This is a genomic window from Microbacterium helvum (assembly GCF_014779795.1).
In the GTDB taxonomy this organism is placed as follows: domain Bacteria; phylum Actinomycetota; class Actinomycetes; order Actinomycetales; family Microbacteriaceae; genus Microbacterium; species Microbacterium helvum.
Genome location: NZ_JACXZS010000005.1, coordinates 170,408 through 224,469 on the forward strand (window position 1 = coordinate 170,408; position 54,062 = coordinate 224,469).

Here is a 54,062-nt window from a genome sequence, read left to right on the forward strand (position 1 = left end):
CGATGACCGGCCGGCCGGCGCGCAGCGCCTCCAGGGCCTCGGGGATGGTGGCAAGGCTCATCGTGAGCCTCCTTCCGTGAAGTTCGCCTCGCGGAGCGCGGGTGCGGCCGGTGCCGCGAAAGAGAGAAGCCGGCGCACGTGGCGCGCGAGGATGTCGGTCTCGAGGTTGACGCGGTCGCCCGCTGCGCGGGCGCCGAGGGTCGTGGCGGCGAGGGTCTCGGGGATGAGCGAGACCTCGAACCATGCGTCGCCGGGGCCCGCGGGGCTGGCGTCGCTGACGGTGAGCGAGACGCCGTCGACGGCGATCGAGCCCTTGTCGACGACGAGTGGTGCGAGCGATGCGGGCAGCGAGATGCGCAGCACCTGCCACTGCGCGCCCGGGCGCACTTCGAGCACCTCGCCGGTGCCGTCGATGTGGCCCTGGACGATGTGTCCGCCCAGGCGACCGTGCGCGGCGGTGGCGCGCTCCAGGTTGACGGCGCGGCCGGGCGAGACGCCGGCGAGCGTCGACATGTCGAGGGTCTGCTTCATGACGTCGGCGGTGAACCAGTCCGGTCCCTGGTCGACGACGGTGAGGCACACGCCGCTGACCGAGATCGAGTCGCCGTGCGCGGCATCCGACACGGCCTTCGGCCCGCGTACGGTCACGCGCACGCCGTCGCCTGACGGCTCGACCGCCGTGACCTCGCCGATCTCTTCGACGATTCCGGTGAACATCAGTCGTCTCCTTCTTGCGGTGCCGGCGCCTCCGCGTCCGGCTCCTGAGCCTGTCGAGGGACGGCGACGTAGAGCACGTCGTCGCCGAGGGGGATCACGGATGCCACGGCCAGCCGTCGCGCCTGCCCGATGGTCGCCACGCCGATGTCGCGCAGCGCCAGGCGATCGCCGCCGAGCAGCACCGGCGCGACGTAGACCAGGACCTCGTCCGCGAGCCCGTCGCGCAGGAACGCGCTGGCGAGGGTGGGGCCGCCCTCGACGAACACGCGCTGCACGCCCTGCCGGCCGAGGTCGCGCAGCAGCCCCGGCAGATCGCGTCCGTCGTCGGTGATGAGGGGGAGTGGATGCCGCAGCACGGCCGCGTCGGCCGGAACCGGCCGTCGGCCGACCACGACCGGCCGCGGCTGGTGGTCGTGGAGCGAGCCGTCCGGGCGACGCGCGGTCAGCGCGGGGTCGTCCGCGAGAAGCGTCCCGGTGCCGACGAGGATCGCGTCGGCCTCCGCGCGACGGCGGTGCACGTCTTCGCGTGCGGCCGGACCGGTGATCCACTGGCTCGTCCCGTCGGCTGCCGCCGCACGACCGTCCAGGCTCTGCGCCCACTTGACGGTCACGTGCGGGCGTCCGAGTCGCTGCACGGTGAGCCAGGAGTCCAGCAGCGCGGTCGCCTCGCCCTGCAGCAGGCCCGCTTCGACGTCGACGCCTGCGGCCCGCAGCCGTGCGGCACCGCCCGAGGAGTGGTCGCCGGGGTCCGACACGGCGTACACGACGCGCGACACGCCGGCGGCGATGAGCGCCTCCGAGCACGGTCCGGTGCGGCCGGTGTGGTTGCAGGGCTCCAGAGTCACCACGGCGGTGGCACCGCGCGCACCGCCGGGCGCGAGCCTGGACAGCGCGTCGACCTCTGCGTGCGGCGTGCCGGCCCCGCGGTGCCAGCCCTCGGCCAGCACCTCGCCCGTCGGCGACAGCAGCACCGCACCGACCTGCGGGTTCACCCCGCGCGGCCCGTTCGCGGCGATCGCCAGCGCCCGACGCATCGCGTCGTGTTCGGCAGTGCTCGCCATCCGGCCCTCGAATCCTTCTCTGGGCTCCGGGGCAGGGGAAGCGTCGGCGCGCGTGACGCCGCTCGTGCTGCCTCCCATCCGGACTAGCGACCGTCCCCCGTTGCAGAGGAACTGTCGCATCACCGTCGGTTCCGGAATTCCACCGGATCGACCTCGGCACCGCTTCGCGAGAAGTGGATGCCGGGGCTCGCGGACTCTCACCGCCGGTTCGGATTCTCACCGACCCCGGAGCACGTTGATGCTCTCGAGTGTAGTCAACGCGGCATCCGGTCATTCATTCCATGTCTTCGCATGAAGCCGCCGGATCGGGGCGAGGCGCGGCCCGATGTCGCCGGGTCGGCATAGCCTGGAGGCGGGGACGGTGAGGCTCTTGACGACGACACGGGGATTCGACGAACTGGCTGTGCGACCGTACGCGGACGTGCTCATCATCGGCGGCGGCATCAACGGGCTGGCCACCTTCCGCGACCTGGCGCTGCAGGGCGTCGACGTCGCGCTGGTCGAGCGCGACGACTTCGTCAGCGGCGCGTCGGCGGCGTCGTCGCACATGATCCACGGCGGCATCCGCTATCTCGAGAACGGCGAGTTCCGCCTCGTGCACGAGGCGGTGACCGAGCGCAACGCGCTGCTGCGCACGGCGCCCCACTATGTGCGGCCGCTGCAGACCACGATCCCGATCTTCTCGACCTTCTCGGGCGTGCTGACCGCGCCGCTGCGATTCCTGCGTCACGGCAAGGGGCGGCCGCGCGAGCGCGGCGCCGCACTCATCAAGATCGGTCTCGTCATCTACGACTCGTTCTCGCGCGGCGGCGGACTGTTCGGCGGGGGCAGCGTTCCCCGGCATACATTCCACGGGCGGCGGCGCTCGCTCGCCCAGCTGCCGGATCTCAACCCCGGCGTGAAGTACACCGCGACGTACTGGGACGCGTCGCTGCACGACCCCGAACGCCTCGCCCTGGACGTGCTGCGCGACGCTCGCGCGGCCGGCGGAGCGGGAGCCTCCGGCCGGGCGCGGGCGGCGAACTACACCGCTGCCGTCGGCGTGCAGGGCGGGCATGTCGTGCTGCGCGACACCGAGACGGGCGCCGAGACGCCGTTCGCGGCATCCGTCGTCCTCAACGTGAGCGGTCCGTGGACCGATCTCACGAACCTCGCGCTCGGCGAACCCACGCGATACATGGGCGGCACCAAGGGGTCGCACATCGTGCTGGACCACCCCGCGCTGCTGTCGGCGACCGGCGGCCGTGAGCTGTTCTTCGAGAACGAGGACGGCCGCATCGTCCTCATCTACCCGCTCAAGGGGCGCGTGCTCGTGGGCACCACCGACCTCGAGCACGACATGCGCGATCCGATCCTGTGCACCGAGGCCGAGGTCGACTACTTCATCGACCTCATCGCGCAGGTGCTCCCCGCCATCGGCGTCGACCGCTCCCAGATCGTGTACCGGTTCGCGGGTGTCAGGCCCCTGCCAGGCCACGGCGATCTCGCACCCGGCTTCGTCTCGCGCGACTACCGCATCGAGTCCGCGCCGCTCGCCGGGGGCGAGACGACGGTGCTGAGCCTCGTGGGCGGCAAGTGGACCACGTTCCGAGCATCGGCCGAGCATCTCGCCGATCGCGCCCTGCAGCGGCTCGCGCAGCCCCGGCGGCGCTCCACCAAGGGCGTGCCGATCGGCGGCGGCCGGGGGTTCCCGACCACCGAGCGCGCTCGGCAGCAATGGATCGCCGCTCACGCCGGCGATCTGCCGGCAGAGCGCGTCGCGACCCTGCTGGACCGCTACGGCACGGTGGCGGCATCCGTCATCTCCGCTCTCACCGCCGACGTCGACGACGCGCCGCTCGAGCACGCCCCCGCCTACACCACGGGCGAGCTGCGCTACCTCGCGACCGCCGAGCAGGTCGTGCACCTCGATGACCTGCTCATGCGGCGCACCTCACTCGCGTTCACCGGCGGTGCGACGCCAGAGGCCGCCGCCGAGATCGCGACGGCCGTCGCCCCGGTGCTCGGATGGGACTCCGCCCGGGCGGCCGCCGAAGTCGAGCGGGGCCTCGCTCGCGTCCACGCGGCCGACCCCGCGTGGACAGGTGCGGCCGCCCGCCAGGCGCGGCGGACGATAATCTGACGGGCACACCAGACCCGGCGCCCGTGACGCCCGGGGGAGAAGGAGACGACGTTGTCCGACCACGTGCTGGCGATCGACCAGGGCACGACCTCGACCCGCGCCATCGTGTTCGACCGGGAGGGCGCGGTCGTCGCCGTGTCGCAGCGCGAGCACGAGCAGATCTTCCCCCGCGCCGGCAGGGTCGAGCACGATCCCGTCGAGATCTGGACGAGCACCGAGTGGGTCATCGCGTCGTGCCTGACGCGAGCACGGATCACGGCGGCCGACGTCGCGGCGATCGGCGTGACGAACCAGCGCGAGACCGCCATCGTGTGGGAGAAGCGCACCGGCCGCCCGGTCCACAACGCCATCGTGTGGCAGGACACGCGCACGCAGCCGCGCATCGACGCGCTGAGCGCCGAGGGCGGCGCCGACCGGTTCGCCGACGTCACGGGGCTGCCTCTCGCGACCTACTTCTCGGCCTCGAAGGTGGCGTGGATCCTCGACAACGTGCCCGGCGCCCGGTCCGCCGCCGAGGCGGGGGAGCTGCTGTTCGGCACCCCCGACACGTGGGTGGTGTGGAACCTCACCGGCGGCGCCCGGGGCGGCATCCACGTCACCGACGTCACCAACGCGTCCCGCACGCTGCTCATGGACCTGCGCACGCTCGACTGGTCCGACGAGCTGCTCGCGGTGTGGGGCATCCCGCGCGCGATGATGCCCGAGATCCGCTCGTCGTCCGAGATCGTCGGCCACTCACAGCTCCCGTCGGTGCTCGACGGCGTGCCGATCGCCGGCATCCTCGGCGATCAGCAGGCGGCGACCTTCGGCCAGGCCGCGTTCGACGTCGGCGAGTCGAAGAACACCTACGGCACGGGCAACTTCCTCCTCGTGAACACCGGGACCGAGATCGTGCGGTCGGGCAGCGGCCTCATCACGACGGTCGGGTACCGCATCGGCGACGAGCCCGCGCACTACGCTCTCGAAGGGTCGATCGCGGTCACCGGGTCGCTCGTGCAGTGGCTGCGTGACAACCTCGGCATCATCCAGCGCTCCGAAGACGTCGAGAGCCTCGCCGCCAGCGTGGACGACAACGGCGGCGCCTACTTCGTCCCGGCGTTCTCCGGCCTGTTCGCACCCTACTGGCGGCCGGACGCACGCGGTGCGCTCGTCGGGCTCACGCGCTACGTCAACAAGGCTCACATCGCCCGCGCCGCGCTGGAGTCGACGGCGTTCCAGACTCGCGACGTGATCGACGCCGTCGTCGCCGACACCGGGCGCACGCTCGCAGAGCTGCGCGTCGACGGCGGCATGACCCGCGATGACCTGCTGATGCAGTTCCAGGCCGACATCCTCGGCATCCCGGTCGTGCGGCCGAAGGTGGTCGAGACGACCGCTCTCGGCGCCGCCTATGCCGCCGGCCTCGCGACCGGTGTCTGGCGCGACCTCGACGAGCTGCGCGCGCACTGGCGCGAGGACGCCCGCTTCGAACCGCGCATGCCGACGGACGAGCGCGAGCGCCGGTACCGGCAGTGGCGAAAGGCCGTGTCGAAGTCGCTCGACTGGGTCGACGAGGACGCCCGCGTGCTCATGCACACCGAGGGCTGAGTCCCGCCTACTTCAACAGGCGCGACAGGCGCCGGTCGGCGAGGATCTTGCCGCCGGTCTGGCACGTCGGGCAGTACTCCAGCGAGTTGTCGGCGAAGAACACGCTGCGCACCTCGTCGCCGCAGACCGGGCAGGCCTCGCCGCGGCGGCCGTGCACCTGCATGCCGCGCCGCTTGGCGTCCTTGAGGTCGGCGGGAGGCTTGCCGGATGCCTCGGCCACCGCATCGCGCAGCGTCGAGGTCATCGCGTCGAACAGGCGGCTCACCTCGTCGTCCCCCAGCGAAGAGGCCAGCGCGTACGGCGACATCTTCGCGGCGTGGAGGATCTCATCGGAGTACGCGTTGCCGACGCCGGCGATGATCGACTGGTCGCGCAGCACACCCTTGATCTGCGTGCGGCGGCCGGCGAGCAGCGCGGCGAAGTCGTCGCGGGTGAATGAGGCGTCGAGCGGGTCGGGGCCGAGTCGCGCGATGCCGGGGACGTCGGCGGGCTCGCGCGCCACGTAGACCGCGAGGGACTTCTTGGTGCCCGCCTCGGTCAGGTCGAACCCGGCGCCGTCGGACAGTCCCACCCGCAGTGCGATCGGCGTCTTTCCCGGGCGGATGATCGTCTTCGGCAGCTCGTCGTACCACCGCAGCCAGCCCGCCTTCGCCAGGTGGAAGACCAGGTGCGGGCCCGTCGTCGAGAGGTCGACGAATTTGCCGTGACGCGCGGCGCCCGTGATCTCCTGCCCGTGGAGCGCGTCGATCGGCGGGTCGTAGGTCTTGAGCGCGGCGATGTTCGCGACGGTGGCGCGCTCGATGTGCACGCCGGCGAGCCGGTCGCCGAGGAAGTCGACGAGTCCCTGCACCTCGGGCATCTCGGGCATGCGCTCATCCTGCCATGCCGCGCCGACACGGTGTCAGCGGAGTCCGCGGGTCACGCCTCCAGCACAGGCCAGGGCTGCGGCGTCCGGTCGTCGGCCACGAGCAGTCCCGCGATCCAGCCGTCGTCGCGGCCGCGCGGCCCGACGAGCGCCTGGCGCAGCAGTCCCTCGTAGCGGAACCCGAGCGCCCGGGCGGCACGGGCCGACGCGATGTTGCCGGCCACGGCACGCCACTCGATCCGCACCAGCCCCAGTCCGTCCGGGGCGAATCCCCAGTCGATGACCGCGCGTGCCGCTTCGCGCAGCTGCCCGCCGCCGCGGGCGTCAGGCGAGATCCAATAGCCGATCTCTCCCGAGCCCTTTCCATCGATGCGGTAGAACCCGATCGTTCCGACCAGCCGCTCGCCCTCGCGGATGACCCAGGTGAGATGGATGCCGCTCTTCCAGTCCTGCGGCACGCGCTCGACGAAGGCCTCGGCATCGCTGCGGCGATACGGCGAGGGCACCGGGGTGAAGCGCTGGATGTCGGCATCCTGACACGCCGCGTACAGGGCGTCGACGTCGCCCGCCTCGGGCAGCGACAGCTCCAGTCGAGCCGTGCGAAGCGTGACCGGTTCCATCTCGGCGGGGCGCGTCAGCGCGCGCGGCGCAGCAGGCCCACCTTGTCGTAGACGTCGGCGAGAGTGCGATCGGCGACCTCTTCGGCCTTGGCGGCGTTCGCGGCCAGCACGCGGTCGAGCTCGGCGGGATCGTCGAGCAGCTCCAGTGCACGCTCGCGCACCGGCCCGAACTCGTTCACGACCACCTCGGCGAGGCCCTTCTTGAAGTCGCCGTACCCGCGGCCCGCGTACTCGTCCTCGATCGCGGGGATCTGACGGCCGGTCAGGGCGGCGTAAATCACGAGCAGGTTCGAGACGCCGGGCTTGTTCTCGCGGTCGTAGCGCACCGAGCCCTCGGAGTCGGTGACGGCCCGCATGACCTTCTTCGCCGACTTCGACGGCTCATCGAGCAGCCACAGCACGCCGGCGTCCGACTCGGCAGACTTCGACATCTTGGCCGTCGGGTTCTGCAGGTCGTAGATGCGCGCGGTGTCCTGCTGGATCACCGGCATCGGAACGCGGAAGGTCTGGCCGAACCGGCCGTTGAAGCGCTCCGCGAGATCACGGGTCAGCTCGACGTGCTGCTTCTGGTCGTCGCCGACCGGCACGATGTCGGTCTGGTACAGCAGGATGTCGGCCGCCATCAGCACGGGGTAGGTGAACAGGCCCACCGACGTCGCATCCGACCCGTAGCGCGAGGACTTGTCTTTGAACTGCGTCATGCGGCCGGCCTCGCCGAAACCGGTGATCGTCGACAGGATCCAGGCCAGTTCGGCGTGCGCCGGCACGTGCGACTGCACGTACAGCGTGGACTTCGACGGCTCGATGCCCGCGGCGATGTACTGCGCCGCGGTGCGCCGGGTCTTCTCGCGCAGGTGCGCGGGGTCCTGGGCGACGGTGATCGCGTGCAGGTCGACCACCGAGAAGAACGCGTCGTATGACGCCTGCAGATCGCGCCACTGCATGAGCGCCCCGATGTAGTTGCCGATCTGCAGGGAATCGGCCGAGGGCTGCATGCCGGAGTACAGGCGCGGTTTGCTCATCGTTCAAGTCTATAAAGCGGATGCCGGCGGCCAGCGCCGGCCCCGGACTCAGCTGCCGATCGTGTAGTCCGCGACGACGGGGGCGTGGTCGCTCCACCGGGTGTCCCACGATGCGGCGCGCGCCACGCGGTAGTCCGTCACCCGTTCGGCGAGCTGCGGAGTCACGAGGTGGTAGTCGATGCGCCAGCCGGTGTCGTTGTCGAACGCCTTGCCGCGACTCGACCACCATGAATAGGGGCCGTCGACCTCGCCGTGGAACCGGCGGCCCACGTCGATCCAGCCGAGCCCTGTGCCCACCGACCCGTCGACACCGGTCACCTGCGTACCCGACTCGCCCAGGATGCGATCGAAGTAGGCGCGTTCCCTGGGCAGGAAGCCGGCCCTCTTGACGTTGCCCTTCCAGTTGCGGATGTCGAGCTCGCGGTGCCCCACGTTGAGGTCGCCCATGACCACGGCGAGCGGCCGCTCGGCAGCGAGCCGCGGCATCCGCTCCTCCATGGCATCGAGGAACGCCCATTTCGCGTCCTGCTTGGGGGTGTCGGCCTCGCCGCTGTGGACATACGCGCTCACGACGGTGAGCAGCTCGCCGTCGATCTCGAAGTCCGTCTCGATCCACCGGCCCGCCCAGTGCGTCCGGTCGACGCCCTCGAGAGCCTCGGGACCGAGCACGGGCCGCACCGCGACCGCCGGCATCCGGCTCACCACGGCGACACCGGCGCGTCCCTTCGCGATGGCTTCGTCGTTGACGATCTGCCAGCCGGGAAGAGCCGCGTGCAGCTGCTCGGCCGTGGCCCGCACCTCTTGCAGCGCCATGATGTCGACATCGGCCCCGTCGAGCCACTCGATCATGCCGTTGCGGACGGCGGCGCGGATTCCATTGACGTTGACAGAGGCGATGCGAACGCGGCGAGACACGCCCGCCAGACTATCCGGCACCGCCGACATTCAGCGGTCGCGCGGCGGCTTGCCGGCGGACGTCGGCGTGGGGGGAGTGGATGCCTCGACCTGCGAGAGCTCCTGCTCGGCGGCCCGCACCGCACGGTCGGCGGCCCACGCCTGGTACCAGTTCGCCGAGTCGCGCGCCTGCTGTGCCGTGCGCAGCCGCACCCGCGCGGCGACGAGGAGCGCCTGGTGCTCGGCCGCGAGGCGCTCGGCCTCGGACTGCGGGATCAAGGGGACGTCGGCATCCTTCGCGGCGACCGCGACCCACGAGGCGGCGACCAGCATGATGATGCCGATGATGCGGAACCACAGCAGCAGCGCGATGAAGATCGCGAACGTGGCCAGCAGGGCGTTGGTCGGCGTGTAGACCAGCAGCCAGCCGGTGAACAGCTGCAGCACGGTGATCGCGCCGCCGCCGAGCAGCGCGCCCGGCCAGATGCGGCGCCACTTGAGCTGCGTGCCGGTGAGGAAGCGGATGAGCGCCGCGAGGGCGCCGCTGAAGATCGCGAACGAGATGATGACCGAGCCGATGCGGGTCGCGAGCCGGTACCAGTCCGACACGTCGCTCCACCCGAGCCAGTCGAACACCAGCCCGAGCGCCCAGGTGCCGAGAGTGGTGGCGGCGAAGCCGAGGAGGAGCGCGACGGCGAACAGGAACGCGCCCAGGAAGTCACGCGCCTTCAGCAGGAAGTAGCTGCGCAGATCAGGCGGCAGACCGAAGATGTCGCGCACCGCGCGGCGGGCGAAGGTGATGAACCCGATGGCGGTCCAGAGCAAGGTGCCGAGGGCGATGACACCGGTGATGCCGAGGGCGGTGGCGCTGCTCGTCGCGACCGCGGCGACCTCCTGCTCGCTGAACACGCCGCTCGGCCCGATCAACCCCGGAATGTAGCTGTTGAGCAGCTGGACGAGCCAGTTGATGGCGCTTTGGCTCGCCCCCAGCCACAGCCCCACGATCGCGAACGCGACGTAGATCCCCGCGAAGGTCGCGAACAGTGCCTGATAGCTCACGCCCGCCGCGAGCAGGAACCCGTTGTGCTGCAGGAAGTGACGCCATACCCGCACGGGGAACCATCCCAGCGTGCGTCTGGTCAGCGCGCTCGCCTTGCTGATCGGCTCGTCGAAGCGTTCACGCAGTCCTTCCTGCGTGGCCTCCCAGCGCGCGCGCAGCGACTCCTCCTCGCGTTCGGCCGCATCCGCCTGTACGCGGTTCTCGCCGTGGCGCTTGTCGGTCACGGAAGCCAGATTATCGATGGATGCCGCATCACGCGGCCGGCGCCGCGCTCGCGCGTGCGGCATCCTTCGCCGAAGCGGACGTGCGGAACCAGCGCAGCACGAACAGCACCGACAGCAGCACCACGGCGGGGATCAGGAATCCGAGGCCGAGCCCTGGGCCGCCCGCGAGCACGCCGACGAGCACTGCGCCGACGATGACGCCCGCGTAGTTGAAGATGTTGACTCGGGCGATGACCTGGTCGCTGTGCGCGGGGTCGAGCTCGCCCGCCGCGCCGAATGTGACCGGCACCACCGCGCCGACCGCGACGCCGGCCAGGGCGAAGCCGGCCACGGCGGCCGCCGCGAAGGGGAGGAGTGCCACCAGCAGGCAGCCGACGATCGAGACGAGGGTCGCGATCAGCACCAGCCGAACGCGGCCGACGATCGGCAGCAGGCGGTCGGTGGCAAGCCGCGTGACGAGGATGCAGGCCTGGTAGACGGCGTAGCCGAGAGGGGCGACCCACGCCAGCGCCTGCAGGTTGTCCTGCAGGTAGACGGTGCTCCACGTGCTGACCGACGAGTCGACGACGAACACGGCCAGGATGACGAGGCCGAAGGCCCAGATGCCGGCGCGGGGGAGCCTCGAGCGCTCGGCGGCGGGCAGCGCCTCGTCCACCGGCACGTCCCGTGCGAACAGCCGGGTGCCCACCAGAGCGATCGCGAGGATCACGAAGGCGGCGACCGTGATCGCGACGCCGGCGCCGACGGCGGATGCCGCCACGCCGGAGACCAGCAGCGCACCGGCGATCGCCGCGGCCGTGTAGCCCGCGAAGAAACCGCCCATGAGCGAGCGTCCGTAGGAGCGCTGCACCAGCACGCCCTGCATCGCCGAGGCGGCGTCGACGCAGCCGAGTCCGACCCCGTAGACGGCGAGGGCGCCGACGAACACCGCGAACGGCGTCTCGAACGCCACCACGGGCAGCAGCGCGGCCTCGATGATGAGGCCCGTCGCGAGCGCCGCACGGCTTCCCCAGCGCACCGCCACGACGTCGGCGAGCACGGATCCGAGCGCTGCGGCGACGCTCACGCCGAGGAGGATCAGCGAGATCGTCATGTCGTCGATCTGCTGACGCGCCTTCAGCGCGGGCAGCGACGTGACGAGCACGGCATAGCCGAGGGCCTGGGCGGAATAGGCGGCCGTGACGGCGACACGCGAGGCACGAGGCATCCGCCCGACTTCACGCTGTTCCCGGTCGCTCCGTTGCGACGTGGTCATCTGGGTCCCTCTGTGCGTCAGCGGCGAGCCGCGCGGACGCGCGGGCTCATCGGGCTCCGCCCCGCAGGACGGCCTGCTTGACCTCGGCGATCGCCTTGGTCACCTCGATGCCGCGGGGGCATGCCTCGGTGCAGTTGAAGGTCGTGCGGCAGCGCCACACGCCCTCTTTGTCGTTGAGGATGTCGAGGCGCACATCGCCGGCGTCGTCGCGCGAGTCGAAGATGAAGCGGTGCGCGTTGACGATCGCGGCAGGGCCGAAGTACTGGCCGTCGGTCCAGAAGACCGGGCACGAGGACGTGCACGCGGCGCAGAGGATGCACTTCGTCGTGTCGTCGAAGACCTCACGGTCGACGATCGACTGGATGCGCTCCTTGCCGGCCTCGGGCTTCGAGTTCGCGATGAGGAACGGCTGCACCTCGCGGTACGACGCGAAGAACGGCTCCATGTCGACGACGAGGTCCTTCTCCAGCGGCAGGCCCTTGATCGCCTCGACGTAGATCGGCTTCGAGATGTCGAGGTCCTTGATCAGCGTCTTGCAGGCCAGACGGTTGCGGCCGTTGATCCGCATCGCGTCCGAGCCGCAGATGCCGTGGGCGCACGAGCGGCGGAACGTCAGCGAGCCGTCGACCTCCCACTTGATCTTGTGCAGGGCGTCCAGTACGCGGTCCGTCGAGTACAGCTCGACGTCGTAGTCCACCCAGCGCGGCTCCTCGTCGACCTCGGGGTCGAAGCGACGGATGATGAACGTGACGAGGAACGACTGGATGCCGGTGTCGTTGGTGGTCTCGGTAGCGGAATCCGCGTCGGCGACGAGCGTCATCAGTACTTCCTCTCCATCGGCGGGTAGTTCAACTCGCCCTTCTCGTTCTTCGTGAAGACGACGGGCTTCCAGTCCAGGGTGATGTGGTCCGCAGCGTCCGAGGAGTGCGGGTCGCCCGACAGGTACGCCATGGTGTGCTTCATGTAGTTCTCGTCGTCACGCGTCGGGAAGTCGTCCCGCATGTGGCCGCCGCGGCTCTCTTTGCGGTTGCGCGCGGCGTAGACGACCACCTCGGCCAGGTCGAGGAGGAATCCGAGCTCGACGGCCTCGAGCAGATCGGTGTTGAACCGCTTGCCCTTGTCGTCGACGTGGACGTTCTTGTAGCGCTCGCGCAGCTCTTCGATGACCTCGAGCACCTCGCCGAGGGACTCGTCGGTGCGGAACACCTGGGCCTTGCGGTCCATCTCGTCCTGCAGCTTCTTGCGCAGCACCGCGATGCGCTCGGTGCCCGCGTTGTTGCGCAGGCCCTCGATCAGGCCGCGCACCTCGGCGGCCGGGTCGTCGGGAAGCGCCACGAACTCGGCGGTCTTGACGTACTCGACCGCGTTGCGGCCAGCGCGCTTGCCGAAGACGTTGATGTCGAGCAGCGAGTTGGTGCCCAGCCGGTTCGAGCCGTGCACCGAGACGCACGCGCACTCGCCGGCCGCGTACAGGCCTGGCACGACGGTGGTGTTGTCGGCGAGGACCTCGGCGTTGTTATTGGTCGGGATGCCGCCCATCGCGTAGTGCGCGGTCGGCATGACCGGGACGGGCTCGACGACCGGGTCGACGCCCAGGTACGTGCGGGCGAACTCGGTGATGTCGGGGAGCTTGGTCTCGAGGACCTCTGCGCCCAGGTGCGTGCAGTCCAGCAGCACGTAGTCGCGGTGGGGGCCGGCGCCGCGGCCCTCGGCGACCTCTTGCACCATGCAGCGGCTCACGATGTCACGGGGGGCGAGGTCCTTGATGGTGGGCGCGTAGCGCTCCATGAACCGCTCGCCGGTGACGTTGCGCAGGATCGCTCCCTCGCCGCGCGCACCCTCGGTGAGCAGGATGCCGAGCCCGGCCAGTCCCGTCGGGTGGAACTGGAAGAACTCCATGTCCTCCAGCGGCAGGCCCTTGCGCCAGATGATGCCGACGCCGTCGCCCGTGAGCGTGTGGGCGTTGGAGGTCGTCTTGAAGATCTTGCCGAAGCCGCCGGTCGCGAAGATCACGGCCTTGGACTGGAAGACGTGCAGCTCGCCGGTGGCGAGCTCATATGCGACGACGCCCGCGATCTGCTTGTCCTTGCCCTCGCCGACCGTGACCAGGTCGAGGACGTAGAACTCGTTGAAGAAGTTGATGCCGAGCTTGACGCAGTTCTGGAACAGCGTCTGCAGGATCATGTGGCCGGTGCGGTCGGCGGCGTAGCACGCCCGGCGCACGGGGGTCTTGCCGTGGTCGGCGGTGTGGCCGCCGAAGCGGCGCTGGTCGATCTTGCCGTCGGGCGTGCGGTTGAACGGCAGACCCATGTTCTCGAGGTCGATGACCGCGTCGATGGCCTCTTTGGCGAGGATCTCGGCCGCGTCCTGGTCGACGAGGTAGTCGCCGCCCTTGACGGTGTCGAACGTGTGCCACTCCCAGGAGTCCTCTTCGACGTTGGCCAGGGCCGCCGCCATGCCGCCCTGCGCCGCACCGGTGTGCGAGCGGGTCGGGTAGAGCTTCGTGATCACGGCGGTCTTCGCGCCGGGGCCTGCTTCGATGGCGGCCCGCATGCCGGCGCCGCCGGCGCCGACGATCACGATGTCGAACTGGTGGTAGTGGACGCCGTCCTTGACGTAGGAGTCGATGGTCTCAGTGCTCACGCTGATGCTTTCGATGGTCGATGCCGGGGATCGCCCGACGCTATCCGCAGATTCCGATGATGACGTCCGACGCGGTCTCGGGGTCGAAGCCGATGCACGGGTCGAACGTGAACACGACGAGCGTGCCGAGGACGATCAGGAACGCGGCGGCGAGCCACAGCGCCCACACCAGCACGCGACGCGTGCCGTTGTGCGTGACGTAGTCGTTGACGATCGTGCGCATGCCGTTGGCGCCGTGGATGAGCGCGAGCCAGAGCATGAGGACGTCCCACCACTGCCAGAACGGGGTGGTGTACTTGCCCGCGACGAACGCGAAGTCGATGCCGTGGATGCCCTCGCCCACCATGAGGTTGACGAAGAGGTGCCCGAAGATCAGGACGACGAGCAGCACGCCGGAGGCGCGCATGTACATCCAGCCCCACTTCTCGAGGTTGGGGCCCTTGCGGCGGACGGCGGCGCGGGGTGCGCGCGGATCGGCGATGGCGGTCATCAGTGGCCCCCTCCCGGCGCGAACGCGAGCATGAGGTGACGCGGGGCGAAGCCCAGCATCGTCACCGCCCACAGGCCGATGACGCCCCACCACAGCTGGCGCTGGTGACGCGTCGCCCACGGCCAGAAGTCGACCAGGATGATGCGCAGCCCGTTGTACGCGTGGTACGCGATCGCGGCCACGAGAGCCACCTCGCCGAGTGCCATCACCGGATTCTTGTACGTGCCGATCACCGCGTCGTACGCCTCGGGAGAGACGCGGATCAGCGCCGTGTCGAGGATGTGCACGAGAAGGAAGAAGAAGATCGCGACGCCGGTGATGCGATGCAGCACCCACGACCACATGCCTTCGTTCCCGCGGTACAGGGTGCCGCGCGGGACTCGGGAAGTGGTCTCGGATACCGACGGTGTGACGCGTGCTGGTGCAGACACGGCCGTCCTCCCTGATTGGAACCTGTGTGTTTCATCCTATTCCCGTCGGGCTCGACTGGGCGATTAGGTCGGCCTAACTTATCTCGACGTCGAGAGATCTTCGCCCGGGTGGACGCGATCGTGGAAAACCTGACGAAACCTTTTGCCCTCCGCGGCCACGGCTCCTAGCGTTTGTTGCGCACACGAACATATGCGTCGCCCGGGTGACGGATATGGACCGACAACGATGTCAGGAGATCTCCCATGCGCCGATCGATCAGATCACTGCTGGTGGCCACGGCCGCCGTCGCTCTGGTGCTGCCTCTGTGGGCCGCGCACGCCGCGAGTGCCGCGCCTCCCGGATTCAGCAACGCCGACAAGGACGCGCTGCGCAATCAGGCACCGCGCGACCTCGCCGTCGGCAGCGCGGTCTGGGCTCAGCAGCAGCTGGTGGGCTACGACCGCAAGGCGCCAACCGAGTTCCAGCAGGTGCTCGCCGGCCAGTTCTCGTCGCTGTCGCCGGAGAACGACATGAAGTGGGATGCCGTCCACCCCGCGCCGGACGTGTACGACTTCACGTCCGCCGACGCGCTGGTCGCGTTCGCCAAGGCCAACCACCAGCAGGTGCGCGGCCACACGCTGCTGTGGCACAACCAGAACCCGGCCTGGGTCACAGCGGCGAGCGCGACGTGGACGTGCGACGATGCGCGTGCCGTGCTCGAGGACCACATCCGGACCGTCGTCGGCCACTTCAAGGGCGAGATCTACGAGTGGGACGTCGCGAACGAGATCTTCCAGGACGAGTGGGACAACGGCGGGGTGCGGCTGCGCACACAGGCGAACCCCTTCCTCAAGGCGTGCGCGGACGACCCGGTCGCCCTCCTCGTGGACGCGTTCCGCTGGGCGCACGAGGCGGACCCCGACGCGGTGCTGTTCCTCAACGACTACAACGCCGAGGGCATCAACACGAAGACCGACGCCTACTACGCGCTCGCGCAGCAGATGCTCGCCGACGGCGCGCCGCTCGGCGGCTTCGGCGCCCAGGGCCACCTGAGCCTGCTGTACGGATTCGACACCTCCATCCAGGCCAACTTCGAGCGCTTCGCAGACCTGGGGCTGCAGGTCGCCGTGACCGAGGCCGACGTGCGCATCCCGCTCCTCGACGGCCAGACCGGCCCGACGCCTGAGCAGATCGCCGTGCAGGCCGAGCGCTACGACGCGATGCTGCAGGCCTGCCTGAACGTGACCGCCTGCTCGTCCTTCACGGTGTGGGGCTTCTCGGACGCGTACTCGTGGGTGCCCGGCGTCTTCCCCGGTGAGGGCTGGGCGACGATCACCGACGAGGAGTTCACGCCGAAGCCCGCCTTCGACGCGCTGCTCGAGTCCCTCCGCGACGCGACCCCGGGCACCTCGCCGCGGGTCGGCTGAACCGCGCGCGGCGACGACGGGCACGGTTCCGTCGTCGCCGCGCCGAACCCGGCGGGTAGCCTGAGACGCATGTCCGGCCCCATCGAAGACTTCTACGCCGTCATCCCCGCCGGCGGCATCGGCAGCCGCCTGTGGCCGCTCTCGCGAGCCGACGCTCCGAAGTTCCTGCACGACCTCACCGGTTCCGGCCACACGCTGCTGCGCGACACCTGGAACCGGCTCGAGCCTCTCGCCGGCCCCGATCGCATCGCCGTCGTCACCGGCCGCGCCCACCGCGCCGCCGTCGAGAAGGAACTGCCCGGGATCGCCGACCTCAACGTCTTCCTCGAGTCCGAGCCGCGCGACTCGACGGCCGCGATCGGTCTGGCCGCAGCGATCCTCTCGCGCCGCGAGCCCGATGTGATCATCGGCTCCTTCGCCGCCGACCACGTGATCCGCGTGCCGCAGCTGTTCGACTGGGCGGTGCGCCAGGCGGTCGCGACGGCGCGCGAGGGCTACATCTGCACGATCGGCATCCAGCCCTCGGAACCCTCGGTCGGCTTCGGCTACATCAAGAAGAGCGACGCGCTCGAGATCGACGGCGCCCCCGAGGCGGCACTCGTGGAGAGCTTCGTCGAGAAGCCGGACCTCGAGACCGCGAAGGAGTACTTCGCCGACCGCAACTACCTGTGGAACGCCGGCATGTTCATCGCGCGGGCCGACGTGCTGCTGGGCGAGATCGCCGAGAGCGATCCGCATCTCTACGCCGGCCTGATGGATCTCGCAGAGGCGTGGGACGACCGCGAGGCGCGCGGACCGGTCGTCGACCGCGTGTGGCCGACGCTCACCAAGATCGCGATCGACTACTCCGTCGCCGAGCCCGCCGCCGCGAAGGGACGCCTGGCCGTCATCCCCGGTCACTTCGACTGGGACGACGTGGGCGACTTCGCCAGCCTCGCCAAGCTCAACTCGCACGGCCGCAAGAACGATCTGGCGATCCTCGGCGAGAACGCCCGCATCCTCTCCGACGCGGCCAGCGGAATCGTTGTCAGCCAGACGCGCCGCGTGATCAGCCTCATCGGCGTGCGCGACATCGTCGTCGTCGACACCGAGGACGCCCTGCTGGTCACCACGAGCGAGCATGCGCAGCGGGTCAAGGGCGTGGTCGACGCGCTCAAGCTCAGCGGGCGCGGCGAAGTGCTCTAGACGAAGTGCCGGACCGGCCCGCACACCACTGCGCTCATCGCTCCGCGCCGGGCGGAGCCTCGGGCACGCGGGCCCTGCCGGGCGCCCGGCATCCCGTGCTCATCTGAGCACCATATTGCGGTCTTGCAACATTTCGCGAACAGGGCGTCGCGAAGCATGCAACCGCGCCGACACAGTGTGTAACTTGATGCAGTCCCCGTGAAGGACGCGGGGGGAATCCTGTGGAGGCTGAGTTGACCATCTCACGCACCAAGAAGCTCGTCGGCGTCACCGCCGCCGCGGGCATCCTGCTGGCCCTCGCGGGCTGCGGCTCCGCGCCCGAAGACAACCCGACCAGCACGGGCGACGCCGGTCCCAAGGTCGAGGGCTTCACGCCCTGCATCGTCTCCGACGACGGCGGCTTCAACGACAAGTCGTTCAACCAGTCCGCGCTCGAGGGCATGCAGAAGGCCGCCAAGGAGCTCGGCGTCGACCTCAAGCAGGCCGAGTCGGAGTCCGCCAACGACTACGCCCCGAACCTCGAGAACCTCGTGGCCGACGGGTGCACGTTCATCATCTCCGTCGGCTTCAAGCTCTCCGCCGCGACGGTCGACTCGGCGCTGGCCAACCCCGACCTCGAGTACGCCATCATCGACGACTGGGCCGACAACAAGGGCGCCAAGAACGACGACGGCACCGACAAGGGCGACGGCAAGACCGACGCCCCGAACATCAAGCCCCTTCTGTTCGACACGGTCCAGGCCGCGTACCTCGGCGGCTACGCCGCGGCAGCGTGGTCGGCGCAGTCGGGCGTCAACAGCGTCGGCACGGTCGGCGGCATCCCGATCCCGCCGGTGACGATCTTCATGGACGGCTTCATCGACGGCGTTGAGAAGTACAACGAGGACAAGGGCGCCGACGTGGCGACCTACGGCTGGGACGTCGACGCGCAGACCGGTCAGTTCACGAACAACTTCGACGCCAACGACGACTCGAAGCAGGCGATGCAGACCGCGCTCGACCAGGGCGTCGACGTGCTGCTGCCGGTCGGCGGCCCGATCTACCAGAGCGCCGCGCAGGCCATCCGCGACACCGACAACGGCGCCGTGATGCTCGGTGTCGACTCCGACATCGCCGTCAGCGACCCCTCGGTCGCCGACCTGGTGCTGGTCTCGATCATGAAGCGCATCGACTCCGCGGTGTACGACGCGACGATGGCGGCCGCGAACGACGAGTTCGACGTGGCACCGTACGTCGGCACGCTCGAGAACGACGGCGTGGGCCTGTCGTCCTTCCACGACTTCGAGTCGCAGCTGCCCGACGGGCTGACCGACGAGCTCGACGCGCTGAAGGAGCAGATCATCTCGGGCGACCTCGAGGTCACCTCGCCCAGCTCGCCGTAATCCGGACGATGACGCAGCCGCGGCCGGGGGGATCCTCATCCTCCCGGCCGCGGTTCTTCCTCGCCCGATCACTCAATCGCTAAGGTGCACAGTATGAAGCTCGAGCTCCGTGGAATCACGAAGCGGTTCGGGTCTCTCGTGGCCAACGACCACATCGATCTCGTGGTCGAGCCCGGTGAGATCCACGCTCTCCTGGGGGAGAACGGCGCCGGCAAATCCACCCTGATGAACGTCCTGTACGGCCTGTATCAGGCGGACGAGGGCGACATCCTGCTGGACGACGTCGTTCAGCACTTCCGCGGACCGGGCGACGCCATGGCCGCGGGCATCGGCATGGTGCACCAGCACTTCATGCTCATCCCCGTCTTCACCGTCGCCGAGAACGTCATGCTCGGCCACGAGTCGACCAAGGGCCTCGGCGCCCTCGACCTCAATGCGGCGCGCCAGCACGTGCGCGACGTCGCAGCCCGGTTCGGCTTCGAGATCGACCCCGACGCGCTCGTCGGCGAGCTGCCCGTGGGCGTCCAGCAGCGCGTCGAGATCATCAAGGCTCTGGCACGCGACGCGAAGGTGCTCGTGTTCGACGAGCCCACCGCCGTGCTGACGCCGCAAGAGACCGACGAGCTCATGGCGATCATGCGGCAGCTGCGCGACGAGGGCACGTCGATCGTGTTCATCACGCACAAGCTGCGCGAGGTGCGCGCGGTCGCCGACCGCATCACGGTCATCCGGCTCGGCAAGGTCGTCGGCGAGGCGTCGCCGACCGCCTCCAACGCCGAGCTCGCCTCGCTCATGGTCGGCCGTGCGGTCGAGCTGACCGTCCACAAGGACCCGCCGCGCATCGGCGACGGCGTCGGCCTGCAGGTCGACGCGCTGCGCGTCATCACCGCGGACGGCGCCGTCGTCGTCGACGACGTGACGTTCGACATCCGGCCCGGCGAGGTGCTCGCCGTCGCCGGCGTCCAGGGCAATGGTCAGACCGAGCTCGTCGAGGCGATCGTCGGGCTCGCGGACCGCGTGAGCGGCTCGGTCTCGCTCGGCGGGGTCGAACTGGTCGGCAAGAGCATCCGCGGCATCCTCGACGAGGGCGTCGGGTTCGTGCCGGAGGACCGCACCGAGGACGGCCTGGTCGGCACCTTCACGGTGGCCGAGAACCTCATCCTCGACCGCTCCGGCGACCGCGCGTTCGTCAGCGGCGGCACGATCCGCCGCGCCGCACTCGACGAGTTCGCGCAGGCGCGCATCGCCGAATACGACATCCGCACACAGGGCGCCGGCGTGGCCGCGGGCACCCTGTCCGGCGGCAACCAGCAGAAGGTCGTCATCGCCCGCGAGATGAGCCGCGACCTGAAGCTGCTCGTGGCCGCCCAGCCCACGCGCGGCGTCGACGTCGGATCGATCGAGTTCATCCACCAGCGCATCGTCGAGACCCGCGACTCGGGCGTGCCCGTGCTCGTCGTCTCCACCGAGCTCGACGAGGTGGTCGCCCTCGCCGACCGCATCGCGGTGATGTACCGCGGGGCGATCGTCGGCATCGTCCCCAGTGACACGCCCCGCGACACGCTGGGCCTCATGATGGCGGGCGAGTCGCCCGAGAGCGGAGCAGCCGCGTGAACGACGAGTCCACGGGATCGACTCCCGGCGCCTCCGACGCAGGGCACGGGCTTCTGCCCGAGCAGCTGCCGTCGGTGTCGGGTCCCCTCACCGGTTCGCCGGACCTGCCCGCTCCGACGCCTGACGCACCCGGCGCCGCCGACGGCGAGGTCGCACCGCCGCCGCGTCAGAACGTGTTCATCAAGGAGCTGCTGCGCGGCAGCGCGGTCACCACGATCCTCGCGATCGTCGCGGCCATGGTCGTCGGCGGCATCCTGATCGCGTTCACCGACGAGGACGTGCGCTCGGCATCGGGCTACTTCTTCGCGCGGCCCGGCGACACGTTCGTGGCGATCTGGAACGCGGTGTACGGCGGCTACGAGGCGCTGTTCCGCGGGTCGATCTTCAACGCACGCGCCCATGACTTCGCGACGCAGATCCGTCCGCTGACGAACACGCTGGGCTTCGCGGCCCCGCTGATCGCAGCCGGACTCGGCGTGGCGCTCGCGTTCCGCGTGGGCCTGTTCAACATCGGCGGTCGCGGCCAGATGCTGATCGGTGCGGCGACGGCGGGCCTCGTCACCTTCCAGCTCGGGCTGCCGATGTGGCTGCAGCTGCCCGTGACGCTGCTGGCCGGCATCGCAGGCGGTGCGATCTGGGGCGGCATCGTGGGTCTGCTCAAGGCCCGCACCGGCGCTCACGAGGTGATCCTCACGATCATGCTCAACTACGTCGCGCTCTACCTCGTGATGTGGCTCGTGCGCACTCCCGGCCTGTTGCAGGCGACCGGAAGCAACCAGCCGATCTCGAACCCGACGCCCGGCAACGCGCAGTTCCCCGAGCTGTTCGGGCCGCGGTTCCCGCTGCTGGACTGGGGCTTCGTGATCGTCATCGCCGCGACGGTGTTCGTCTGGTGGCTCGTCGAGCGCTCCAGCCTCGGCTTCCGTTTGCGCGCGGTGGGCGAGAACCCGCACGCCGCGCGCGCCGCCGGCATCTCGGTGCAGCGCATGTACATCTACGCGATGCTGTTCGCCGGCGGTCTGTCGGGCCTGGCCGCGATGAACCAGATCCAGGGATCGGTGGTCAGCGGCTTCGACGCCTACATCGACGCCGGGATCGGATTCGACGCGATCACCGTGGCGCTGCTCGGCCGCAGCCGCGCATGGGGCACGTTCGCCGCGGGCATCCTGTTCGGCGCACTCAAGGCCGGCAGCTTCACGATGCAGACGTCGCAGGGCATCCCGGTCGACATCGTGCTCGTCGTGCAGTCGCTCATCGTGCTGTTCATCGCGGCACCGCCGCTCGTGCGCACGATCTTCTTCCTGCCCAAGACGGATGCCGAGAAGGCCGCCAAGGCGCGCGCGAAGGCCGCCAAGCGACCTGCTGAGCCCCAGAACGAGAAGGCGGTGTCGGCATGACCTCCGCAGCCGTCGTCGACCACCCCGTCGCCGCCGCGGCGCCGGTGAAGCTGCGCCACTTCAAGCTGGCGATCTCGCTCGGCATCGTCACGGCGCTGCTGGCCCTGCTGTTCCTGGCCGCGCCTCGCAGCGGCGAGAGCCGGTTCCGTCTCGGCGACCCGCGCTCCTCGCTCGACCTGCCCACGGTCTCCGTCCCGACGGCGGCGACCAGCTGGGCGGTGTGGGTGATCCTGCTGCTGCTGACGCTCTACGCGTTCTGGGCCGCCTACACCTACCGGCGCCCCGGGCCCTGGCTGGCGATCGTCTACGGCGTGCTGGGCGTGTTCGCGTTCCTGGTGTGGGCCGCCTCCGACGGCCTCGTGCCGGTCACCGGCCTGCTGTTCGGGGCCGTGTCGCTGTCGATCCCGCTGATCTTCGGCGCGCTCGGGGGTGTCATCGGCGAGCGGTCCGGCGTCGTCAACGTCGCGATCGAGGGTCAGTTCCTCTTCGGCGCCTTCGTCGCCGCCCTGCTGTCGAGCATGACGCGCAACCCGTTCGTCGGCCTCGTCGGCGCGATGATCGGCGGCGTGCTGGTGGCGTTCGTGCTGGCGGCGTTCTCGATCAAGTACCTCGTCGACCAGGTCATCGTCGGTGTCGTGCTCAACGTGCTGGTCGCCGGTCTCACCGGCTTCCTCTACGGCGCGCTGCTGGTGCCGAACGAGCGGACGCTCAACAGCGCCGTCGTCTTCGAGCGCTGGAAGATCCCGCTGCTCGGCGAGATCCCGATCATCGGCCCGGTGCTGTTCAACCAGACCTTCATCGGCTACCTGATGTACGTGACGGTCGCGCTCGTCGCGTGGGGTCTCTACCGCACCCGCTGGGGACTGCGGCTGCGCGCGGTCGGCGAGCACCCGCAGGCGGCCGACACCGTCGGCATCCGGGTGAACACGACCCGCTTCTGGAACGTCTCGCTGGCCGGCGCGATCGCCGGCATCGGCGGCGCGTACTTCACTCTCGTCTCGGTGCCGCAGTTCACCAAGGACATGACCGCGGGCCTCGGCTTCATCGCCCTCGCCGCCGTCATCTTCGGCCGGTGGGACCCGATCCGCGCGACGTTCGCGGCGCTCCTGTTCGGCTTCGCGACGAACCTCCGCAACCTGCTCTCGGTGCTGGAGACCCCCATCCCCGTCGAGTTCATGGCGATGCTGCCGTACGTCGTCACGATCCTCGCGGTGGCGGGCTTCGCCGGGCAGATCCGCGGTCCCGCCGCCGCGGGCAAACCATACATAAAGGGATGATCCGACCCGTGACCGACATCGACTGGGATGAGCTGCGCAACGCGGCGACCGATGCCATGCAGCGCGCGTACGCGCCGTACTCGCGCTACAAGGTGGGGGCGGCCGCCCTCGTGACCGATGGGCGCATCGTGACCGGCTGCAACGTCGAGAACGCGTCGTACGGTGTCGGCCTGTGCGCAGAGTGCGGGCTCGTGACCGACCTGCAGATGTCGGGCGGCGGCGGGCTCGTGGCGTTCGTGTGCGTCAACGGCCACGGCGACACGATCATGCCCTGCGGCCGCTGCCGCCAGCTGCTGTACGAGTTCGCGATCCCTGGCATGCTGCTCGAGACCGTATCGGGCATCCGCACGATCGACGAGGTGCTGCCGGACGCGTTCGGCCCGCGCGACCTCGAAGAGGCCGCCCGATGACGCCCGAGGCCTACGACGCGGTCGACGTGATCCGCGCCAAGCGCGACGGGGGAGCGGTACCCGAACCGGCGCTGCGCTGGATGGTCGACGCCTACACGCGCGGCTACGTCGCGGACTCGCAGATGGCGGCGTTCGCGATGGCGGTGCTGCTCAACGGCATGACGCGCGACGAGATCCGCGTGATGACCGACGCGATGATCGCGTCGGGCGAGCGCATGAGCTTCGCGGGCCTGGGCAAGCCCACGGTCGACAAGCACTCCACCGGAGGCGTCGGCGACAAGATCACCCTGCCGCTCGCGCCGCTGGTCGCCAGCTTCGGTGTCGCGGTGCCGCAGCTGTCCGGCCGGGGCCTCGGCCACACCGGCGGGACGCTCGACAAGCTGGAGTCGATCCCCGGCTGGCGCGCGGCACTTTCGAACGACGAGATGTTCGCGCAGCTGCAGGGTGTCGGCGCGGTCATCTGCGCGGCGGGATCGGGCCTGGCGCCGGCCGACAAGAAGCTCTACGCGCTGCGGGACGTCACCGGCACGGTCGAGGCGATCCCGCTCATCGCGTCGAGCATCATGTCGAAGAAGATCGCGGAGGGCACCGACTCGCTGGTGCTCGACGTCAAATTCGGCTCGGGCGCGTTCATGCAGGACATCGACCGCGCCCGCGAGCTCGCCCGCACGATGGTGGAGCTCGGCACGGACTCGGGCGTGGCGACCACGGCCCTGCTCACCGATATGAACACGCCCCTGGGTCTTGCCATCGGCAACGCCAACGAGGTGCGCGAGTCGGTGGAGGTGCTCGCCGGCGGCGGCCCTGCCGACGTCGTCGAGCTGACGGTCGCGCTCGCGCGCGAGATGCTCGCGCTCGCGGGTCAGCCCGACGCCGACGTCGAGGGCGCACTGCGTGACGGCCGTGCGATGGATGCCTGGCGCGCGATGATCATCGCGCAGGACGGGGATCCGGATGCCGCCCTGCCGGAACCGAACGAGACGCACACGGTGACGGCATCCGAGGCCGGGTACGTCACCCGGATCGAGGCGCTCCCGTTCGGCATCGCGGCCTGGCGGCTGGGTGCCGGGCGTGCGCGGGCACAGGACCCGGTGCTGCACGCCGCCGGCATCGATCTGCACGTCAAGCCGGGTGACCAGGTGGCCGCAGGACAGCCGCTGTTCACCCTGCTGGGCGAGGATGCGTCGAGGTTCGAGCGTGCGCTCGAGGCCGTCGAGGGCGCATGGTCGATCGGAGCGGAGGCGCCGGCCGCCACGGCCCTCGTCCGTGAGCACATCACTGCTTAGACTGTTCAGTCGCGCCGGTGCGCGGCATCCACCTCTCATCCACCCCCTGCGATCGCACTCGAGGAGAACCCCATGCCCATCGACCAGCACGGCGACGCCATCCTCGACGGGGTCTCCCTCCGCAGCCTGCCGAAGGTCTCGCTGCACGACCACCTCGACGGGGGACTGCGCCCGGGGACGATCATCGAGCTCGCCGACGCGATCGGCCTCGAGGTGCCCGAGTCCGACCCGGACGACCTCGCGGACTGGTTCGCCGACAAGAGCGACTCCGGCTCGCTCGTCGAGTACCTGAAGACCTTCGACCTGACGACGGCGGTCATGCAGACCCGCGAGGGGCTCACGCGGGTCGCCCGCGAGTTCGTCGAGGACCTGGCTGCTGACGGCGTCATCTACGGCGAGGTGCGCTGGGCGCCCGAGCAGCACCTGGGCCGCGGCCTGTCGCTCGACGAGGTCGTCGCGGCCGTGCAGGAGGGCATCGAAGAGGGCGAGGACGCGGCCGAGAGCCGCGGCCACGACATCCGCGTGGGCCAGCTGATCTCGGCCATGCGCCACACCGATCGCTCGCTCGAGATCGCGAAGCTGGCGGTGGAGTGGCGCACCCGCGGCGCGGTCGGCTTCGACATCGCCGGCCCCGAGGACGGCTTCCCGCCGTCGCGTCTGCGCGAGGCGTTCGACTACCTGGCGTCGGAGTTCTTCCCCGCGACCGTGCACGCCGGCGAGGCGGCGGGGCTCGACTCGATCCGCTCCGCGCTGATCGACGGCCGCGCGCTCCGTCTCGGCCACGGCGTGCGCATCGCCGAGGACCTCGAGGTCGTCTCGCGCGCGGGCGAAGAGGTGCTCGTGCAGTTCGGCGATCTGGCGCGCTGGGTGCGCGACCGCGAGATCCCGCTGGAGCTGTCGCCGTCGTCGAACCTGCAGACGGGCGCCATCGAGCGCTGGGGCACCACGATGGAGGACCACCCGTTCGACCTGCTGTACCAGCTGGGCTTCGCCGTGACGGTGAACGTCGACAACCGCACGATGAGCCGCACCTCGCTCACGCGCGAGCTGGCGCTGCTCGCCGAGACGTTCGAGTACGGCCTCGACGACCTCGAGGCCTTCCAGCTCAACGCCGCGGCCGGCGCGTTCCTCCCCGTCGAGGAGCGCGAAGAGCTGATCGACCTGATCGCCGAGGGCTTCGACGCGTAGTCCCTGAGCGTCGTGGAGAGTGGATGCCGCGGCCCGCGGCATCCACTCTCTCGCTGTTCCTGCCCCCGAGCGTGCCTGGCCGGAAGCGCGCACCCTCGCTCCGCGCTGTCGAAATCGGCATTCGCGCCCGAAAACAACGACAGCGAGAGCCGATTTCGACAGCGCGAACAGAGGGATCGCCACGAGATCCGCAGCGCGTGCCGAAAAGGGCAGCGCGAACGACGGGATTCAGGGGGAGAGCCGCAGCGGTCGACCGGTCAGCGGCGGGCGACGCCGGGGTGAGACTCCAGGTACGCCTCGAAGGCCTCGGCTGAGGTCTTGCCGGGCGTGTAGCCGAAGTCGCGCTTGAGGGCGTCGTTCGCGAGCACGGGGCGGTGGCGCAGGAAGCCGACCTGCTCGGGTCCGTGCACGGTGAGTCGCAGGCTGCGGCCCACACGCAGACCCGCAGCCAGCAGCCTGGCCGGCACCCACACCACGCGCTTGCCGAGGCGCCGGGCGATCTCGGGCACCGTCACGCGCCCGTCGCCGGCGACGTTGTAGACGCCGGGCGGGCCGTCGGTGGCGGCGCGCGCCATGGCGGCGGCCACATCATCGACCCACACGAACACGAACGGCGAGTCCGAGCCGCGCACGCCCAGCAGGGCCGGGCCGTCCCAGAGCGCCGTGATCTGGTTCTGCACCGTCGGGCCGAGGATCGTGCCGATGCGGAACACCACCTGCTCGAGCTCCGGATGGGCCTGGCGGTAGCCGGCGAGCAGCTGCTCGACGAGCCGTTTGTGCCTCGAGTACGGGAACTCGTCGTTGCCGCGCACCGGATCGCTCTCGCGCAGCCACTCCGGGTTGTCGGCGTGGTAGCCGTAGGCGGCGCCCGACGATGACACGACGACGCGCGTCACACCGGCGTCGACGCAGGCTTCGAGCACGTGGCGCGAGCCGTCGACGTCGACGCGGTACTCCAGCTCGTGGTCGCGGCCGGGGTTGACGATCGCGGCCAGGTGCACGACGACGTCGATCCGATGCTCACGCAGCAGCGGGGCGAGCCCGTCGGGCCGGGTCACGTCGCAGGTCTCGTAGACGACGCCGTCGAGGGGATGCTGCGGCTCGCGCACGTCGCCGGCCACGACGAGCTCGACATCCGGCCGGGCGAGCAGGGCCGCGGCCACGTGCGATGCGAGGAATCCCGAGCCGCCGGTGATGAGGACGCGCCGGCTCATGCGTCCGCTCCCGACGGACCGTCCGCCGGGCGGGCGTCGGGCGCGCCAGGCCCCGTACCGCCAGGCCCCGTCCCGCCCGGCCCCGTACCGCCAGGCCCCGTCCCGCCGGGCCCCGTACCGCCCGGCCCCGGACCGCCGGCTCCCGCAGGGCCGCCGGCATCCATCGTCCGCACCGCGTGGCGCGAGGCGTCGCCCTTGGCCGACCCGGTGCGCCGGCGCGTGTGCCGCGCCCACAGGGCGGCGACGATGAGGCCGGCGATGATGTCCCAGATGCCCCACCAGCCGGCCACGATGGCCATGCCGCCCAGCCCGCCGAAGAACGTGAAGATGAGGCCGAGACCGAGCCCCGAGTTGCGGATGCCGACCTCGAAGGTCATGGCCTTGCGTTCGCGGGTCCCGAGTCCGCCGACCACCGCGGTGCCGTAGCCGATCGCGAGGGCGACGGCGTCGTGAATGGTCACGACCAGCACGATGATGCCGAGGAACGCGATGAAGTACTGCCAGTTGCCCGCGAGCGCTCCGGCGATGAACGCGCACAGCGCGATGAGCGAGAACCACTTGACGAACGGCTGCACGCGCGTGGCGAACGCGCCGAACCGGTAGCGGATGAACAGACCGAGAGCGAAGGGCACCCCGATGATGAGCAGGATCTCGCCGAGCATCGACCACGGGTCCAGCGACACCGCTTCGAGCAGCTTGCCGGCCGTCGGGTGCAGCGAGCCCCAGAAGGCGACCGACAGCGGGAGCACGAAGATGTAGATGAGGTTCGACACCGCCGTCATCGACACCGACAGCGCGACGTTGCCGCCCGAGCGATGCGTGAGCACCTGCGAGATGTTGCCGGGCGGGCAGCAGGCGACGAGGATCATGCCGAGCGCCATCGATGGCGTCACCGGCAGGATCAGCGTGAGCGCGAACGTGACCGCCGGCAGCACGATGAGCTGCGCGAGGATCGCGATCACGAATGGCTTCGGCTTGCGCGCGACGACCTTGAAGTCGTCGACCGTCGTGTCCAGCGCGATGCCGAACATGATGAGCCCCAGCACCACGTCCAGGATGACGAGGGTGCCCGGGTTGAAGGCGAGGACGACATCGTCGGGGTTCATGCCGTGCGCTCCTTGTCGGAGGGTGTGCGACCATGGGCGCGCGTCGCGGGAGCGCGCCGTGCCGAGGAGGAGACGATGCCGTCACGCCGGGCTTCGGCCGTGCCGCCCTGCAGCTCGGCGGTCGCCGTGCGGACTGCGCGACGGTAGGCGTCCTTGTTGACGTAGTACGACATGCGCTCCAGACCCAGGTACTTGCACCCGCCGGTGAGGTCGGGCCACGCCTCGTGGGCGACGCGGTCGCGGAAGGCGGCGGCCCGCACCGGGTCGCGCTCGACGGCGGCGAGGTACGCGGCGATGAGCTCGGCCTGCTCGTAGCGGCCCTGCCAGCCGATGCCCGACGCCTCGATCATGCCCATGACGTAGAGCCCGTTGAACGACGGCGGGAACACGTTGAGGAAGAGCTTCGGCGCCATGCCCTGCCAGGCCAGCTGCTCACGGTCGACGAACGGGTAGTCGAGCTTGTAGCCGGTCGCGAGCAGCACCGTGTCGTACTCGGCGGATGAGCCGTCGCGGAAGTGCACCGTGTGCCCGTCGAAGCGGTCGATGTCGGGCATGATGCGCAGGTCTCCCTGCCCCAGGTGGTTGAGGATCAGGGTGTTGACGATCGGGTGCGATTCGTAGATCTTGTAGTCGGGCTTGGGGAACCCGAACCGCACCGGGTCGCCGGTGAACGCCTTGAGCACGCGGGAATCGAGCGCCTGCTTGAGACGCGTGGGCAGCGGCTTGCCCTGGTTGAGCGTGTCGGAGGGCTTGCCGAACAGGTAGCGCGGCACGAAGTAGTAGCCGCGGCGTACGCTCATGTCGACGGCGGCGGCGTGATGCACGGCGTCGACGGCGATGTCGCAGCCGGAATTGCCGGCGCCGATGATGAGCACGCGCTTGCCGGCGAGCTGCGAGGCGGACTTGTACGCGCTCGTGTGCAGCAGCTCTCCGGCGAACTCGCCCCGGAAGGCGGGGATGTTCGGCTCGGCCAGCGTGCCGTTGGCGAGGATGACGCCGTCGTAGCGAGCGGCGATCGCTGTCTCGGCCGCGGTCCCTGAGCCTGCACCCGCGGTCCCTGAGCCTGCCGAAGGGCTGGCGTGCAGCATCCATCCGCCGTCCTCGAGGCGTTCGAGCGACGTGACCTTCGTCTCGAACCGGAAGTGCTCGGTGAGCCCGAAGCGGTCGGCGAAGTCGCGGAAGTACCGGATCAGTTCGCGGTGGCTCGGGTAGTCGGCCGTCGAAGCCATCGGGAACTCGGCGAACTCGGTCGTCGTCCGCGACGAGATGAGGTGCGCAGACTCGTACATCGTCGAGCGGGGGTTCTCGATGTCCCAGAGCCCGCCGACGCCGCGCGACGCCTCGTAGCCGTCGAACTCGATGCCCGCTCGCTGCAGCGCTCGCGCGGCCGACAGCCCCGACGGGCCCGCGCCGATGACGGCATACCTGCTCATTGATCCCTCACGTCTGTTCGCACTCCATCGTGTCGGCGTGACGAGACGCCGACAGAACCCTAAGCGTTATTCGGCATTATCGACCAATCCGCCGATTCGCCCGGATCGCCGGCGGGCGCCCGGTCGCTTCGATCGACTCGGCGCGCAGCATCCGCGAGCTGGTGATGGCGTGACCGCGTACAGCGACATGACCGTCGACGAGCTCGCGGCCGCGCGCCGCCAACTGCAGCGGCGATGGTCCGCGGCCTTTGCTGACGACGACCTCGAACGCATGGATCTCGCGATGGGGGAGATCCGCGCGATCTCGCGTGAGATCGCCGACCAGCTGACCGCGCAGAGTACTCGCTGACGCGATCTGTCCGCATCCCGGTTCTGTCATATGACACCCGTCACGCGTCATATGACGCGTCATGTGACAGAACCCCTTGTCATACCTGCGGGGGATCCGCTCGGATCAGGATTCTCCCCCCGCCGATATCCATCGGCACCAGGCATTTAGAAACAACGAGGTCCCCCCGAATGCTCATCGACGACTATCTCGCGTATCTGTCCGACGTCCGGCGCTGCAGCGCCAGCACGGTCCGGCTGCGTTCGAGCTATCTCACCCGGCTCGCCGCCGAGGTCGACCTGGTCGCCGCGACCGCGCTGCAGCTGCAGACGTGGATCGCCGCCCATCCGCAGTGGACGCCCCGCACCGTGAACGCCGTCGTCGCGACACTGCGGTCGTTCTACCGCTGGGCGGTCGAGGCCGGCGTCGTCTCGCGCGACCCGTCGACCTGGCTGCGGCCGGTGAAGCTCGTCGACGTCGACGACGCCCGGATCGCCTCGCCCGAGCAGATCGCGGCCGGACTCGCGTCCGGACGGCTCGAAGTCCGCGTCGTCACGATGCTCGGCGCCGAGGGCGGGCTGCGGGTGCACGAGATCGCGAAGCTGCACGAGCGCGATCGCGACGGCCAGTGGCTCTCGGTGCTTGGCAAAGGGGGCCGGCTGCGCCGGGTCCGCGTCTCGCCCGAGCTCGGCGCGGCGCTCGACGAGCTGCGCGCGAAGCATCCCGACGCAGGCTGGTACTTCCCCTCGCGCGGTGGGCACGTGTCGACGCAGACGGTCCGCAACTGGACGCGGCGTGAGCTCGGCACGAACCCGCACTCGCTGCGTCACCGCGCCGGCACGACGGTGTTCAAGCGCACCGGCAACAACCTGCGCGTCACGCAGGTGTTCCTCGGGCACGCGAGCGTCGCGACGACGGCGATCTACGTGCACGTCGAAGAGGACGACCTGATCGAAGCGTCGGCGGCGTCGAGGCTCGCGGCGTAGGTCCAAACTGAACCGCCGGACTTTCACCCGAAGGTCCGGCGGTCTGGGGGAGTAGGTTTCACGCATGGATTGGGACGACGCGATCGCCCTCTTCGCGACGTCGCAGCGCTCCCGCGGCTACTCGGCCCGCACGGTCGACAACCGCGTCGAGCTCGCGCGACGGCTGCGCCGGCTGCTCGACGACAAACCGCTCGACGACATCGTCAGGCTCGATCTGCAGCAGGTCCTCGGCCGCGGTATCGCGAACTCATCGATGACGCGCGAGCGCACCGACATGCAGGCGCTGTTCCGCTTCCTGCACGCCGAGGGGTTCATCACGACCGATCCGTCCGCGACGCTCGACCGAATCAAGGGATCCCGCGTCGGCAAGCCGCGGCCATACACGATCGACGAGATCTCCGACCTACTCACCTCCGGCGCGTACCGACGCACCCGCGTCATGATCATGCTCGGCTACCTGCACGGGCTGCGAGCTCACGAGGTCGCCCAGGTCGACGGGCGCGACTTCGACCTCGTCGAGATGATGCACACCATCGTCGGCAAGGGCGGCGTCGAGCGGCGCGTGCCGATCCACGCCGTCGTCGCCGCCGAGATCCCGTACATGCCGGCCGAGGGCTGGTGGTTCCCGGCGCGCGGCGGCCGCACCGGGCACATCCACTGGAAGAGCGTCTCGGACCTGATGTCACGGGCGAAGAAACGCGCCGGCATCACCGCGCGCCGCAAGACCGGGCACTCGCTCCGTCACAGCTTCGGAACCGAGCTCGTCAAGGGCGGCGCCGACCTGCGCACAACGCAGGAAATGCTCGGGCATGCGTCGCTCGCCACCACGCAGATCTACGTCGACGTCGACCAGGAGCGCATGGCCGCGGCATCCGCAGCGCTGCCCGTGCCGACGATCCCCTTTCGATCCGGCCGGCGTTCGCGGCAGGATGTTGTCACATGACACGACATGTGACAGCGGCGGCTCTGGTGGTCCTGTCGGCGATCGTGCTGAGCAGCTGCGCGGCGCCGGCCGTCGTCGAGACAAAGGATGAACAGATCGAGCGGACGGCGACTGCGCTCGAGCTCCTCTACGAGCAGAAGTTCGGCGAGGACCTGGCCGACGCGCTCGGCGATGATTGGTTCACGCGCATCGCGACCGACATCGTCGAGCATTGCGATGACGAGAACTTCCGCATGGGCTACATCGCGGGGTTCCAGGATCAGTCGCCGCTCGATGAGATCATCGACGACGTCTGGGATATCTCCTGCTCGCCGTCCTAGGCCGTGTCCTGTGTCGTGTCCTGTGACACGTCCTGTGTCATGGTGCGGTTGTTGGTTCCGGCGTAGTGGCCGGCGGCGTACCCGACGCCGCCGCCCACGACGGCGCTGATGATGCTGATGATGCCGCCGCCCCAGCCGGACAGGATCTGCGTGGCGTTCTCGCTGATGCCGGCCTGGTCGCCGTTCACGAGCGCGTCGTAGAGCACCGCGAACACGAACAGGTTCAGGGCGGTGCAGATCCCGACCGCCAGCACGAGCGCAACCAGTGTCGCGCCGGCGCGCTGGATCCGCTGCCGTCGCGACAGGGGCAGCGGGATGTCGTGCGACATGTCGCCGGGCATGGGGCGGGGACTATTCGCCCTTGCCGGGGCCGCTCTTGGCCAGCGCGTCGATCTTCTCGTTGAGCTGCAGCTGCAGAGTCTTGATGTCGGCGAGCTCCTGAATCCAGGTGTTCTCGCCCTCCGTGGCCACGCTCGTCGGCTCGCCCTCGCTGCGCACCACGACGGGCCGGCGTCCGGCGGCGATGTCGGCGAGGCTCTGCCCCACCGACTTGGTGCCGTCCGGCATCGAGGGCCCGCCGAAGAATATCGCGTTGTAGATCTCGTTGATTTGCTTCTCAGCTTCGGCGCTCATCTCGTCTCCTCCTAGGGTGATCGGGCAGTCGAGCACGTGGTCGGTCCACCCGAGGTATTCGCGGCCGGTCTGGTCGATCCGGCCCTGGATAGACACGAGGCCGGTCGAGCCCCACGTCGGATAGTCGGTGGCGGCTGACTGGTCGCCGTTGATGCCGCCGGCGATGAAGACGTCGCCGTCCATGTTGCCGTCGCTGAATCGCCGGCCGAGCCAGATGAGCGCGCCGGGTGGCGGGTTGCGATCGCCGGGGTGTTTCCCGGAGCTCGCCTCCCACGCCTTGTATGCCGTCGGCAGGGCGCTCATGCCGGTTGTGGCGCCCGCGGCCGCGCACGCCTGCCACACGTAGTACCAGCACGCGCCGTGGCGTGAGAGCGGCGCGTAGCCGAGCAGGATGCCATGCGCTTTCTGGCCGTCACACGACATGGTCGTCTCCGTTCTCGATCGCCCACAGGCGCTCGTTCAGCTGCGCGATCTGCGCCCGCATGAGCGCGATGTCGTCGATCGCGTCGGGGATCGGGTTGCCGGCGTCGTCGCGCGCCAGGTGCGAGCCGACGACGCGCTGCCCGATGACGCGCTGCCCGATGATGGTCTGCCCGACGATCGCGCCGTCCTCGTCGAGCTCGTCGTCGTAGACGTCCTCGACGACGTCTTCGACCTCGGTGACGCGCTCGTAGACGACGAACGGACGCAGCGCAGGACTCGCGTCGAGGTCCTCGGCGATGTACCCGGTGCGGACGGTGCGCGACGGGTCGTCTTTCATCACGAAGCTGTGCAGCTGCGGGAACAGATCGCCGAGCGCCTCGGGCGCGACCGGCGTGATCTCGTCCTTGTAGCGGCGCGACGAGGCGCCCTTCGACACGCGCCCGTCGCCGTTGAGGTAGCAGACCGTGTATGACGAGCTCGCGGGCGTCGCGGCGGGCAGGTACAGGTTCCCTGACAGGGTGCCGCCCGACAGCGGCAGGTAGGAACCGCCAGTGCCGACCAGCTGCAGCTCGGACCCGTTGGACACACCAGGTGCGCGGAACGCGATGCGACCGAACCCGGGCGAGTAGAACGCCAGGCCGGTGCCGATGCCGTCTTCGACGGCGCCGATGTTCGTGCGCGCGGCCGCGCCGGTGGTCGCGCCGGTGCCGCCCTTGCTGATGCCGAGCGGCCACACCTTCGCGATCAGGGTGTTGAACATCGTGACGATGTAGTCGCGGGTCTTGTTGATCGATCGCCAGCCGTCGCGCCAGTCTTCGGTGCCGTCCATCACGGCCATGCCGTTGGCGAGGGCGGTGTCGCCTTCCTTGCCGGTGTATGGGGTATCGGGCATCAGGCTGCCTCCGTCCAGGATTCGCCGACCGGGCCGGTGGTCCACGCGGCGGCCGGCTGCAGGATCCACGCGTGCTCGGGGGTGTCGGTGCTGCGTAGGGTGAGGGTCATCTGGTCACCGGTGAGATCGAACTGCACCGACTGCGCCTTACCGGTCTGCGCAGGCAGCCCGTCGAAGTTGCCAGACACCGGCTGCTCGGCGGCCGCGGTGAGATCGGCGAACATGGTCGCCTCGATCTGCCGGCCGCGCTGTTGCGCGCTGCGCACGGCCGCTTCCGCTCGCCCGGGCCCCGGATATGCGGCGTCGACTTCGAGGTAGTCGACGAGGCTCGGCGGGGTGTTCAGCGCGAACGCGTCGACACGCTCGTACTGGATACCGGCGCGACTGGTCCACTTGTAGCGGACCACGCGAGCGTCGTACCAGATCCCGGCGTCGCGGTCGATGGTGTCGCTGCCGGCGTGCATGTTGACCGCGTAGCGGACGGTGATCGACCCGTCTTCGAGGTAGTTGGCGTCGCGCAGCGTCCACTCGCGGCGCTCGTTGCACACCAGGCGCTGACCGAAGCGCTGCACGATCGGGCCGAGGAACTCGAGCGCGCTGCGGCCGGCGTACCAGGTGAGCCCGTCCGGGGTGGCCGCGTCGACGAGCCTGGTGCGTTTCGACACCGACGCGTGCGCGGCATCCGCAAAGCTGTAGTCGTACTGCGCGGTGTCCGGCGTGCCGCCGTCGAAGTACGTGCGATCGTTCGCCTCGTCGCCGGTCGATTCCGACAGGCGCCAGCCCGTGATCCCGAAGTAGACGCCGTAGGCGAGGCTGCCCAGCACGTTGAGACGGACGCGCGCTCTTACGGCCGTCTCGGGGGCGAAGAACGCGGTCCCGGCGCGTTGCCAGTTGCCGTCGCCGGTGATCTGGCTGGGCGTCGCGAATCCGACGATGTTCCCGTTCGAGTCGTACAGGATCGCGTCGACCGTGACGTTGACGCCGGCGGGCGGGTTCGCGGATGCACTGAGCTCGTAGAGCTTCCCGGGCGAGACGCCGATGATGTTCTCGCCGATGAACACGTAGACGCCCGTCGACGACGTCGCCTGGTTCGCGTACAGCTGCACGTAGCTCGGCGCGTAGGACGGGCCGCCGGATGCGACGCGGCTGATCGTCGCGCCGCCGGATGCCCAGGTGACCGCCCAGTCCGTCGTGTTCGATCCAGCGCGCGGGTTGCGGATCAGGTTCTGCGAGTCCGCCAGCGCCGGCACCGGGAAGTCCTCGCCGCCGGGCTGCAGCACCCGATACCGGTACGGCCGCAATGTCGACCCGACGTCCAGCTGCACACCGGTCACCCGGATCGCCGAGTTCACCTGCGGGTACGGGGCACCCGATGACCTGAACCGGGGACGAACGTAGGCCGCGTTCGCCGGCGCGGTCGCTGTCAGCGACCATCGCTTGTACGAACCGGTGACGGCGGCGGCGGGGCTGTTCGCCTCAGAGATTGTGGCGCCGGCAGCCGTAAACCACTGCACGCCGATCGCCCAGTTGCCGGGGATCGAGGAACCCTGCGCATAGCACGACACCGTGTACGCCTGGCCAGGCGTGACGGGCATACTCGTCGTTGTCCCGAACATCATTTGCGACGTCGTCGCTGTCTGCGCTGCTGTCCAGGTAGCTTTCGCGTAGTTTGAGAACGGGATGCCGTCGATCGTCGTCGGACCCATGTTCAGCTGCAGCGTGCCTGCGCCGCTGGTGCCCCAGCCCATGCCCCAGTCGGAACCGGTGCCGGCCTCGGGGTACAGAACGAGGTTGTACGGAATGCCGGCGTTCATCAGCGCGCCGTCGACGATTGCGCGCAGCGAGTCCTGGTGTGCGAGGGCGCTGCTGTCGTCCATGAGCGCCCGATAGTCGTCGAGCAGCGCTTCGTCAGACGCGAGCGTGAGCTGCAGCGGGGACGCGTCCTGCTCGTTGGGGCGGCGGCGGACATGCAGATCGAAGTCGCGGGTCTGCACGTTGCCGGCGGCGTCGGTGCGGGTGCCGTGGATCAGCACCCGAGGTGGCGGCGACTGCCGCGGGTCGAGCTTGTCGATGATCGCCTGCGAGGGGCGGGCGATCGTGAGCTCGCACGACACGTGCGGCGCTTGGCCGGCGTCGAGCTTGATCCGCCCGGCCGCTTCGTCGTCGATGTGCAGCTGGTCGCCGGTCGACTGCAGCGTCGCGGTGTAGACGAACGCCGCGGCGGTCACGGGGTGACCTCCTGGTACGGCACGGTCACGGTCCACATGTCGCTGTCGGTGTCGAGCTCGCAGCCGACCGTGCCGCCGTCCTGGACGACGTAGGTCATGTTGATCGTCGACGCTTCGTCGGTGGTGAAGGTGAACACGAGCGCCTTCGCGTGCGCGTCCTGGGCGGCTTTCGCGTCCGTCTCAGCGTCGAACCACAGGTTCAGGGTGCCGGTGCGGCGGTGCGCGGGCCGCAGGCTCACGTCGGACTCCTGCGACCCGAGGATCGGATAGACCTTGTTCGCCGATCGCCGATTCGACTGGTAGCCGGCGACGACGGTCGGGTTGATGGTGATGCCGCCCGTGGCGGTGATCGTGGTCGTCATCAGTCCCACCCGTATCCGCCCTTGAGAGGGCCAGGCTGCGTCCCGCCGTCCAGGCGCACGGTCGTGACGTACGCCCACTTCCGCGCCGGCGTCCAGTTGTCCCACGCGCTCGTGTCGGCCTTGACCGTGAGGGTCGACGTCTGCCCGTCGATCGCCTTCGCCGCGGCGCCGGTCTGCTGGATATCGGTCGTGGCGGTCTTGGCGGTGGTGTTCACGGCGACCTCGACGCCGCCGGGCAGCTCATAGATCGCGTTGCCGAGGTCGTCGACCTCGCCGGTGGCGGTGCCGACCGACATCGCGTACTGGTAGTTGACGGATGCCGCGACCTGCGCCGCCTCCGCGCCCTGCAGATACCCCTCGCTCGCACCCTTGAGCGCCGCCTCGAGCTCGGCGGTGCGGAACACGGCCGAGCCGATCCCGTCAGCTGCCAGACCGCTCGCGGCCGACCCGCGCTGCGCGCCGGCCTCGAAGTCGTCCCACAGCTGGTTGAGGTCGTCGCCGCCCATGGCGAGGGCGTTGAGGACCTCGCCGAGATCGCGCGATGACACCTTCGCGATGTCCTGGGCTTGCTTGAACTTGTCGGTGTTGCTCGTCCACTCGGCGATGCGGGCGGTGTAGCCGGCGGACTCGAGCGCCCCGCCGACGTCGTAGGCCATGCTGAACGCGGTCTCGCGGGCTTCGGATGCGGCCGCCTCGATGTTCTTGAAGGCGTCGACGACGACGCCGGCAGCGCCGGAGATCAGGTCGAGCCCGACGACGACGCCGGCGCCGGCGCCGAACGCTGTGGCCATGCCGCCGAGGGCACCGGCGGCGCTCTGGGCGGCGCCGGCGATGTCGCCCGAGAGCACGTCCTGCGCGATCGAGCCGAGCTCCGACAGGCTGCTGCTGGCGTCGGAGGCGCCCCCTTCGATTCCGGAGGCGATGTCGTCACCGGCCGACGCGGCGGACTTGCCGGCGTCGGCGAGGTCCTCGGTCGAGTCGGTGACCTCGTCGACGGCGCGCTTCGCCCGGTCGAGGGGCACGCCGAACGCGGTGGAGAAATCCTGCGCGATCTCGTCGCTGGTCTTGCCCGCTTGGCGGCCGAGCTCGACGGCCTGTTTCATCAGGTCTTCGAGGGCGTCGACGTTGTCGTCGACGGCTGCCTCGGACTTGCCGAGCCCTGAGATCCAGTTCGCGACGTCGGCGAGGAATCGGACGCTTACTGCCATGAGCCACCGACCTGGCTGATCACGTCGCCCTCGTCGGTGTCGAACACGGGATCGTCGAACTGCCCCATGAGCCCCTCGACCCACGCGGTGACGTAGTCCTGCGACTTGGTGCCGATCGTCGGGTAGATCACCCGGCCCTTCGCGTTGCGCGGCGGGAGGTTGCGGCCGACCCAGATGAGCGTCGCCGCCTGGAAGGTGCGGCCGCCCGACATGCGGATGGTGCGGCGCCGGTTCGGCGCGGCGATCCGCTTCGGGGTCATGCCGTAGTCGACGGCGTACCAGTGCGAGGAGTCGAGCCCGCCGGACAGGGACGGGCCGGTGCCGGCGATGAGGGTGAATCCGAGGTCGTCGACGTCGGCGCGCGCGCCCGAGACGAGCAGCTTCGTCTGCTGCGCGCCGGACGAGGCTGCCTGCAGCGCCGGCACCCAGGACGATTCCACCGCCTGGTCGGCGGCGCCCCTCATCTCGTCCTGGGTGTCGGATTCTGCGCGCTGCAGCGACAGCAGCAGGTTGCCCATGCTGTCGTTGACGTCGACGATCTTCAGCATCAGGGTGCCGGCGCCTCCCCGGCGACCCACGTGGTGCCGTTCCAGTACGCGTGCGAGTTGTCGCCGAGCACCACGTACGAGCCGAGCGCCCACGCCGTCGACGACTCGCCGAGCGCGCCGAGCGCGTTCAGCGCGGCGAGGTTCGCCGGCGGCGTCGCCCCGCTCGGGGTGAACGACCCGGGCGCCCCCTCGGTGACACCGGTCGGCGGGGTGACCAGCGGGTTGGCGATGATCGTGGGCCGCTCGACGAGGTTGAGCGTGATGTCGAACGTGCCATGCTGGTTCGCCGCGCCGCCCACCTGCGGGTCGGGGACCGATGCGACCTTCGCCTCGAAGAACACGTCGCCGGCGCCGAGCGGCGACCAGGTGACCGGCTCGTCGGCCTTGTTGAAGTTGTCCCACAGGTAGCGCCACAGGGTGCCGTCTTCGAGCGACTCCTGCACACCGGTGAGGGTGATCGAGTAGCCACGCGACGGCGACGCCGAGTAGTCGCGGTTGATCGCCGGCAGCACGATCGGTTCCGGCGGGTTCTGGACGATGTTGGTGACGAAGTCGCCGTAGTCGGTGCCCGTGGCCGGGTCGCCGAAGATCAGGACACAGGGTCCGACAAGGGTCATGGGTATTGCTCCTCTGTGATGGTGATCGCCCAGCCGGGGATCTTCGGGGCCTTCGGGTCTTCGCTGGTCGCGAAGTCGGTGGGGTCGACGGTCGCGCCGCCGGCGCGCCAGACGACGATGCCGGCAGTGGTGAGGATGTCGAGCAGATCGGAGCAGCGGGCCGCGGCATCGACGGCGCGGCCGCCGGCGACGAGCCCGATCGTCCAGGTGATGCGACGGATGCCGCGTGGTGCGGGGATCTGCACCTTCGGGAACGGGTAGACGATCACGCCGCCGGCGCGCTGCGACGTCGACTTGATGAAGTCGGCGCCGTCGTTGGAGATCGTCACCAGCTGCGCGTCGGTGAGCTCGGCGTTGTAACGGATCGCTTTCGTTACAGCGTCGGTGAGCTCGGCCAGCCGGTCGGTGAGCTGGCTCATGCCATCACCGGGCCGATGTAGGGGGCGAGGATCGGGTACGCCGCGGTGTACGGGTTCGACCGCACGGGCGGCACGGCGGGTGCCTCCATCGGGTCGATGTTCGACCAGCTGTTGCGTCGGCGGAACAGCTGCGAGCCGACCTCGAGCGCTGCCCGCTCGTACGCGGGCACGGGCACGTTCTCGGCGGTGCCGATGGTGTCGGTGAGCCACTGCTGTGCCTCGGCCGCGCACTGCTCGACGTACTCGGCGTCAGCCGAGGTGTCGTCGAGCTTGACGTCGACGTATCGGGCGAGCTGCTTGGTGAGCTCGTCGAGATCCGGGTAGACCGGTGCGGCCATGTGGCGCCCCTCTCAGCGGGATGCCGGGTCCCCGCGCGCTGCAGACCGGTCAGCGCGCGGGGCCCCGGTGCCTACTTCGCGGCCGTCTTCGCCGCAGCGAGAGCGGGCGCCGGCGCGGTGAGAGTCAGCGGCGTGAACAGCTCGGGCTTGGTGTTGAGGAACGCGCCGAACCCGGCGTAGCCGACCAGCTGACCGAGCATGTCGGGCTCTGCGACCTGCATGAGCCCGGCGACGTCCTCGTACCACTCGAGGAACCGCGACGGGCCGACGATCGCCGTGCCGGCCGGGAAGAACGCGTCGACGATCAGGCGGACGCCCAGCGGGTTGCCGGTCGCCGACGTCGGGGTGACCGACGGGAAGATCTGCGCCCCGTAGTTGTTCACGAGCGAGCCGAGCGCACCCCAGATGTCGGGGGCGACCCACAGCGTGTCGGGCAGCGGCGCGCCGTCGGCGACCGACATGTTCGCGGCCGCGGCCTCGAACAGTGCCGAGGTGACGCCGGCGCCGGTGAGCTCGGCGGCGATCGCGGCGTTCGTGACCGACGCGACGAAGTCCTCGGTCGCGGACTTGTCGGTCTCGACGGCGTAGCGGTGGATGAAGTCCTCCGCGACGATCTGCATGATGCCCGGCTGCGTCCACCGGATGTCCTGCAGCGAGATGTTCAGGTGGCCGGCGAACGTCTCGGCCGACACTGGCAGCTTGCCGACCTTGAGCACCTGCGACGCGGTCAGATCCTTCTCCGCTGCCTGCTTGCCGACGGCCAGGTGCTGCGTGATGATCGGGCGGTCGAAGTTGTTGATCGGCAGCCGCTTGTTCGGGATCGAGGCGAGGAACGGGCGGTCGTTGGCAACCGCGGTGATCACCGGGCCGACGATCGGGCGCGGCAGCAGACCGGGGTTGTCCGCGGTGGTCTGGTGGGCGGTGGCGCGCTGGATGAGCTCGCCGGCGGCCTTGTCGCCGCGCAGCGCTCGCGCGACGGTGACGATGTAGTCGCCCATCGTCGGGAAGAGCTCGACGATCTCCTTGTCGGGATCCTTGTCGCGCTCGACGACGACGGCCGTCGACGTCTGCCGCGGCTGCTGCGGGACGCGGCCGCGCGCCTCGGCAACTTTGCCGCGCTGCACTTCGAGCTCGCTGTAGTAGTCGATCGACTTCTTGAGCTCGTCGGCCTTCGTGCGGTCGCGGTTGATGAGCTCCTGCTCATCCTTCGTGACGTCGCGGCCCTCGTCGGCCGCGCGATCGAGGATCTCGTCGATCCCGGTCGTGATCTCGTCGAACTGCGCGGTGAGCGCGTCCAGATACTTCCCCATGACGGGAGACCTCCCAGGTCAGATGTGGATTCATCTGGCCGGGTGGCCGGTCTCGTCGTCCCAGGGTGGCCGCTCGACGGCGGGGTGTCTGGTGGCGACCGCCGGGGTGGCGGCTCCTACTTGCGGCCCATAGTACTCAGGCGCGCAGACTCTCGCGCCAGGCGCGCAGCTCATCCAGAACCGGCGTCGGCGGCTTGCCGATCACCTCGTGCTCGCGAGCGACGAGCACGCCGGCGCCGGCGTACTGCGGGACGGGCGTGGCGGCGACGTGGTTCAGGCCGGCGAGTTCGCGCACGCGCCGCTCGCGGCCGCCTGAGCGGTCCTCACGGGTGCGGAAGATCTTCGCGCCGACCGACCAGCCCTGCAGCTCGCCGGAGCGGGCCTCCTCGGCGAGCGGGTGGGCGCGGTTCAGCCGGAAGTCGACGTACAGTCCGTCCGATCCCTCGGCCATACCGACGCAGCGGCCGAGGAACCGGTCGCCGTCGTCGCCGCGGTGCCCGACGAACAGGTTCACCCAGCGGCCGCCCTTCGCGGCGTCACGGGCGAACGCGCCGGCGGCGAACCGTTCCAGATACGTCGTCTTGCCGCCGTCGTCGCTGACCACCTGGTCGCGCTCGTAGGGCACGGCCAGGCCGTGCAGGGTCCACCCGTCGCCGACCGGCTCGAGCACGTCGGCGGCGAGGGATCGTTCGATAAGCAGCTCGCTCATCATCCGACTCCAATCGTGTTGAGCTCTGCAGCTGCGTCGGCGGCTTCCTCGACGTGCTGCGTGGTGTCTTCCTCGGTCGCCGGCGGCGTCGTCGGCTGCGCGACTTCCTTCGGTCCGCGGCCGATGCGGGCGCGCGCCTCGTCTTCGGTGAGGATCCCCGCGCCGACGTAGGCGACCAGGACGTCGGCGACGGACTTCTGGTCGGCGCGCATGCGGGAGTCGTAGTCCCAGGCGACGTCGGTGCCGGCGGGCAGCATCCACTTGCTCATCGCCTCGGTGAGCGGGCGCCCGTACCGGTCCACACAGTCACGCACGAAGTCGATGTCGCCGGTCTCGACGTTCTGGTACGTCATCGTGGGACCCTCGAGCCCGAGCTTCCAGACCGGAACTCCGACGACGTTCGCCACGGCGACCGCATTCCACTGCCGCGCCTGCACGAGCTGCGACTGCTCCGCGTTGCCGACGACGGGCTTCAGCTCCGTGCCACTGGGCAGGATGATCGGCTCGCGCGTGCTCGCGATGTCCCGCCACTTCTCCTTGACCAGGTCGAGCTGCGCCTGGTTCGCGGCGTTGCTGACAGTGATCACGGCGGGCGGCAGCGCGCCGGCAGCGAACACGTCGCGCGACCATTTCTCGGCGGCCTCGACGCCGGATAGCCAGTCGGCGTGCTGCGCGAGCACGCCGCGGCCGAGGATCTCGCCTGACCGGGCGCCGGCGGACACGTGGAAGATCTCGTCGGGGTCGAACGCCTCGCCGCCGATCACCCACTGGTACCAGCCGGGCTGGGCGGGGTCGGTCATGATCCAGACCTCGTCGGCCGGCAGCGGCACGATCCACCCGGGACGGCCGGTGCGCCAGTCGAGCTCGCCGTTGAGTCCGAAATGGTTCCCGTACAGGATGAGGTCCTCGCCGGCGCCGAACCGGTAGTTCCACAGCGTCTGCAGCGGCGACGGGTCGGCGACGATGTTGGGCTGATCGGTCAGCGGCGCCCGGATGCCGAGCGTCGGATCGAACCGGCGGGCGTACCAGTCGGTGCCGGCGATCGCGTTGCACAACAGGTCGACGCCGCGGCCGAAGAACGGGTTGCCCATCGCGACCTGCTCGGTCACGACCGGGACTTCAGGAGGTTGCGGCCCGTACAGGATGTCGGCGCGGGTCCAGCGGCCTGCCGTCCTGGTCGTCGAGATGCGGTTGACGATCTGCTGATCGCGGAGTCGCCTCGCGGCGTATCTCAGGGCGACGGCGCGGGATGCCACGGTCCAGGCTCCTCAGTACACGAAGAATGTCTCTGGTTCTGGCGCGCGTCCCAACGCCCATGCCGACAGAGTAGCCCCCATGATCGGCGTCTGCGGGATCGGCAGGCGGCGTTCCCACTGCCACGCCTTCCCGCTCGTGCGCTGCGCGGCGCCGGCGGCCTGCGTCGCTGTCGCGTAGTGGTCGGACTTCCGGATTCGCACGCCGCGGGCGCGCAGCCGGCTATCCCATGCGAAGCATGCCGAGACGATGTCCTGCGCCCCGGTCTTGACGAGCTTCGCGGCGATCGCCGGCTCGTCGCGCTCGATGTCGAGGATCAGGTCGTGGCCGGGTCCGTAGTCGTCGATGCCGATTGCGTTCACTGTCGGCTCGAGCTCGCGCAGCCTGCCCATGAGCCACGACGAGCCGGGCCGGTCGTCGACGAGCTCCTGCACGAGCCCGTCGCGATCGGGATCCGGGTCGACCGACGTCGCGACGATGGATGCCTGCCGGTCGAACGGGTCGATGTCGACGCCGAGCGCGGCCGGCACATCGTCGGGCATCACGAGCTCGTCGGCGGGAGCGCCGGCGGTGTCCCAGCTGCTGCGGGCGATCGTCTCCCACAGCTTGACGATCGCGCCGGCGCCTGGCCATAGCCCGAAGTACTCGGCGCCGAACGACTCGGGCCCGAGCCGCTTGAGGTCCTCGCGCAGCTCCTCGACGCGGATCAGCCCGTCACCAATCCCTGGATACCACTCGGGCCACATGTGCTCGTCGGTGACGTCGGACCCCTCGGGGATCGTGAACTCGAAGTACGCGGTGCCCGACGTGGTGCCGGCGTCGACAGCGGCGCGGCCGGATTCCTTCGTCTCCCACACCGCGGTCTGCTCGTTGTTGAGCACGCTGATGTTTGTGCACCGCCAGATCTGGCCGTGGCCGCGCGCGTCGCCGAGCGTCGGGCCCGCTGCGGCGAGCAGCTCCTGGCCGAGCAGCCTGGTGAACACGAGCCACTCGTCGAACGTCAGGTGCATCAGCCCGTCGCCGCGAACGCTCGAGCGCGTCGGCGCGAACACCTGGATCTGCGACGACCGGCGCAGCCGCCAGTCCTTCCCGCTCATGGCGGGGTCGATCGTCAGCGAGGTGTCGCCGATCGCCTCGCGCAGCTTCACGCCCGATCGCCACACGTCGGCGCTCATCGACTCCCGGTACGGCTCGACGAGATCCTTGAGGAACCGCTGCCGCGCCTTCACGAGATTCTGCGCGGTGTGCGCGCCGAGGAACGGCATCACGCGGCCCGTGTCGAGAACCACGGGGCCGGCGAGCGAACGGGCGAGCGGGACGCCCATCGTCGTCACCGACTTCCCACAGCGCCGGCCGACGATCAGGTCAACGTTGGCGTAGGCGAACGGTGAGCCGGGCCCGTCGACGCGCTCGAGGCCGACGTCGAGCACGTACTGCTGCCACCTCGTCGGACGCCGGCCGAGCTTCGCGGCGATGATCGCGCCGACCAGACGCCCGTCGCTATACCGGTGCGGAGATCTCGGCGTCCTGATCGTCGGCAGCAGCGGCGGCACGATCGAATTCCTCCAGGTAGGCGCGGATCCGGTCGGCCTCGTATTCGAGGACCTCGCCCTTCTCCTCGACGACGGGCTCGGGCAGCCGCGCCTCGGCGGCGAGCATCTGGGCGTACAGCTGCGCCTTCGCGATACCCTTCGCGTGCTGCGCTTCCTCGGCGAGCTCGAGCACTGCGGCCGCGATGCCCTCGTGCCATGGCTGGATCGCACCCGACGTGCGCCGCGCCTCGATCGCGTCGCGCATCCGCTGCACGAGATCCGACGGCGGGCGCACTCCTCCCCACACCTCGGCGCCGGGGAGCGTGCTCATGACGCCAGTATCCGCCTGAACAACCTGCACAATCTGTACACCAGGCGCACTCCAGCTATCTCTGGCTAACTCCAGCTATCTCTGGCTAACACCCGACCTGGTGCGCGACGGCGCAGCCGACTACAGTCGAGCGCACCCGGTTTCATCGCGCGATCCTCCGCGCGATCCGGGTTTTTTTCTGGCGTTCCGGGTAAATATCCACAGGTCGCGGGGTGTCCTCGCATCAAACGCTCACTCAGAAACGCGAGACGATGCAGCGATCGCACCTCTCGTTGTTCATCAGCCCGACGAGTTGCTCAGCTGTCGGCCGCGCGAACTTCGAGCCACGGGGCGCGAGGGCCATCGCGTGCTGCAGCGCTGCGTCTTCGCGGTGACCGAGCGACAGCAGGTGCTGCCCACACGGACCCACCAGTCCGACCAGCTGCAGGTCTCCATCGATCCACTCCTGCGCCTGGCTCCGTGCACCCTCGACACCGACACGCTTGCAGGTCGGACACACCGGGCTTCCCTCGTCCGTCACCAGCCACTCACGCGCCGTCGACGAGATCGGGATCCCGCACCAGGTCTCAGCCGCATCATCCTCGGCGCCGTGCGCGACGCCGTCGATCAGCAGCGTCATCGGTCGCCGCAGCCACACGTCGGCGTGTGCAGGTCACCGTGCTTGCCGTCGATACCGAGCGGCCGGTGACGGTCGATCTCACGCACGAGCTCGGCAATCTGGTCGATGTCGTACATCAGCTTCACGAACCGCTCCATTGCTTGTGCGTCCGTCTCCGATGACTGCGCATCGTCCACCCAACCCTCGGTCACGCGCAGCGCTGATTGCGCACGGCAAAGGGTCTCGCGGAGCATCTTGAGGCGCTCTGCAGGCACGACCAGCTCAGCAGTCACGAGTTCGATCGTCATGTGGATTCTCCTGTCATGTGTCACAGTCATGTGTCATCGGAACCGTGAGCTCACGGGCTTGCCCCGAACGCCGAGCCGCCGATGATCTTCTCGCTCATACTTCGCTCCGGTCGATGACCTCGATCGCTGCGACGAGTAGTGCGGCTGCCTTCACGAGCTCGGTGCGGTCCATGCCCTGGCCGTCGTAGTCGTCGCCCGCGGCTTGGAGGTGGCCGTAGACGAGGGCGACCAGGTGGCCGGCGCCGTGCTCGTCGTCGTGTGTTGGTGTCCAGCGCAGCTCGGCGAGTTGGCGATCGCGCTCGATCGTGATCGCGGCGAGGACGGGCAGAGCTTCGGGGGTCAGTGTCATGTGTCGTGTCCTATGTCATCGGTAGCGGGAGCTCACGGGTTCGCCGTTGCCGGCGACGGGCGGGAGCTTGCCGTACGGGTTGGTGGTGCGGTTGCTCTTGGCGCGGTTGCAGTGCCCGCACGCGGGGATGAGGTTGTCGAGGTCGTCGGTGCCACCACGCGACCGGGCGGTGAGGTGGTCGGCCGTGGTCGCCCGGACCTTGCAGCCGGGCAGGCCGAGCTGACAGCGCCGGCCCTTCACGCGCAGCACGAGCTCGCGCTTGTCCTGCGCGTACCGGCCCGCCCAGCACGGCAGCGACACCAGGTGCCGCGACTTGCACCGGTTGCACGTCGGCGCGAGCGGTGCGCCGCGCGTGGCACGGTCGACCCGGGCCGCGGCGAGGTCGACCACGCCCGACCAGGCCGGGATCGTCGACGCCGGCTCGTAGCTGCGGAACCACGACTCGACGGCGGGATGCTCTCGACGAGGGTCGCGGCCGCGCTCGTCGACGCGCTGGTGACACACGTCGCGCGGCGTGAGCACCATCCACGCGTGCGTCGCCCCGGTCAGTGACAGCGCCCGCTGCCGGGCGTTCTCGGTCGCGCCGGTGCGGACGACGACCGCCCGCGTGGCGGCCCGGTTGCCGAGCTGCTCGAGCGCTGCGGTGAACGCCGTCTCGCTGCGGCCGGCCCATGGGTCGAGATCTCGATCGAACACGACGACGTCGCCGCCGAACTCGCGGCGCGCGATCGTCGACTTGCCGGCGCCGGGCGGGCCGAACAGCACGCCGACGAACCGCGTCATGATGCAGCCCGTTCCGGCCGGCCACGGGGACGCGCCGGCCGAAACGGGGGTCCGCTTCTCAGCATGGCGGCTCGTCGGGCACGAGCTCGGTGAGGGCACGCTGGATCGCATCCATCGCGGCCGTGGGGTTGCGCTCGTCGAAGTCGATGATCCGGTCAGCCGCGCGCACCAGCCCGGCGGGCACCTTCCGGCCGGGCACGACGGCGAGGATCAGCGGCTTCCCGAGCAGCAGCGTCATCCCGGTCTCGAGCGCGAACTTGATGTCGCCGAGGCCGACGTCGTCGGGCACCACGCTGATCGTCGCGGCCGACTCGCGCAGCTTGGGCACGAGCTCGTCGATCGCGTGCTGCATCCAGGCGCGCACCTCGGGATCGTCGAACACGTCACTGTCATGTGTCATGTCGTATGTCACTTCCTGTTGATGTTGGGGGGGGTGAGGATGATCTTGAAGAACCGGCGGGTGCCCTCGATGTGCCCGGCGAGCAGCCGTGCAGCGTCGGCGTACGCGGTGAGCGTCTCGATGTTCGACGACGACCAGATCGCCAGGCGAGAGAGCTCTGCCAGGTGGCGGGCGGTGCGCTCGCACTCCTCGCGCGCCGACGGCTCGCGCCACAGCGTCGCCTCGATCGCGAACCGCTCGGCCAGGCTCGCGAGCTCGTGACTGAGCGCGAGCCGGTCGACGTCGACGCCAGTCACGGGTCCGGCCAGTCCTCGGGTGCGGTGAGCTCGCGCACGGTCCACGATCCGTACAGCGGCATCTGGTCGTTCATGAACGTCTCGGCCTCGACGCGCGACACGAACGGGCCCGTGAACCGCGGCAGCAGCTGGTGCCCCTCGGCGTCGCGGGTCACGGTCGCGTTGATGACGTAGCTCACGTCGGCCTCCGCTTGCACGTCGCCTCGGGCCCGTGCGCGCGGCGCGCGTAGTCCGCTGACGCCTTCACGCGCGACGGCATCGACTGCCACCCGCACGTGCGACAGTCAGCGATCCATCGACCGTCGCGCATCTGCGTGAGCTTCGGGAACGACAGCGGGCTCACGGCGTCACCGTGAGCTCGTCGAAGTTGCCGGTGACCTTCACGCCCGGGATCTCCGATTCGAGCTCGACCGCGAGGTGCCGGCTCCACTCGATCAGCTGCTCGAAGTCGTCAGCGTCGAGCTCGCCCGCGTCGATCGTGATCGTGATCTTCGTGTGGATCTTGGCGCCGGGCGTGATCGGGCTCACACGCGCGCCCTCGCCGGTCATCCGCGGATCCTCTTGATCGTGGCGAGCGGGACGACGAGCGAGCCGTTCGCGCCGAACGGGACGACGCCGAAGTAGTCGCGGTGTGTGGCGATCGCGTGCCGGCTGATCCCGAGGATCTCGGCGGCCTGGTCGAGCGTGAGGAACGACGGCAGCGCGGCCGCGGCGTCGATCGCGCGCCGTACTCCGGTGTCGACCAGGTGCTCGATCGACTGCTGCGGCTGCAGCTGCACGACGTCGCCGGCGGGACGTGGCGTGCGCTCGGCGCCGACGGGGATCATCCAGCGGCCGCGGTCGTCCTTGTACGCGCCGGGCAGCTCGTCGTCCTCAAGCCAGCGCTTCACGGTGCGCTCGGTCTTGCCGACGAGCTCGGCGTACTTCGCGGCGGGGAGCGCGGGCGTCGTGTCATAGGTCAGTGTCATGTGTCGTTTCCTTTGTCATAGGTGGGTTGGGGTGGGGTGCCACGGCATCGGCGCTCGGCCGACGAGGTGACGGTGCCGGTGGATCTTGCGGACGGATGCCGCGACCCGATCCGGCAGGGGTCTGGTCTTGTATCCGCAGCCGTCGACGAGGCACACGTAGCGCCACATCTGGTCGGGTTCGCTGCGGATGACGTCGATCATGAGAGCGCGGCGGGGATCCGGTCGGCGTTGAGCTCGGTCCAGCAGCGGTCGCAGATCCGGTGTCCGAGGTCGGCGTGCCAGTACATCGGTTCCCGGGTGGCGACCTTGCACCGTGGGCAGACGATCGGGATCTTCCGGCCTTTGCGTGAGGTGACCTGCAGCTGAGTGCCGTGGGGTCTGCGGAACGGTCCGAGCTCACGTGCGCGCGTGGTTTCGGTGGGTTGCGTCATGTAGATCGGCTTTCTGATCGTGTCGGCTGGCTGGTGGGCGGACGGGGAGTCTTTGACTACCTGCCCCGCCCCGCCGGATCCCCCGAGCTCGCCGCCGAACCGGATGAAGGCACCACAATCACCGCTCCGGGCTTGGAACGGTGCAGTTGTGGTCCGTCCTGGCGCGCGTGCGCTGGCGTGCAGAACGGGGCCGCCCCCGGGGTTGGGCGAGATAGATCCCGGTGTCCATCGAGTTACGGCTGAGGACCAAAAGGAGCGCCGCGCCGACCGTCGCCGGCGATTCAGTGTTCAGCTGCCGGATGGACCTCCCTTCGCCGAGGTCAGGGGCTTGCGCCGGGCGTACAGCACCCGGAAACCTGTGTCGTTGCGGAAGAATGCCTCGAACCCGGCATCGTCCAGACCGGCGCCCATCGCGCGCAGCAGATCCGCCGCGAGGTCGAGCGGCATCCCGCCCAGCGAGAGCGCGGCGATCGCCCACTCGGCATCGAGCGGCGCCGGCCGTGGCACGGCCATGTTCCGCACCTCGAGCTCGTCGACGTCAGGACGCATCATGCGGGCCCTCCTCGTCGACGGGCGTGATCGCGTCGAGGACCTCGTCGCGCAGCGCTTCGAGCTCTGCCACGAGTGGGCTGTTGCGTCGCAGCTCGGCCTCATGGATGCGGCGCGCGAACACGACCGCGATGCGCGCACGATCCTGCACGTACTGGGGGACGATCGGGGCCGTCATATGGTGCCTCCCGCGCCGAAGTTCGGCAGCAGCTTGCGGCCGTCCGGGCGTCCCCACAGGTGCAGGGCGTGCTCGGCGATGTTCACGTGATCCGACATCGGCGCGAACAGCTGGTACGACCAGCCCGTGTCGCCCCACACCGCGCGGTGCAGCAGCGCGAGCTCCTCGTATGCCGGCATCCGGTCACGATGCGAGATCGACGCATGCACCCACGGGCCGCCGGCCGTGTCGGCCTCGTCGACGAACGGGTACAGGTCATGGGAGATCAGGATGCGCATCGGCTCGCGCAGATGATCGATGCGCCACGTGCGGCCGTCGTCGACGCCGAACAGGATCAGCGGCTGCGGCACGCCCCACACCATGCGGCCGAGCCGCCGGCGCACGTCCAGGATGTTCAGGTCTTCCCTCACGATGCCGCCTCGTCGAGTTCCTCGGCGCGCGTCAGCAGGACGATCGCCAGCTGGCTGAGCGCCCGCGCGAGCTGCTCGCGCGGGACAGGCACGCCGTCGCGGCGTTCGGCGTAGTGAGCGAGCACGTCACCGTGCTCACCGTGTTGTATGTACACGACCGCGACCGTGCCCTCGGGCACCTCGAACTCGAGCCCCTTCACAGCTGACCACCCGCGCCGAGCAGGATCACCAGCAGCAGCACGCCGACCACCGCGGCCGCGAACACGGCACCCGCCGCGATCGCAATCGCCGGCCGCGGATCCCGACGCGCCCACGCCGGCCGCGTCACGATGACGCCTCCTCGATCGTGATCATCGGACCCGCAGCGGCCGCGGCGAGCCGTGCGAGCTCGCGCGCTTCATCGGCAACGAGATACTCGTTCCAGACGCGATCGCCGCGCCGACGCGGGAACGGCATCGCGGGCCACCAGTCGCCGGCATGGAGGGTGTCGAACCCGATCCAGCCGTCCTCGTCGACGCCGTACGTGATGCCGCCATGCGCGTCGATGCCGCTCGCCTGCAGGTCCGCGATCGCGCGCCACGGGTGATCGTCGGGCAGCCGCACGTACCCGTTCACGGCGCCGTAGACCGGGGCGCGCAACGTCGCCCATTCGATGCCAGCCTCGACGCCGCGATCGAGCGCCTGGTCGAAGTTGATGCTCATAGCCAGCTCTCGACAATCACGGGGTCGTCCTCGTCTGAACGAGGGATCATGACGAGGCCGGCGGGCAGCATCGCGCGCAGCGCCTCGATAGATGGGGCGATCAGGATCCCCTCGGTGTACGACAGGCCGGCGGCATCGACGGTCCAGAGTCGGGCGACCGCCGACGACGGGTAGTCCGCCGGCCTGTCGTACACGGTCCACACGGCGAGGGCGGCATCGTCGCGTGGCTTCTCGTGGCATCCGCACGCGCAGCCGGTGCACCACTGGTGCGTGCCCAGGTCGCACGCCGGCGACACGTCCTCGTGCAGCCGCGTCGCGGTCCAGTCGTGACAGTGGCCGCAGTAGCCCTCACGCGCGTCGTTGGCGTTGTGCGACGTGCGACCGCACTTCGGGCACGTGAACGCCGGCGTCCCCCCGGATGCCTCGGCCACGGCTCAGCCTCGCTCCCGGCGCTGGGCCGCGATGTAGTCGCGCTCGTAGACCGCAGCCGTGCGCACCCGGTTGATCCACGCGTTCGCGTCATCGAGTCGCCGCTTGCCGTCAGCGAGCTCCTCTTCCGTCACCCCGCGCTGCCGCATCCACGCCTCCGGATCCGGCGTCGACGGCCGCACGGTCACGACGCGATCCGCTCTTCGCGCTCGGCCACTAGGCGATCGATCTCGTCGGGATCGAACAGGAAGTGTCCGCGGTAGCCCGGCACGGTCATCGCGGGTGCCAGACGCCCCTTCTGTACCCATCGAATGAGAGTCGACCGGTTCACGCCGAGCACCTCGGCCGCTTCGGCTGTGGGGATGAGATCGCGCGATGCCATAAGTGCCACATTGCACTAGTTAACGTGAGACTCGCTACATTGCACTAGTTACGGCGTGTCGGGGTTCAGCATCCTTGCACTATCTACGGCATAGCCTGAGACTGTGACCATGACGATTTCACCCATTGTCGACGACCAGGTCGCCGACGACGACCGGTTCGGGATGGATCTCGCCGATCGCATGACCAAAGCGCTGCGCCACAGTGGCATCGGCGTGCAGGAGATGGCTGACTACCTCGAGGTGTCACGCAACGCCGTCAGCAGCTGGATCAACGGCCGCAACGAACCGCGCCGGCGCGACCTGCGCGCGTTCGCGCTACGCACCGGCTACCCGATGTCGTGGCTCGAGAAGGGCAAGCGCGCGCCGCTCGACCTGAGCCCGGATGCCGAGGGGCTGGATTCCGTTACTCGGCATTAACCGAAATCGCGGTCCTGGCGGCATCCCTCACATGAAGAGTGCCAGGATGCCGCGCACGAGCACCACCGTCGCCCCGGCCCACGCGATCACGAGCATCGCGGCGCGCGCGATGCGCGGAGCGACGTTGCGCGACAGCACGGTGCCGATCGCGATGCCCGCGATCGTCGCGACCACGAGCGTGCCGACATCCTCGATCGGCGTCACCGGGATGCCGCGGAGGGCGACCGTCACGATGTCGAACGCGATGAAGATCAACTGCGCGCTCGCGGCGAAGCTCCGCTGTCCCCAGCGGTCACCGACGGCGTACGCGGCCAGTGGCGGGCCGCCCAGACCGCTCGCGACGTTCATGAACCCGGCGGCCGCTCCCGAGGCGATCGCGCCGCGACGGCCGGTGAGCGAGGCCGACACCGTGGGCAGGTGCCCTGCCAGCAGCGCGACGTAGGCCATCGCCGCGATGACGAGCAGCAGCGCGGCGTCGGGCAGCAGGCGCACCAGCAGGGCGCCGAACGGAGCCGCGATCAGGCCGGGCCAGATGAGCCACCACGAACGCTTCCAGTCGATGTGCCGCCACACCATCGGGATCGCCACCAGCGAGGCCACGAGGGCGAGCAGGACGGCGAGCGTCACGCCCTCGACGGGGCCGTACAGCAGGACGATGGGGCCGACCAGTACCAGCACGAACCCGAGTCCGGTGATGCGCTGGATGATCGCGGCGACGAACGTCGCGATGCCCGCAAGGATGACAGTCACGGGGTTCCAGTCTAGGCGGGGGAGCGGACTGCCCCCGCGCTCACTGCCCGGGGACGACCAGCGCGAACGACCCGACGAGCTCGGTGAGCTGATCGCGCATGTCGTCGTCCGAGATCGTCGGGGTGCCGTCGCCTGGCTGTGCTCCGTAGTCGCCGAACGACGAGTGGCTCGCCCCTGCGATCTCGTGCAGCTGCGCGTCCTCGGGCAGCAGGTGACGCGCGTCGGCGATCTTCTCGGGCGTCGACAGGCCGTCCTCGCTGCCCGACACGCTGATGACCGGCAGACCCGAGTCCGACAGGTCGTTCGCACAGTACGACCCGAATAGGGCGAGCCCGTCGGCGTCGGTCGCGAGCTGGCACGCGCGCACGCCGCCCAGCGAGTGGCCGCCCACGAGCCACGTGTCGACGTCCGGCGCCAGGTCCGTGAAGGTCGACAGCGGGCGCAGATCGAAGAACGCGAGGTTGAGCCACGGCTTGGTGATCACGACGGTGATGCCGTCCTCGGCCACGAGCCCCGACACCTTGTAGGCGTACGCCCACGGGTCGACCTTGGCGCCGGGGATGTAGACCAGGCCGATGTCGGCGGACTCGCCCGTGGGAGCGAGCACGATGCCCGCGTCGGTATCGGTGATCTCGATGCCCGGGTTCGCGCGCACCTCGGCGAGCGGTTCGGGCTCGGCGGCCATCACGCCGACCTGGCTCCAGATCACGATGCCGACGGCGGCGATCACGATCAGGGCGCCGAGCGAGCCGAGGATCCACCACAGGACGCGCAGCCCGCGCCGCTTCGGCCGAGGTTCGGGGGCGGGAGGAGGTGCGTCGGCGGTCACGCGTCGAGCGT

Annotated in this window: 68 protein-coding genes and 1 riboswitch (1 of these 69 cut by a window edge); of the genes, 16 read left to right on the plus strand and 52 right to left on the minus strand. The window is 69.7% G+C overall.

What is annotated here, in order from left to right:
- The 3 genes in view from ribA to ribD are tightly spaced (each overlapping or abutting the next) and all read right to left on the minus strand, a layout consistent with a single transcriptional unit that may run on beyond the window.
- Positions 1-61 carry the 5' portion of a GTP cyclohydrolase II gene (gene ribA, locus IF188_RS09430; protein WP_191171530.1) on the minus strand. 1,247 nt of this gene lie to the left of the window's left edge, so the window shows 61 of its 1,308 coding nt (coding positions 1-61); it begins with the start codon at positions 59-61; the stop codon falls past the left edge of the window.
- A complete protein-coding gene (locus IF188_RS09435) occupies positions 58-717 on the minus strand; it encodes a riboflavin synthase (protein WP_191171531.1) in 660 nt (219 codons plus the stop codon). The genes ribA and IF188_RS09435 overlap by 4 nt, the downstream gene beginning before the upstream one ends.
- The gene (gene ribD / locus IF188_RS09440) at positions 717-1,778 is read right to left on the minus strand and encodes a bifunctional diaminohydroxyphosphoribosylaminopyrimidine deaminase/5-amino-6-(5-phosphoribosylamino)uracil reductase RibD (RefSeq protein WP_191171532.1); all 1,062 of its coding nucleotides are present in this window, start codon (positions 1,776-1,778) and stop codon (positions 717-719) included. Before ribD ends, IF188_RS09435 begins: the two co-directional genes overlap by 1 nt.
- A 61-nt stretch (positions 1,779-1,839) precedes the next feature.
- Positions 1,840-2,015, minus strand: a riboswitch (FMN riboswitch).
- 88 nt (positions 2,016-2,103) lie between these two features.
- Here ribD and IF188_RS09445 point away from each other — a divergent pair.
- Positions 2,104-3,900: a glycerol-3-phosphate dehydrogenase/oxidase gene (locus IF188_RS09445; protein ID WP_224751672.1), complete on the plus strand. Its 1,797-nt coding sequence runs from the start codon at positions 2,104-2,106 to the stop codon at positions 3,898-3,900.
- A gap of 51 nt (positions 3,901-3,951) precedes the next feature.
- The gene (glpK, locus tag IF188_RS09450; RefSeq protein WP_191171534.1) at positions 3,952-5,487 is read left to right on the plus strand and encodes a glycerol kinase GlpK; all 1,536 of its coding nucleotides are present in this window, start codon (positions 3,952-3,954) and stop codon (positions 5,485-5,487) included.
- 7 nt (positions 5,488-5,494) lie between these two features.
- Here the strand turns inward: glpK and IF188_RS09455 are convergent, their stop codons facing one another.
- The 10 genes from IF188_RS09455 to sdhC all read right to left on the minus strand — a co-directional run bounded on the left by IF188_RS09455 (position 5,495) and on the right by sdhC (position 14,991).
- Positions 5,495-6,355 (minus strand): Fpg/Nei family DNA glycosylase, encoded by an 861-nt coding sequence (locus IF188_RS09455; protein ID WP_191171535.1) that lies wholly within the window; start codon positions 6,353-6,355, stop codon positions 5,495-5,497.
- Positions 6,356-6,405: 50 nt separating this feature from the next.
- A complete protein-coding gene (locus tag IF188_RS09460; RefSeq protein WP_191171536.1) occupies positions 6,406-6,972 on the minus strand; it encodes a GNAT family N-acetyltransferase in 567 nt (188 codons plus the stop codon).
- Positions 6,973-6,986: 14 nt separating this feature from the next.
- Positions 6,987-7,994: a tryptophan--tRNA ligase gene (trpS, locus tag IF188_RS09465; RefSeq protein WP_191171537.1), complete on the minus strand. Its 1,008-nt coding sequence runs from the start codon at positions 7,992-7,994 to the stop codon at positions 6,987-6,989.
- Positions 7,995-8,042: 48 nt separating this feature from the next.
- Positions 8,043-8,909, minus strand: coding sequence for an exodeoxyribonuclease III (locus IF188_RS09470; RefSeq protein WP_191171538.1), 867 nt, complete (start codon positions 8,907-8,909; stop codon positions 8,043-8,045).
- A 30-nt stretch (positions 8,910-8,939) separates the two neighbouring features.
- Positions 8,940-10,172, minus strand: a complete 1,233-nt coding sequence (locus IF188_RS09475; RefSeq protein ID WP_191171539.1) for a YihY/virulence factor BrkB family protein — start codon at positions 10,170-10,172, stop codon at positions 8,940-8,942.
- A 28-nt stretch (positions 10,173-10,200) separates the two neighbouring features.
- Positions 10,201-11,379, minus strand: a complete 1,179-nt coding sequence (locus IF188_RS09480) for an MFS transporter (protein ID WP_224751674.1) — start codon at positions 11,377-11,379, stop codon at positions 10,201-10,203.
- 94 nt (positions 11,380-11,473) lie between these two features.
- Positions 11,474-12,247, minus strand: coding sequence for a succinate dehydrogenase iron-sulfur subunit (locus IF188_RS09485; protein WP_191171541.1), 774 nt, complete (start codon positions 12,245-12,247; stop codon positions 11,474-11,476).
- A complete protein-coding gene (gene sdhA / locus IF188_RS09490) occupies positions 12,247-14,070 on the minus strand; it encodes a succinate dehydrogenase flavoprotein subunit (protein WP_191171542.1) in 1,824 nt (607 codons plus the stop codon). The genes IF188_RS09485 and sdhA overlap by 1 nt, the downstream gene beginning before the upstream one ends.
- Positions 14,071-14,110: 40 nt before the next feature.
- Positions 14,111-14,560, minus strand: coding sequence for a succinate dehydrogenase hydrophobic membrane anchor subunit (locus tag IF188_RS09495; protein ID WP_191171543.1), 450 nt, complete (start codon positions 14,558-14,560; stop codon positions 14,111-14,113).
- Complete coding sequence (sdhC, locus tag IF188_RS09500; protein WP_191171544.1) at positions 14,560-14,991, minus strand: succinate dehydrogenase, cytochrome b556 subunit; 432 nt, start codon at positions 14,989-14,991, stop codon at positions 14,560-14,562. Before sdhC ends, IF188_RS09495 begins: the two co-directional genes overlap by 1 nt.
- 243 nt (positions 14,992-15,234) lie before the next feature.
- Here sdhC and IF188_RS09505 point away from each other — a divergent pair, with 243 nt between their 5' ends.
- The 9 genes from IF188_RS09505 (at position 15,235) to IF188_RS09545 (ending at position 26,137) form a co-directional block, all read left to right on the plus strand.
- Positions 15,235-16,398 (plus strand): endo-1,4-beta-xylanase, encoded by a 1,164-nt coding sequence (locus tag IF188_RS09505; RefSeq protein WP_191171545.1) that lies wholly within the window; start codon positions 15,235-15,237, stop codon positions 16,396-16,398.
- 69 nt (positions 16,399-16,467) lie between these two features.
- A complete protein-coding gene (locus IF188_RS09510) occupies positions 16,468-17,583 on the plus strand; it encodes a mannose-1-phosphate guanylyltransferase (protein WP_191171546.1) in 1,116 nt (371 codons plus the stop codon).
- A gap of 233 nt (positions 17,584-17,816) precedes the next feature.
- Positions 17,817-18,965 (plus strand): BMP family lipoprotein, encoded by a 1,149-nt coding sequence (locus IF188_RS09515; RefSeq protein WP_191171547.1) that lies wholly within the window; start codon positions 17,817-17,819, stop codon positions 18,963-18,965.
- Positions 18,966-19,058: 93 nt separating this feature from the next.
- Positions 19,059-20,579: an ABC transporter ATP-binding protein gene (locus IF188_RS09520; protein WP_191171548.1), complete on the plus strand. Its 1,521-nt coding sequence runs from the start codon at positions 19,059-19,061 to the stop codon at positions 20,577-20,579.
- Entirely contained in the window at positions 20,576-21,976 is a 1,401-nt protein-coding gene (locus tag IF188_RS09525) for an ABC transporter permease (protein ID WP_191171549.1), read from the plus strand. The genes IF188_RS09520 and IF188_RS09525 overlap by 4 nt, the downstream gene beginning before the upstream one ends.
- On the plus strand, positions 21,973-23,253 hold the full coding sequence (locus IF188_RS09530; protein ID WP_191171550.1) for an ABC transporter permease: 1,281 nt from the start codon (positions 21,973-21,975) through the stop codon (positions 23,251-23,253). The genes IF188_RS09525 and IF188_RS09530 overlap by 4 nt, the downstream gene beginning before the upstream one ends.
- Before the next feature lie 8 nt (positions 23,254-23,261).
- Positions 23,262-23,663, plus strand: a complete 402-nt coding sequence (locus IF188_RS09535) for a cytidine deaminase (protein ID WP_191171551.1) — start codon at positions 23,262-23,264, stop codon at positions 23,661-23,663.
- Positions 23,660-24,949: a thymidine phosphorylase gene (locus tag IF188_RS09540; RefSeq protein WP_191171552.1), complete on the plus strand. Its 1,290-nt coding sequence runs from the start codon at positions 23,660-23,662 to the stop codon at positions 24,947-24,949. The genes IF188_RS09535 and IF188_RS09540 overlap by 4 nt, the downstream gene beginning before the upstream one ends.
- Before the next feature lie 72 nt (positions 24,950-25,021).
- Entirely contained in the window at positions 25,022-26,137 is a 1,116-nt protein-coding gene (locus IF188_RS09545; RefSeq protein WP_191171553.1) for an adenosine deaminase, read from the plus strand.
- A 257-nt stretch (positions 26,138-26,394) separates the two neighbouring features.
- On the opposite strand, the gene IF188_RS09550 is transcribed toward IF188_RS09545, so the two are convergent.
- From IF188_RS09550 to IF188_RS09560, 3 genes are read right to left on the minus strand one after another with little or no spacing between them, the layout of a single operon-like run.
- Positions 26,395-27,351 (minus strand): SDR family oxidoreductase, encoded by a 957-nt coding sequence (locus IF188_RS09550; RefSeq protein ID WP_191171554.1) that lies wholly within the window; start codon positions 27,349-27,351, stop codon positions 26,395-26,397.
- Positions 27,348-28,457, minus strand: a complete 1,110-nt coding sequence (locus tag IF188_RS09555) for a bile acid:sodium symporter family protein (protein ID WP_191171555.1) — start codon at positions 28,455-28,457, stop codon at positions 27,348-27,350. Before IF188_RS09555 ends, IF188_RS09550 begins: the two co-directional genes overlap by 4 nt.
- Positions 28,454-29,890 (minus strand): flavin-containing monooxygenase, encoded by a 1,437-nt coding sequence (locus IF188_RS09560; protein WP_191171556.1) that lies wholly within the window; start codon positions 29,888-29,890, stop codon positions 28,454-28,456. The genes IF188_RS09555 and IF188_RS09560 overlap by 4 nt, the downstream gene beginning before the upstream one ends.
- On the opposite strand from IF188_RS09560, the gene IF188_RS09565 reads away from it, so the two are divergent.
- From IF188_RS09565 to IF188_RS09580, 4 genes are all read left to right on the plus strand, one after another.
- Positions 29,871-30,239: a hypothetical protein gene (locus IF188_RS09565; RefSeq protein WP_191171557.1), complete on the plus strand. Its 369-nt coding sequence runs from the start codon at positions 29,871-29,873 to the stop codon at positions 30,237-30,239. The genes IF188_RS09560 and IF188_RS09565 overlap by 20 nt on opposite strands.
- Positions 30,240-30,409: 170 nt before the next feature.
- Positions 30,410-31,204 (plus strand): tyrosine-type recombinase/integrase, encoded by a 795-nt coding sequence (locus IF188_RS09570; RefSeq protein ID WP_191171558.1) that lies wholly within the window; start codon positions 30,410-30,412, stop codon positions 31,202-31,204.
- Positions 31,205-31,268: 64 nt separating this feature from the next.
- The gene (locus tag IF188_RS09575; protein WP_224751676.1) at positions 31,269-32,147 is read left to right on the plus strand and encodes a tyrosine-type recombinase/integrase; all 879 of its coding nucleotides are present in this window, start codon (positions 31,269-31,271) and stop codon (positions 32,145-32,147) included.
- A gap of 26 nt (positions 32,148-32,173) precedes the next feature.
- Complete coding sequence (locus tag IF188_RS09580; RefSeq protein ID WP_191171559.1) at positions 32,174-32,467, plus strand: hypothetical protein; 294 nt, start codon at positions 32,174-32,176, stop codon at positions 32,465-32,467.
- Here IF188_RS09580 and IF188_RS09585 read toward each other — a convergent pair.
- The 34 genes from IF188_RS09585 to IF188_RS09745 form a co-directional block, all read right to left on the minus strand.
- Complete coding sequence (locus IF188_RS09585; protein WP_191171560.1) at positions 32,464-32,808, minus strand: hypothetical protein; 345 nt, start codon at positions 32,806-32,808, stop codon at positions 32,464-32,466. The genes IF188_RS09580 and IF188_RS09585 overlap by 4 nt on opposite strands.
- A 10-nt stretch (positions 32,809-32,818) precedes the next feature.
- Positions 32,819-33,523 (minus strand): hypothetical protein, encoded by a 705-nt coding sequence (locus tag IF188_RS09590; protein WP_191171561.1) that lies wholly within the window; start codon positions 33,521-33,523, stop codon positions 32,819-32,821.
- Positions 33,513-34,415, minus strand: coding sequence for a hypothetical protein (locus IF188_RS09595; RefSeq protein ID WP_191171562.1), 903 nt, complete (start codon positions 34,413-34,415; stop codon positions 33,513-33,515). Before IF188_RS09595 ends, IF188_RS09590 begins: the two co-directional genes overlap by 11 nt.
- Positions 34,415-36,643, minus strand: a complete 2,229-nt coding sequence (locus tag IF188_RS09600) for a hypothetical protein (RefSeq protein WP_191171563.1) — start codon at positions 36,641-36,643, stop codon at positions 34,415-34,417. Before IF188_RS09600 ends, IF188_RS09595 begins: the two co-directional genes overlap by 1 nt.
- Positions 36,640-37,005, minus strand: a complete 366-nt coding sequence (locus IF188_RS09605; protein ID WP_191171564.1) for a hypothetical protein — start codon at positions 37,003-37,005, stop codon at positions 36,640-36,642. Before IF188_RS09605 ends, IF188_RS09600 begins: the two co-directional genes overlap by 4 nt.
- Positions 37,005-38,213 (minus strand): hypothetical protein, encoded by a 1,209-nt coding sequence (locus IF188_RS09610; RefSeq protein ID WP_191171565.1) that lies wholly within the window; start codon positions 38,211-38,213, stop codon positions 37,005-37,007. The genes IF188_RS09605 and IF188_RS09610 overlap by 1 nt, the downstream gene beginning before the upstream one ends.
- Positions 38,204-38,761, minus strand: a complete 558-nt coding sequence (locus tag IF188_RS09615) for a hypothetical protein (RefSeq protein WP_191171566.1) — start codon at positions 38,759-38,761, stop codon at positions 38,204-38,206. Before IF188_RS09615 ends, IF188_RS09610 begins: the two co-directional genes overlap by 10 nt.
- Positions 38,761-39,378, minus strand: a complete 618-nt coding sequence (locus IF188_RS09620) for a hypothetical protein (RefSeq protein WP_191171567.1) — start codon at positions 39,376-39,378, stop codon at positions 38,761-38,763. The genes IF188_RS09615 and IF188_RS09620 overlap by 1 nt, the downstream gene beginning before the upstream one ends.
- Entirely contained in the window at positions 39,375-39,797 is a 423-nt protein-coding gene (locus tag IF188_RS09625; RefSeq protein ID WP_191171568.1) for a hypothetical protein, read from the minus strand. Before IF188_RS09625 ends, IF188_RS09620 begins: the two co-directional genes overlap by 4 nt.
- Complete coding sequence (locus tag IF188_RS09630; protein ID WP_191171569.1) at positions 39,794-40,135, minus strand: hypothetical protein; 342 nt, start codon at positions 40,133-40,135, stop codon at positions 39,794-39,796. The genes IF188_RS09625 and IF188_RS09630 overlap by 4 nt, the downstream gene beginning before the upstream one ends.
- A 71-nt stretch (positions 40,136-40,206) precedes the next feature.
- Positions 40,207-41,445 carry a hypothetical protein gene (locus IF188_RS09635; protein WP_191171570.1) on the minus strand — a complete coding sequence of 413 codons (1,239 nt, stop codon included), beginning with the start codon at positions 41,443-41,445 and terminating at the stop codon, positions 40,207-40,209.
- A gap of 136 nt (positions 41,446-41,581) precedes the next feature.
- Positions 41,582-42,154 carry an HK97 family phage prohead protease gene (locus IF188_RS09640; protein WP_191171571.1) on the minus strand — a complete coding sequence of 191 codons (573 nt, stop codon included), beginning with the start codon at positions 42,152-42,154 and terminating at the stop codon, positions 41,582-41,584.
- Positions 42,154-43,410, minus strand: coding sequence for a phage portal protein (locus IF188_RS09645; protein WP_191171572.1), 1,257 nt, complete (start codon positions 43,408-43,410; stop codon positions 42,154-42,156). Before IF188_RS09645 ends, IF188_RS09640 begins: the two co-directional genes overlap by 1 nt.
- A gap of 12 nt (positions 43,411-43,422) precedes the next feature.
- Positions 43,423-44,961, minus strand: coding sequence for a hypothetical protein (locus IF188_RS09650; protein ID WP_191171573.1), 1,539 nt, complete (start codon positions 44,959-44,961; stop codon positions 43,423-43,425).
- Complete coding sequence (locus IF188_RS09655) at positions 44,909-45,271, minus strand: hypothetical protein (RefSeq protein ID WP_191171574.1); 363 nt, start codon at positions 45,269-45,271, stop codon at positions 44,909-44,911. The genes IF188_RS09650 and IF188_RS09655 overlap by 53 nt, the downstream gene beginning before the upstream one ends.
- Positions 45,272-45,506: 235 nt before the next feature.
- Positions 45,507-45,890, minus strand: coding sequence for a hypothetical protein (locus tag IF188_RS09660; protein ID WP_191171575.1), 384 nt, complete (start codon positions 45,888-45,890; stop codon positions 45,507-45,509).
- Positions 45,887-46,177 carry a hypothetical protein gene (locus IF188_RS09665; RefSeq protein WP_191171576.1) on the minus strand — a complete coding sequence of 97 codons (291 nt, stop codon included), beginning with the start codon at positions 46,175-46,177 and terminating at the stop codon, positions 45,887-45,889. The genes IF188_RS09660 and IF188_RS09665 overlap by 4 nt, the downstream gene beginning before the upstream one ends.
- A gap of 94 nt (positions 46,178-46,271) precedes the next feature.
- Positions 46,272-46,526: a hypothetical protein gene (locus tag IF188_RS09670; protein ID WP_191171577.1), complete on the minus strand. Its 255-nt coding sequence runs from the start codon at positions 46,524-46,526 to the stop codon at positions 46,272-46,274.
- A gap of 15 nt (positions 46,527-46,541) precedes the next feature.
- A complete protein-coding gene (locus tag IF188_RS09675) occupies positions 46,542-47,309 on the minus strand; it encodes an HNH endonuclease (RefSeq protein WP_224751677.1) in 768 nt (255 codons plus the stop codon).
- 58 nt (positions 47,310-47,367) lie between these two features.
- Positions 47,368-47,709 (minus strand): hypothetical protein, encoded by a 342-nt coding sequence (locus tag IF188_RS09680; RefSeq protein ID WP_191171578.1) that lies wholly within the window; start codon positions 47,707-47,709, stop codon positions 47,368-47,370.
- An 8-nt stretch (positions 47,710-47,717) separates the two neighbouring features.
- A complete protein-coding gene (locus IF188_RS09685) occupies positions 47,718-48,005 on the minus strand; it encodes a hypothetical protein (protein ID WP_191171579.1) in 288 nt (95 codons plus the stop codon).
- Positions 48,002-48,184, minus strand: a complete 183-nt coding sequence (locus tag IF188_RS09690) for a hypothetical protein (protein ID WP_191171580.1) — start codon at positions 48,182-48,184, stop codon at positions 48,002-48,004. Before IF188_RS09690 ends, IF188_RS09685 begins: the two co-directional genes overlap by 4 nt.
- A 160-nt stretch (positions 48,185-48,344) precedes the next feature.
- Positions 48,345-48,554 carry a hypothetical protein gene (locus IF188_RS09695; RefSeq protein WP_191171581.1) on the minus strand — a complete coding sequence of 70 codons (210 nt, stop codon included), beginning with the start codon at positions 48,552-48,554 and terminating at the stop codon, positions 48,345-48,347.
- On the minus strand, positions 48,551-48,973 hold the full coding sequence (locus IF188_RS09700; protein WP_191171582.1) for a hypothetical protein: 423 nt from the start codon (positions 48,971-48,973) through the stop codon (positions 48,551-48,553). Before IF188_RS09700 ends, IF188_RS09695 begins: the two co-directional genes overlap by 4 nt.
- Before the next feature lie 197 nt (positions 48,974-49,170).
- Positions 49,171-49,404, minus strand: coding sequence for a hypothetical protein (locus IF188_RS09705; RefSeq protein WP_191171583.1), 234 nt, complete (start codon positions 49,402-49,404; stop codon positions 49,171-49,173).
- 288 nt (positions 49,405-49,692) lie between these two features.
- Positions 49,693-49,956: a hypothetical protein gene (locus IF188_RS09710; protein WP_191171584.1), complete on the minus strand. Its 264-nt coding sequence runs from the start codon at positions 49,954-49,956 to the stop codon at positions 49,693-49,695.
- On the minus strand, positions 49,943-50,131 hold the full coding sequence (locus IF188_RS09715; protein ID WP_191171585.1) for a hypothetical protein: 189 nt from the start codon (positions 50,129-50,131) through the stop codon (positions 49,943-49,945). Before IF188_RS09715 ends, IF188_RS09710 begins: the two co-directional genes overlap by 14 nt.
- Positions 50,128-50,541, minus strand: coding sequence for a DUF7694 domain-containing protein (locus IF188_RS09720; RefSeq protein ID WP_191171586.1), 414 nt, complete (start codon positions 50,539-50,541; stop codon positions 50,128-50,130). The genes IF188_RS09715 and IF188_RS09720 overlap by 4 nt, the downstream gene beginning before the upstream one ends.
- Entirely contained in the window at positions 50,538-50,741 is a 204-nt protein-coding gene (locus IF188_RS09725) for a hypothetical protein (protein ID WP_191171587.1), read from the minus strand. The genes IF188_RS09720 and IF188_RS09725 overlap by 4 nt, the downstream gene beginning before the upstream one ends.
- On the minus strand, positions 50,738-50,869 hold the full coding sequence (locus tag IF188_RS20360) for a hypothetical protein (RefSeq protein ID WP_263575374.1): 132 nt from the start codon (positions 50,867-50,869) through the stop codon (positions 50,738-50,740). The genes IF188_RS09725 and IF188_RS20360 overlap by 4 nt, the downstream gene beginning before the upstream one ends.
- The gene (locus IF188_RS09730; RefSeq protein WP_191171588.1) at positions 50,866-51,243 is read right to left on the minus strand and encodes a hypothetical protein; all 378 of its coding nucleotides are present in this window, start codon (positions 51,241-51,243) and stop codon (positions 50,866-50,868) included. Before IF188_RS09730 ends, IF188_RS20360 begins: the two co-directional genes overlap by 4 nt.
- Complete coding sequence (locus IF188_RS09735) at positions 51,240-51,674, minus strand: hypothetical protein (RefSeq protein WP_191171589.1); 435 nt, start codon at positions 51,672-51,674, stop codon at positions 51,240-51,242. Before IF188_RS09735 ends, IF188_RS09730 begins: the two co-directional genes overlap by 4 nt.
- Before the next feature lie 3 nt (positions 51,675-51,677).
- Complete coding sequence (locus IF188_RS09740) at positions 51,678-51,860, minus strand: hypothetical protein (protein WP_191171590.1); 183 nt, start codon at positions 51,858-51,860, stop codon at positions 51,678-51,680.
- Positions 51,857-52,054, minus strand: coding sequence for a helix-turn-helix domain-containing protein (locus tag IF188_RS09745; protein ID WP_191171591.1), 198 nt, complete (start codon positions 52,052-52,054; stop codon positions 51,857-51,859). Before IF188_RS09745 ends, IF188_RS09740 begins: the two co-directional genes overlap by 4 nt.
- Positions 52,055-52,163: 109 nt before the next feature.
- Between IF188_RS09745 and IF188_RS09750 the strand changes: the two genes are divergently transcribed.
- Positions 52,164-52,472, plus strand: a complete 309-nt coding sequence (locus IF188_RS09750; protein WP_224751704.1) for a helix-turn-helix domain-containing protein — start codon at positions 52,164-52,166, stop codon at positions 52,470-52,472.
- A 27-nt stretch (positions 52,473-52,499) separates the two neighbouring features.
- Here the strand turns inward: IF188_RS09750 and IF188_RS09755 are convergent, their stop codons facing one another.
- Positions 52,500-53,222: a sulfite exporter TauE/SafE family protein gene (locus IF188_RS09755; RefSeq protein ID WP_191171593.1), complete on the minus strand. Its 723-nt coding sequence runs from the start codon at positions 53,220-53,222 to the stop codon at positions 52,500-52,502.
- Between the two features lie 40 nt (positions 53,223-53,262).
- On the minus strand, positions 53,263-54,051 hold the full coding sequence (locus tag IF188_RS09760) for an alpha/beta hydrolase (protein WP_191171594.1): 789 nt from the start codon (positions 54,049-54,051) through the stop codon (positions 53,263-53,265).
- Between the last annotated feature and the right edge of the window lie 11 nt (positions 54,052-54,062).

Coding starts and splice junctions, on each gene's coding strand:
- IF188_RS09435 (WP_191171531.1), bottom strand. CDS start 717: ATGTTCACCGGAATCGTCGAAGAGATCGGCGAGGTCACGGCGGTCGAG.
- ribD (WP_191171532.1), bottom strand. CDS start 1,778: ATGGCGAGCACTGCCGAACACGACGCGATGCGTCGGGCGCTGGCGATC.
- IF188_RS09445 (WP_224751672.1), top strand. CDS start 2,104: ATGTCGCCGGGTCGGCATAGCCTGGAGGCGGGGACGGTGAGGCTCTTG.
- IF188_RS09455 (WP_191171535.1), bottom strand. CDS start 6,355: ATGCCCGAGATGCCCGAGGTGCAGGGACTCGTCGACTTCCTCGGCGAC.
- IF188_RS09460 (WP_191171536.1), bottom strand. CDS start 6,972: ATGGAACCGGTCACGCTTCGCACGGCTCGACTGGAGCTGTCGCTGCCC.
- trpS (WP_191171537.1), bottom strand. CDS start 7,994: ATGAGCAAACCGCGCCTGTACTCCGGCATGCAGCCCTCGGCCGATTCC.
- IF188_RS09480 (WP_224751674.1), bottom strand. CDS start 11,379: ATGCCTCGTGCCTCGCGTGTCGCCGTCACGGCCGCCTATTCCGCCCAG.
- IF188_RS09485 (WP_191171541.1), bottom strand. CDS start 12,247: ATGACGCTCGTCGCCGACGCGGATTCCGCTACCGAGACCACCAACGAC.
- IF188_RS09495 (WP_191171543.1), bottom strand. CDS start 14,560: ATGACCGCCATCGCCGATCCGCGCGCACCCCGCGCCGCCGTCCGCCGC.
- IF188_RS09505 (WP_191171545.1), top strand. CDS start 15,235: ATGCGCCGATCGATCAGATCACTGCTGGTGGCCACGGCCGCCGTCGCT.
- IF188_RS09510 (WP_191171546.1), top strand. CDS start 16,468: ATGTCCGGCCCCATCGAAGACTTCTACGCCGTCATCCCCGCCGGCGGC.
- IF188_RS09520 (WP_191171548.1), top strand. CDS start 19,059: ATGAAGCTCGAGCTCCGTGGAATCACGAAGCGGTTCGGGTCTCTCGTG.
- IF188_RS09530 (WP_191171550.1), top strand. CDS start 21,973: ATGACCTCCGCAGCCGTCGTCGACCACCCCGTCGCCGCCGCGGCGCCG.
- IF188_RS09540 (WP_191171552.1), top strand. CDS start 23,660: ATGACGCCCGAGGCCTACGACGCGGTCGACGTGATCCGCGCCAAGCGC.
- IF188_RS09545 (WP_191171553.1), top strand. CDS start 25,022: ATGCCCATCGACCAGCACGGCGACGCCATCCTCGACGGGGTCTCCCTC.
- IF188_RS09550 (WP_191171554.1), bottom strand. CDS start 27,351: ATGAGCCGGCGCGTCCTCATCACCGGCGGCTCGGGATTCCTCGCATCG.
- IF188_RS09555 (WP_191171555.1), bottom strand. CDS start 28,457: ATGAACCCCGACGATGTCGTCCTCGCCTTCAACCCGGGCACCCTCGTC.
- IF188_RS09565 (WP_191171557.1), top strand. CDS start 29,871: ATGACGGCATACCTGCTCATTGATCCCTCACGTCTGTTCGCACTCCAT.
- IF188_RS09560 (WP_191171556.1), bottom strand. CDS start 29,890: ATGAGCAGGTATGCCGTCATCGGCGCGGGCCCGTCGGGGCTGTCGGCC.
- IF188_RS09570 (WP_191171558.1), top strand. CDS start 30,410: ATGCTCATCGACGACTATCTCGCGTATCTGTCCGACGTCCGGCGCTGC.
- IF188_RS09575 (WP_224751676.1), top strand. CDS start 31,269: ATGGATTGGGACGACGCGATCGCCCTCTTCGCGACGTCGCAGCGCTCC.
- IF188_RS09585 (WP_191171560.1), bottom strand. CDS start 32,808: ATGCCCGGCGACATGTCGCACGACATCCCGCTGCCCCTGTCGCGACGG.
- IF188_RS09590 (WP_191171561.1), bottom strand. CDS start 33,523: ATGTCGTGTGACGGCCAGAAAGCGCATGGCATCCTGCTCGGCTACGCG.
- IF188_RS09595 (WP_191171562.1), bottom strand. CDS start 34,415: ATGCCCGATACCCCATACACCGGCAAGGAAGGCGACACCGCCCTCGCC.
- IF188_RS09605 (WP_191171564.1), bottom strand. CDS start 37,005: ATGACGACCACGATCACCGCCACGGGCGGCATCACCATCAACCCGACC.
- IF188_RS09610 (WP_191171565.1), bottom strand. CDS start 38,213: ATGGCAGTAAGCGTCCGATTCCTCGCCGACGTCGCGAACTGGATCTCA.
- IF188_RS09615 (WP_191171566.1), bottom strand. CDS start 38,761: ATGCTGAAGATCGTCGACGTCAACGACAGCATGGGCAACCTGCTGCTG.
- IF188_RS09620 (WP_191171567.1), bottom strand. CDS start 39,378: ATGACCCTTGTCGGACCCTGTGTCCTGATCTTCGGCGACCCGGCCACG.
- IF188_RS09625 (WP_191171568.1), bottom strand. CDS start 39,797: ATGAGCCAGCTCACCGACCGGCTGGCCGAGCTCACCGACGCTGTAACG.
- IF188_RS09630 (WP_191171569.1), bottom strand. CDS start 40,135: ATGGCCGCACCGGTCTACCCGGATCTCGACGAGCTCACCAAGCAGCTC.
- IF188_RS09635 (WP_191171570.1), bottom strand. CDS start 41,445: ATGGGGAAGTATCTGGACGCGCTCACCGCGCAGTTCGACGAGATCACG.
- IF188_RS09640 (WP_191171571.1), bottom strand. CDS start 42,154: ATGAGCGAGCTGCTTATCGAACGATCCCTCGCCGCCGACGTGCTCGAG.
- IF188_RS09655 (WP_191171574.1), bottom strand. CDS start 45,271: ATGAGCACGCTCCCCGGCGCCGAGGTGTGGGGAGGAGTGCGCCCGCCG.
- IF188_RS09660 (WP_191171575.1), bottom strand. CDS start 45,890: ATGACGCTGCTGATCGACGGCGTCGCGCACGGCGCCGAGGATGATGCG.
- IF188_RS09665 (WP_191171576.1), bottom strand. CDS start 46,177: ATGACGATCGAACTCGTGACTGCTGAGCTGGTCGTGCCTGCAGAGCGC.
- IF188_RS09670 (WP_191171577.1), bottom strand. CDS start 46,526: ATGACACTGACCCCCGAAGCTCTGCCCGTCCTCGCCGCGATCACGATC.
- IF188_RS09675 (WP_224751677.1), bottom strand. CDS start 47,309: ATGACGCGGTTCGTCGGCGTGCTGTTCGGCCCGCCCGGCGCCGGCAAG.
- IF188_RS09680 (WP_191171578.1), bottom strand. CDS start 47,709: ATGACACATGACAGTGACGTGTTCGACGATCCCGAGGTGCGCGCCTGG.
- IF188_RS09695 (WP_191171581.1), bottom strand. CDS start 48,554: ATGACCGGCGAGGGCGCGCGTGTGAGCCCGATCACGCCCGGCGCCAAG.
- IF188_RS09700 (WP_191171582.1), bottom strand. CDS start 48,973: ATGACACTGACCTATGACACGACGCCCGCGCTCCCCGCCGCGAAGTAC.
- IF188_RS09705 (WP_191171583.1), bottom strand. CDS start 49,404: ATGACGCAACCCACCGAAACCACGCGCGCACGTGAGCTCGGACCGTTC.
- IF188_RS09710 (WP_191171584.1), bottom strand. CDS start 49,956: ATGATGCGTCCTGACGTCGACGAGCTCGAGGTGCGGAACATGGCCGTG.
- IF188_RS09715 (WP_191171585.1), bottom strand. CDS start 50,131: ATGACGGCCCCGATCGTCCCCCAGTACGTGCAGGATCGTGCGCGCATC.
- IF188_RS09730 (WP_191171588.1), bottom strand. CDS start 51,243: ATGAGCATCAACTTCGACCAGGCGCTCGATCGCGGCGTCGAGGCTGGC.
- IF188_RS09745 (WP_191171591.1), bottom strand. CDS start 52,054: ATGGCATCGCGCGATCTCATCCCCACAGCCGAAGCGGCCGAGGTGCTC.
- IF188_RS09750 (WP_224751704.1), top strand. CDS start 52,164: ATGACGATTTCACCCATTGTCGACGACCAGGTCGCCGACGACGACCGG.